Genomic DNA, 57,671 nt, shown 5'->3' on the forward strand with positions numbered 1-57,671 from the left:
AAAAAGGCGCCGGCGCTTTTGTGCCGGGTGATTGGATACCCGGTTTGGGTGGGCCGGTTTCCGGTTTATCGGGCGATTTCATACGGCACCACGCCGCGCGCATTGTGATCGACATGCAGCCTGTGGGACACGGGCGGCACGGCCCGCTGGTGACATTGGTCGCGTTCACAAATGCGGCAGGAAATCCCGATCGGCTCGAAGGCTTTGGGTTTGGTCAGGTCCAGATCATCCGCATAGGTCAGCTGCTCGGCATGCTGCACTTCGCAGCCCAGGGCGATCGCGTATCGCTGGGTGGGCGCGTGGAAGGACCCACCGGGTTTGGACACATCGCGCGCAATCGACAAATACCGGACCCCGTCCGGCGTTTCAGCCAACTGGCGCAGGAACCGTCCCGGCGTTTCGAACGCCTGGTGTACGTTCCAAAGGGGGCAGGCCCCGCCATAGCGGGCGAACTGAAACCGCGACGCCGAATGGCGCTTGGTTATGGTGCCTGATTGATCGACCCGCACGAAAAAGAACGGGATCCCTTTTGCGCCGGGTCGCTGCAAAGTGCACAGGCGATGGGCCACCTGTTCGATCGACGCGCCGAAAATGTCGGCCAATCGTTCCAGGTCGTGGCGGGTGTCTTTCGCGGCCGACAGCATGGCCTGGTACGGCATCATGGCCGCGCCGGCGAAATAGTTGGCCAGGCCGATCTTGGCGATGGCGCGCGCCTCTTCCGATTGGAACCGGGCCAGATCCAGCGTCGCTTCGAACAGTTTGTCCTGCGAGACCAGCGCCAACTGGTGCAACAGTTGAAATCGCTGCGTCGGGCCGGCCACGCGCGTGGACAGATGCAGCACTTTGCCGTCAAAGTGCCGAATTGTGCCGCTGTCGTCGTGGCGGATTTCAATGCCGCGGGCCGCAAAAACGTCGCGGGCGGCGGCGATGACGTCGCGCGGTGTGGCGCCGGGCGCTGCGAAATGTTCGGCTGCGCGGTCGACCGCATCAATATAGTTGTCGCAATAATGAAAGAAGTCGCGCACCTCTTCCCATGCGCTCGGCTGATGGGTTACGCCCTCGCGTCCGAGCGCTTCGTCCAGCGACGCCAGTCTTTCGGAATTCTGCCGATAGGCCCGGTGCAGCGCCAGAAACGCCCGTGCCAGCATCGGCGCGTTCGACGCTGCCAGCCTGAGGTCTGCAAGGGGCGGCGCGTTTTCGGCAAAGATCGGATCCGCCAGGGCTTCGCGCATATCCGTGACCATCCGTTCCGCATCGCCCGTAGACAGTTCGGTGACGTCGAACCCGAATTCCTGTGCCAGTGCAAGAACAACGCCGGTCGATACCGGACGGTTGTTGTTCTCCATCTGGTTCAGATAGGGCAAGGATACGCCCAACCTCTGGGCAAATGCTTTCTGGGTCAGGCCAAGTCGCACGCGGGTTTCACGCAGCTTTGCACCGGCATAGAGTTTCTGTTGCGCCATCGGACACCTTTGCAGATTTGCGGTAAGGCTGTGTAGCCTTTGCAAATTGCGTCAGGCAATCCCCAATCTTTTCTCGCGGTGCATTACCGACAGGATTGCCGCGACACCCAGCAGGCAGACCAGCAACATGAGAAACAGCAACGGGAAAGCGCCCGTTCCCGGGCCCAGCAATGCGCCTGCGATGGCCGCCAGCGCCGCCCCGCCGCCGATCATCAGCGCACTGGCCAACCCCGACGCCGTGCCTGCCAGATGCGGGTGCACCGACAACACGCCCGAGGTGCCATTGGGGATCACCAGGCCGTTGCCGAACCCTACCAGCGCCATGGGGGCAAAGAAGTTGATCGGCGACCCGTATCCGTTTTCAAACAAGAGCAGCGACACCCCAACCCCAAGCGCCGCGATGATTGAGCCGGTCAGGATCATGCGGTTGATCCCGACGCGTTCCGCCAGTTGGCTGGTGGTGAAATTGCCCAGAAGATAGCCGCTGGCGGGGGCGCCGAACCAGAAGCCCAGCTCGGCCGGGGCCATGTCAAAGAGCGTCGAACCGACAAAAGGGGCGCCGCCAAGAAAGGCAAAAAAGGCCCCCGACGAAAACGCGGTTGCTGCTGCGTAGCCCCAGAACCGGGCCGAGCGCAACAATGCGGGATATTCAGCGAATTGCTGCGAAAGGCTCAGTCCACGAGAGACATTCGTTTCGCCCAGGTCCGCCCAGACCAGCGCCAGGGTCAATGTTCCGCCGATGGCCATAAGCCAGAAATTCGATGCCCAGCCGAATGTGTTGGTCAATCCGCCCCCGATCATCGGGCTGAACATGGGAACAAGGGACATGCCCATGGTGACAAAGCCGATCATGGCCGCCGAACGTTCGGGTGGGAACATGTCGCGCACCACGGCGCGTGACAGCACAAGGTTCACGGCGACGGTGGCCTGCAGCATCCGGAAAAACAGAAAGACACCGGCCGACGGTGCGTAAATGCACCCTAGACTGGCAACGATGAATATCGCCATGCCACCCATGATGACGGGCCGCCGGCCGAGGTTGTCTGACAGCGGGCCGATGACCAATTGACAGCTTGCACTGACGGCCAGGTAGAGCGCCACTGACAGCTGCACAACGTCATAACTGGTGCCGAAATACTGGGCCATTTCGGGCAGGGCGGGAAGAAACACGTTCATGACCATCGCCGACATCCCGGTCATGATGACCAGTGTCGCAATATGCGGCGGGGTGTTTCGATCCAGAAACCGGACCTTGGGCTTGTCAGACATATGTTTGACCTAGCCCCCGGTTTGGGGGCTGTCCATCGGCTTGACTGTGCGCCGATGCGCAGACTTTTGGAAACCTCTGCGGGGGTGTGTGCAGGGCTGGGCGGGGCAGGGGTATGTCGGGGGAAATGGGATGATGGGAAAAAGAGCGGGCCGCCGTCGCGATTAGCGAATTTGCAATTTGCCTGACTCGCCCTGCCAAGTGTTTGCAAATTTTCCGAATGTCTCTTCCCTTGACTTGCCTTGGCCGCGTAGATTGCGCCAAACGTTTTCAGGAGGCCGCCCCATGAAAGACATCATCAGCGAATTGCATGACCGCCGCGAACAGGCCCGCTTGGGCGGGGGGCAGCACCGTATCGACAGTCAGCACAAAAAGGGCAAGCTGACAGCCCGCGAACGCATCGATCTGCTGCTGGACGAAGGCAGCTTCGAAGAATTCGACATGTTCGTTGCCCACCGCTGCACCGATTTCGGCATGGAAGAAGAGCGCCCTGCCGGTGACGGCGTGGTCACCGGGTGGGGCACGATCAACGGTCGCATGGTATATGTGTTCAGCCAGGACTTTACCGTGTTCGGGGGATCGCTTTCGGAAACCCACGCGCAAAAGATCTGCAAGATCATGGATATGGCCGTTCAAAACGGAGCGCCGGTGATCGGGCTGAACGATTCGGGCGGCGCACGTATTCAAGAGGGTGTCGCATCGCTCGCCGGGTATGCAGACGTGTTTCAGCGCAACATCATGGCCTCGGGCGTGGTGCCGCAGATCAGTGTGATCATGGGCCCCTGTGCGGGCGGCGCGGTCTATTCGCCGGCGATGACCGACTTCATCTTCATGGTGAAGGACACCAGCTATATGTTCGTCACCGGCCCCGATGTGGTCAAGACCGTCACCAACGAACAGGTCACCGCCGAAGAACTGGGCGGTGCATCGACCCATACGCGCAAGTCCTCGGTCGCCGATGGCGCATTCGAAAACGATGTCGAAGCGATGACCGAAGTGCGCCGCCTGGTCGATCTGCTGCCGCTCAACAACCGCGAAAAGCCGCCCGTTCGCCCGTTCTTTGATGCGCCCGATCGGATTGACGAAAGCCTCGACACCCTGATCCCCGACAACGCCAACACCCCCTACGACATGAAGGAGTTGATCCTGAAGGTCGCGGACGAAGGCGATTTTTACGAGATCCAGGAAGATTTCGCCAAGAACATCATCACCGGGTTCATCCGCCTCGAAGGGCAAACCGTTGGCGTTGTGGCCAACCAGCCGATGGTTCTGGCAGGCTGCCTGGACATCGACAGCAGCCGCAAGGCCGCGCGCTTCGTGCGGTTCTGCGATGCCTTCGAAATCCCGATCCTGACCTTCGTGGATGTGCCGGGCTTTTTGCCTGGGACCAGCCAGGAATACGGCGGGGTTATCAAACACGGCGCCAAGCTGCTGTTCGCATATGGCGAGGCGACGGTGCCCAAGGTCACGGTCATCACCCGCAAGGCCTATGGCGGTGCCTATGACGTGATGGCGTCCAAGCACCTGCGGGGCGATTTCAACTATGCCTGGCCCACCGCCGAAATCGCGGTGATGGGTGCCAAGGGCGCGACCGAAATCCTCTATCGCAGCGAACTGGGCGACCCGGACAAGATCGCCGCCCGCACCAAGGATTACGAGGACCGGTTCGCGAATCCGTTCGTGGCGGCGGAAAAAGGGTTCATCGACGAGGTGATCCAACCCCGCAGTACTCGCAAACGGGTCAGCCGTGCCTTTGCCAGCCTGAGGAACAAAAAGCTGCAGAATCCATGGAAAAAACACGATAACATCCCGCTCTGATCGATGTGGGCGCGCCTGGCCGTCATTGCCGTTCTGGTAGCTGGCCGGGCAGGGGCCGATCTGGCCCCCCGCACGGTCGAGCCGATCATTCTGCCCAGCGGCCATCGGGTGACCTTTCACGAGGTTATCTCGGATGCCAAAGGATACGGGCTGACGATACGGTTCAGGTTCCTTGCCCCGTGGCTGGCCGAAACGATTGAAACGACGGACTACCAGGAGATCGAAGCCGACATGGCGTTCCTTTGTGAAACCTACGCATTGCCGCGCGTGCCGGACATCGGGCCGCAGCCCGCGATGATCGTCGTGTCGTTGGCGCAGGCGAAGGTGCCATTTGGCGAACCGGCACCGGGCGTTGCGCAGATCTTCGAAGCCTACCGCCCTGACGCTGGCGTTTGTCTGTGGGAGGGCCTGTAATGGTCAGGCATTCCCGCGATCTCGATCGGATGGCAACTTGCTATCGTGGCATGGCGACGTGCGACGGTAACCAAGGCGTCAGGGGATGGGATCGGCGAAATGGGCCGGACTTGTCGCCACGGCGTTTGCGCGCCCGGGCTTTGTCATCCCGCCACCGGACCACGGCGGGAAAAATGCGGCGCATGATCGCGGGCGCTTGGACTCAGGGGGCCTGGATGCGGGGGGCTTGTCTGACGGCCGCGGGTCCGGCCCAGCTGTCTGGTGGGAACGATCAACGGGGGCGCATCTGATGGCCCTTCCGCCGATGACCAAACACCGGGGCTTTCCCGGACGCCTGCCGGGAACGGACGCGCAGTTCATAATCCGGCGCGCCAACCCCAAGGGAATCACGCCGCTGACCCGGCGCGAACGCCATGCCGATCGTCGCCCGGCCGACCGCCGGGCCGATGCAGGGTTCATGAAGGCGCTGTGGGACTATTTCGGCGACGAACCGTTCGAACGCGGCAATCTGGACGCGGGACGGTTGAGTTGGTTGTGGGGGCGGGAAGTGATTCCCGCTGAGGATCCGTTCGATACGAAAAGCTATCAGGCGTTGATGCGAATTGACGTCAATGTGGCGCGCGCCAGCTTCCCCGAGGTGTTCGAATGACCGTTTTGCGAGAAGGTCTGAGCGAAGTTCCCCTTCCCTTGCGTCAACCTGAGCGGAAAATAGCCGACAGGGCCGCAATCGCGACGTGTGCTATTGCGCCGACCACGCGCGGCCAGCACACTGAGAATGTGATGGCGTGTTCCAGCAAGCGCGCCGGCACAAATTGTCAAAACCGTTACCCTTCCCCTTCGGAGAGGTCTGGCCATTCCCGGGTCAGACCTCTCCATTCTTTTGCCTGTGCGGATGGGCGGAACGTTGCCGATGGGAACCAATTGGGGCAATTCGCGTTTGCCTTTCATATGCCGGACGTGATTGCGTCCGGACAAAACGAAGCAGAAGGGCAAGAACAATGCGTAAATCAATTTGGATCGTCAGTGTCGTGGCACTCACCGGTTTGGCCGCCTGTGGTGACTCGCCGCTTGAACAAGGCCTCATGGGCGCCGGCGCCGGCGCGGCTGCGGGTGCCGTCACGGGCGGCGACGTCGCTACGGGCGCCGCAATCGGCGCCGCGGGCAACGTGCTTTACTGCCAGCAGTATCCGACGCGCTGCAACTGATCTGCCCCGCGCCTGCGGGCGCAACCGACATCGCAAGGTCATCGGGCTTTCCGGCCCGGTGGCCTTTTTCTGTTTGAGCCGCGGCAAAGCGCCGGGCAACTGGGACTGAAAGGAAGGGACAGGACATGTTCAAGAAGATCCTGATCGCAAACCGGGGCGAAATCGCCTGCCGCGTAATCAAGACAGCGCGCAAGATGGGCATCCAGACGGTGGCCGTCTATTCCGATGCCGACAAGAACGCGCTGCACGTCAAGATGGCGGATGAAGCGGTCCATATCGGCCCGCCTGCGGCGAACCAGTCTTACATCGTGATCGACAAGATCATGGACGCCGTCCGCCAGACCGGCGCCGAGGCGGTCCACCCCGGCTATGGCTTCTTGTCCGAAAACAAGCTGTTTGCCGAAGCGCTCGAAAAGGAAGGGGTCGCCTTTATCGGACCGCCTGCCAGCGCGATCGAGGCGATGGGTGACAAGATCACGTCGAAGAAACTGGCACAAGAAGCTGGGGTCAGCACCGTGCCGGGGTACATGGGCCTGATCGAAGACGCCGACGAAGCGGTCAAGATCAGCAATCAAGTCGGCTACCCGGTGATGATCAAGGCCTCGGCCGGGGGCGGCGGCAAGGGTATGCGCATCGCCTGGAACGATGACGAGGCGCGCGAAGGGTTCCAGAGCTCCAAGAACGAAGCGGCCAGCAGTTTCGGCGACGACCGGATTTTCATCGAAAAATTCGTGACCCAACCGCGCCACATCGAAATCCAGGTGCTGGGCGACAAGCACGGCAACACGATTTACCTGAACGAACGCGAATGTTCGATCCAGCGGCGCAATCAGAAGGTCGTCGAAGAGGCCCCGTCGCCCTTCCTTGACGAAGCCACCCGCAAGGCAATGGGCGAACAGTCCGTGGCCCTGGCCAAAGCGGTGGATTATTGCAGTGCCGGGACGGTCGAATTCATCGTCGATGGCGATCGCAACTTCTATTTCCTCGAAATGAACACCCGCCTGCAGGTTGAGCACCCTGTGACCGAACTGATCACCGGCATCGACCTGGTCGAGCAGATGATCCGCGTCGCCTGGGGCGAGAAACTGGCGTTCGAGCAATCGGACATCGGCATCAACGGTTGGGCAATTGAAAACCGGCTCTATGCGGAAGACCCCTATCGCGGCTTCCTGCCGTCGATTGGTCGGTTGAGCAAATACCGCCCGCCAGAAGAACGCCATACCCCCGAAGGCGCCGTGCGTAATGATACCGGCGTTTTCGAAGGCGGCGAGATCAGCATGTACTACGACCCGATGATCGCCAAACTGTGCACATGGGCGCCGACCCGCGCGCAGGCGATTGAGGAAATGCGTGTCGCGCTGGACAGTTTCGAAGTCGAAGGCATTGGCCACAACCTGCCGTTCCTGTCGGCTGTCATGGATCATCCGAAATTCGTATCAGGTGACATCACAACGGCCTTCATCGAAGAAGAATACCCCGAAGGTTTCGAAGGCGTGACCCTGGGCGGCGACCAGTTGCGCCGCGTGGCTGCGGCCTGCGCGGCGATGTACCGGGTGACTGAAATCCGGCGCACCCGCGTGTCCGGGCGGATGGACAACCACGAACGCACCGTCGGAAACGAATGGGTGGTGTCGCTGCAGGGCGAAAGCTATCCGGTGCGGATCGAAGCCGATCACGACGGCTCGACCATTCACTTCGATGATGGCACCAAATTGCGCGCAGCATCGGATTGGGTGCCAGGCATGTCGCTGGCCGTGGTCGACATTGACGGCGGGCCGCTGGTGATGAAGGTGGGCAAGCTGCCCAACGGGTTCACGATCCGCGTGCGCGGAGCCGAACTCAAGGTTTATGTGCGCTCGCCGCGTCAACACGAACTGTCGCTCTTGATGCCGGAAAAACTGCCACCCGACACGTCCAAGTTGCTGCTGTGCCCAATGCCGGGCCTGGTGGTGAAGATCGACATCGAGGTCGGCGCCGAGGTTCAAGAAGGCCAAGCGCTTTGCACCATCGAGGCGATGAAGATGGAAAACATCCTGCGCGCCGAGAAAAAGGGCACAGTATCCAAGATCAATGCAGGGGCGGGCGACAGCCTTGCGGTTGACGAAGTGATCATGGAATTCGAATGAGCCAGTCGGCCAGAGGGATCGGTGTGGTGCTTGTCACCATCGCGGCCTCTTTGGCCGTCTTCGCTGCGATGCAACTCGCAGCGGTGGCAAAGGCGGGGTGGGTGTTCGAATACCCGCTGGACGACCCCTATATTCACCTGGCGATTGGCGAACAGATCGCGGCCGGGGGCTATGGGATCAATCCCGGTGAATACGCCAGCGCGGCGTCTTCGGCGCTCTATCCCTTGCTGCTGGCGCCCATGGCCGATTGGCAACTGGCCCCTTTGGTCTGGAATATGGTGGGTCTGGTCGCCGCCGCATGGCTTTTTGCGCGTATCATGATCGAAAGCGGGTTCGCTGCGCGTTTCCCGCGCGCGGTGTGGCTGGCGGCCCTGGCGCCGTTGGCGGTGAACCTGCCCGGCCTTGCCTTCACCGGGATGGAGCACACGCTGCATGCCGCCGCCTCGCTGGCGATTTTGCTCGGGGTTTTGCGCGTGGCACAGGGGCGCGGGATCGGGCTGATGCTGGTGGCCGGGGTGTTTCTTGCGCCGGCGCTTCGCTTGGAAGGGTTGGGCTTGGCGCTGTTGGCGGCAGTGGCCGTGGCCTTCTTGCGCGGGGTCATTCCGGCGGTCGGTCTGGCCGCGACGGCCTTGGTGCCTGTGGCCGGGTTCATCGCATTCCTGACGGCGCGCGGGATTGGCCCGCTGCCGTCATCGGTCATGGCGAAAACAGGCGATGGCGGCATGGCGGACGCGTCGCTGGCTGACCGGCTGATGGCGACATTTTCCAATAACATGGAAACGGTGCCGGGCATAATGCTTGGTCTGATGACGCTTTTTGCCCTGCTGGCCGGGCTGCGCGCCGATGACCGGACCAGTAGCACAATCGCCCTGGTTGCCGGGCTGGCGGGGGTGGCGCATCTGTTTCTGGGGCAGGTGGGGTGGCTGAACCGCTACGAAGGCTACGTCGCGCTGACCCTGGCTGGCGCCCTGTTGGCGACTGCGCCGTTCCAAACCGCCTTGCGCCCGCTTATGGTCTGGGGAAGCGGCGCTGTTCTGGCCGTCATGGGCGCGGCATACACGATGGATTTTGCGCGCGTGGGGTTCTGGGCGCCGCGCGGCATATACTTGCAACACGCGCAAATGGCACGGTTCATTCGTGACTATTACCCCCATGACGTGGCCGCGAACGATGTGGGGCGGATCGCGTGGCAGAACCCAAACCACGTGCTTGATATCTGGGGATTGGCATCAGACACCGCGCGCAAAGCTCGGCTGGCTGGCCAAGGGGCGTGGGCCAGTGATCTGGTGCGCGCCGACGGGGCCGGACTGGCGATGATATACGCGGATCATCTGGACGGCGCCTTTGAAGGTTGGACCAAGCTGGGCGATCTGCAACTGAAATACCCGCGCGGATTTCTGGGCGGCGATGCCATGCAGTTCTACGCCACGCGCGCCGAAACCGTGGCCCCGCTCAGATCGGCGTTGGCGCAGTTCGCGCCGACCCTGCCCGAAGGCGTGCGATTTTTCGAAGCGCCCGAGGTGGGCTCATGACCCTAGCGCGCTTCCCTCAGTTCTTGCTTGCGGATCGGCATCTTGTCGATGGCGCGACCAATCTCGCGCACGTCCCATGGGAACGGTTTGCGTTGGGCGATCTGACCGTCCTTGGAAATCAGAACCAGGCTAAAGCCGCGCGGGCGCAGGTCGGTTCGGATATCGCTGCGCGCGTCCGGGTCGGTATCGTAGATCACCACGACGTCGCGTTCGGCCAATTCGTTCGCCCGGGCTTCCAACAGCTCCATCTGGCGCACAAAGGCTGGGTCGAACGGGCTGTCGGCAAAGACGACAATCGGCCGCGCGACCCATTTGAATTGCGCCAGCGTCAGCCCTTCAGCCGCAACCGGTTCCCACACAAGGGGATCGGCCGCAGCGGGCAAGTCGGCATCTATGGCCTGGGCCACGACGGGCAAAGCCGCCGCAGACAAGCACAAGGCAAGAAGTGTCTTTTTCATCGAACCTCCGGGTTGCCCGATCAATATAGGGTCGCCCGTGCCAAAATCGAAGGGGCGGCGCATCCGCCCAAGCAAAGGAGTTGCAGTCAATGAGCGACGTCAAGAGCACATGGAAATCCATCGCCGAAAAGGAACTGCGCGGGCGGCCCGTGGACGATTTGACCTGGCACACGCTGGAAGGCATCGATGTACAGCCGGTTTATACGGCGGATGACATCGACGGGCTGGACACCGACACGATCCCGGGTCAGGCGCCCTTCACGCGCGGGGTCAAGGCCACAATGTACGCTGGCCGTCCCTGGACGATCCGCCAGTACGCGGGTTTTTCCACCGCCGAGGAATCCAACGCATTCTATCGCAAGGCCCTGGCTGCCGGACAGCAAGGTGTGTCGGTCGCTTTCGATCTGGCCACCCACCGCGGCTATGACAGCGATCACGAACGGGTCGTTGGCGATGTGGGCAAGGCGGGCGTGGCCATCGACAGTGTCGAGGACATGAAAATCCTGTTTGACGGTATCCCACTGGGCGATATTTCGGTGTCGATGACAATGAACGGCGCGGTTATCCCGATTCTGGCCAATTTCATCGTCACAGGCGAAGAACAGGGCGTGGATCGCGCGCAATTGTCGGGCACCATTCAGAACGACATTCTGAAAGAATTCATGGTCCGCAACACCTATATCTATCCGCCCGAACCATCGATGCGGATCATTTCGGACATCATCGAATACACGTCAAACGAAATGCCGCGTTTCAACTCGATCTCGATTTCGGGCTACCATATGCAAGAAGCGGGCGCGAACCTTGTGCAAGAGCTGGCGTTTACGTTGGCCGACGGCAAGGAATACGTGAAGGCCGCGATTGATGCAGGCATGGACGTGGACAAGTTCGCCGGGCGGCTGTCGTTTTTCTTTGCCATCGGCATGAACTTTTTCATGGAAGCAGCCAAGCTGCGCGCCGCGCGTAAACTGTGGTGGAAGATCATGGACGATGTCGGCGCCAAGTCGGATCGGTCCAAGATGCTGCGCACACACTGCCAGACGTCGGGCGTCAGCTTGCAAGAGCAAGACCCCTACAACAACGTCATCCGCACCGCATATGAGGCGATGAGCGCTGTTCTGGGCGGCACCCAGTCGCTGCACACCAACGCACTGGACGAAGCCATTGCGCTGCCGACAGAATTTTCCGCCCGTATCGCGCGGAACACCCAGTTGATCTTGCAGGAAGAAACCGGTGTGACCAACGTGGTGGACCCGCTGGCGGGCAGTTACTACGTCGAAAGCCTGACCGAAGAACTGGCCACCAAGGCCCTGGCGCTGATCGAAGAAATCGACGAGATGGGCGGTATGACCAAAGCCGTTGCCAGCGGTATGCCCAAGCTGCGGATCGAAGAAACGGCCGCCAAGCGTCAGGCCATGATCGACCGCGGCGAAGAAGTCATCGTGGGGGTCAACAAGTACCGCAAGGACCAAGAAGACCCGATCGACATTCTGAACGTCGACAACGTGGCCGTGCGTGAAAGCCAGATCGCAAGGCTCGAAAAAATGCGCGCCACGCGGGATCAGGCCGCCTGCGACGCCGCGCTGGCCGAACTGACCCGCCGGGCCAAGGAAGGCGGGAACCTGTTGGAAGCGGCCGTTGAAGCTGCGCGCGCGCGTGCGTCGGTAGGGGAAATCAGCATGGCAATGGAAAAGGAATTCGGGCGTCACCGCGCCGAGGTCAAGACGCTGGCCGGTGTCTACGGCGCCGCCTATGAGGGTGACGAAGGGTTTGCCGCGATCCAGCAGGACGTGGAAGCCTTCGCCGAAGAAGAAGGCCGCCGCCCCCGCATGTTGGTCGTCAAGATGGGCCAGGACGGTCACGACCGCGGTGCCAAGGTGATTGCAACAGCCTTTGCGGATATCGGGTTCGATGTGGACGTCGGCCCGCTGTTCCAGACCCCCGAAGAAGCTGCGCAAGATGCCATTGACAACGACGTGCATATCGTCGGAATTTCAAGTCAGGCGGCAGGGCACAAAACGCTTGCGCCCAAGCTGATCCAAGCGCTCAAGGACCAGGGTGCGGAAGATATCATCGTGATCTGTGGCGGGGTCATCCCGCAGCAGGACTATGACTTCTTGACCAATGCGGGCGTCAAGGCCATCTTCGGTCCCGGAACGAATATTCCCGAAGCGGCCAAGGACATCCTGAAGCTGGTTCGGAAGATCCGCGCATCCTGAGCAGGTGCGTAGAAATACGGTTTGCGGAGAAAGACCCGAACCGTAATCGGGGCGGCGCCTGAGGAGGAGACGCCGCCCCACCTTGTTTCGCCCCCGGCGGTCTGGCGCGTGCCACGTCGCGTCAGGTGTGGGCCTGTCAATTGCGCGTCTGGGCGCTGTTTTGCCAGTCGCTTGGCCGATGACTTTCCGGTGCGATCCGCACTGACCTGTCGGCGCGTGGCATTTTGATCCAAGGCTTCTTTGCCCCCATGAAAACGGCTGTCAAATGATACTGCGCCCCGCCAAAGCTCCCGATGTTCCAGCGCTGATCGCTATCATGACGCCGATCATCGCAAACAGTACCGCGTCGTTTTCCGACGAAAACCGCAGCGCCGCCGACTGGGGGGCGTTGATCGCTGCGCGCCGAACCAATGGCCGCGAAGTTTTCGTAGCCGAAGGGGCGGGCGGTGTGCTGGGCTATGCCACATATGACCAGTTTCGCAACAACTCCGGGTATCGGCACACGATGGAGCATTCGGTCTATGTGGCAGAGGCGGCGCAGGGGCAGGGCGTCGGGCGGGTTTTGATGGCCGCGGTGGAAGATCACGCACGCGCTGCCGGACACCATTCGATGTTCGGAGGGATCGACGCCGACAACGCAGGCTCTATCGCGTTTCATGCCCGTCTGGGCTATCGGCAAGCGGGGCGCCTTCCGCAGGTCGGGTGGAAATTCGGTCGCTGGCTGGATCTGGTTTTGATGCAGAAATTCCTGTGATCGCGCCTGACAATTCTGCGCGGCAGCGTTAGGTTGGGGACATGTCGCTCTGGTCACGTATAGCTGATGCCCTTGCCGCCCTTAGATCGGGCGAGGGGTTGGCGAATGTCTTTGACAAACTGCGCACACCGCCTGAACAGCGGGTCGGTTTCGCCATCGCCGTCATAGCCCTGGGGGCAAAGATGGCCAAGGCCGACGGACAGGTCACCCGCGACGAGGTCATGGCCTTCCGCGAGGTGTTTTCTATTCCCAAGGGCGAAGAGCAAAATGCCGCCCGCGTGTTCAACATGGCCCGCACCGACGTCGCCGGATACGAGGATTACGCCGCCCGGGTCGCGCGCATGTTCGGGCCGGGATCGGCAACGCTGTGCGACGTGATCGAAGGCCTTTTTCACATCGCGATGGCCGACGGTGAGTACCACCCCGGCGAAGACATGTATCTTGCGCGTGTGGCAGAGCTGTTCGGCATCGACGAACGTCGGTTTCGCGCCATGCGCGCCCGTTTCGTGCCCGGTGGTCGGGCCGACCCGTTCGAAGTACTGGGCGTGGATCCGGACACGCCGATGGCCGACATCCGCGCAGCCTATCGCGCGTTGGTGCGCGACACGCACCCCGATGCGCTTGCCGCGCGCGGCGTCCCGCCCGAAGCGGTCAAACTGGCCGAAGATCGGCTGATCTGTATCAACAACGCATGGGACGAGGTGCAAGCCCTGCGGTTGGAAGACAAGCCGGCGTGATGCGGATCGCGACTTACAACACCGAATGGTTCGACGAGTTGTTTTCGCGCGACAACCGTTTGCTTGCCGATGACAATTGGTCCCGGCGCTACAATGTGACCCGCGCCCAGCAGCTCGAAGCGCTTGGCAAGGTGTTCACCGCGCTGGATGCGGATGCAATCATGGTTATCGAAGCCCCGAACGCCCATACCGCCGCCATCGGTCAGCAGCGGCTAGAGCTGTTCGCCGCTTGGGCCGGGCTGCGCGCGCGCAAGGCCCTGATCGGTTTTACCAATGAAACCGAACAAGAAATCGCGCTGCTCTATGATCCCGACGTTTTGTCGGCGAAACACGATCCGATGGGCGCGCCGGGGTCGCAAAGGGCCGGTGAATCCCCCAGGTTTGACGGCACCTATCGCATCGATCTGGATATCGACGCGACGCTTGACGTCGTGCGCTTTTCCAAGCCGCCACTTGAAGCGCTGGTGACGCATCTGGCCAGCGGGTTCGAATTTCGCATGATCGGTGTTCACGCCAAGTCCAAGGCCCCGCACGGCGCTGATACACCCGACGAAATGACGCGAATTTCCATTGCCAATCGGCGCAAGCACCTTGCCCAATGCATATGGCTACGCGAGCGTATCGAGGCGCATTTGAATGCGGGCGAGTCGCTGATTGTTCTGGGCGATTTCAATGACGGTCCGGGGTTGGACGAATATGAAAAGCTGTTCGGACGATCCGGGCTGGAAATCGTGATCGGCGAAGGTGACGGGCCGCGCTTGCTGGACCCGCACGCGCGTTTGATCATGTCGCAAAAGATGGGGGCCCGGCCGACATCGGCGCGGTTCTATATTTCATCGGAAAAATGCTATCTTCAGGCGTTGCTCGATTATGTGATGCTCAGCCCGGATCTGGTGGCGCGGCGGGCAGTCTGGCGCATCTGGCATCCCTTTGACGATCCGGGGATTTACGCGGTGCCTGAGTTGCGCGATGCGCTGCTGACCGCGTCGGATCATTTCCCGGTGTCGGTGGATATCGAATTTTAGCGCCTAGGTCGCCTTGCGCAAGGTTCGGAACTTGACCACGGTCTCGGCGCCCAGTGCCGCGCCCAGTGCGGCAAAGCGCGCGGCGGCCACTTCGCCGAACAAGCACTGGTAATCCTTGTCCAGCCGCATTTCGAGAATGTGCTTTTTGGGAAAATAGCGCAGATTGGCAATGCTGTCTGGCGCTTCGACCGAAAACATGGCGCCGAACCGCATGGCGCGGCCCAGAACCTCGGCTTCGTTGATCTGTTTTTCCGAAAGCAGGTCGAACAGGGGTTCAAACGGCGTGCCCTTGCGCGAGCTCTTGTACCGGTGCAGCAGCGCCAGCCCCAGAAAGACGCGTTCCTGATGGGTCAGGCCGCCCAGATTGGCGCGCGTCGCGTTGTCAAAACAAACCTCGGCGCGATAGTCGGGATGGGCGCGCCATGTCACGTCATGCAAAAGGCAGGCCGCCCGTGCGATCCGCAGTTTTTCGTCGTTCCAGCCGGAAAACAGGGGGCGCAGAAAGCGAAACAGCGCCTTGCCCGATCCGGGCATGCGCGCGTCCTTGTGTTCGGCAAAGCGGCAGGCTTCGATCAGGGGGTCGCGGTCGCGCAATTCGCGCGGCATTTGTTCATACAGCATGCCTTCGCGGATGCCGTAGGCCGAAATTGCAATGCCCTTGGGTTTGAAGCGTCGCACCATCTGGCGCAACACTTCGGCCGCGGTTGGAACCAAGGCCATCCGTGCCTCGGACGTGCCAGTCCGCGCGCGCAGTTCACCCAGATCCGCGGCCCGGATATATTTGACCGTGTCGATCACCGACTTCGGGGTCATGCGGTATTCGTGCAGAACGTGCAGAGGGTAAGCGCGGCGCTCCATGTCGACGCGGGCGATGGCACGCCACGACCCGCCGACAAGAAAGATGCGATTGTAGTGCGTGCCCATCACGTCGGCCAGCTTGTCCAGTTCGGCCGCGATGTGGGTCTTGAGCCCCCTGCTCCCGCCTTTGACCGAAGCCAGTTTCAACGGCCCCAGCGGCGAGGATACGCGCTTGCCCACCCGCCCATGGTGCAATTCGGCCAATTCCATGGATGACCCGCCAATGTCGCAGATCAACCCATAGGCGCCCGGCCAGCCCAGCAGCACGCCTTGTGCAGACAGTCGGGCTTCTTCTTCGCCGTCGATGACCCACAGTTTCAGGCCGGTTTCTTCTTCGATCTGCTTGCGAAACACCGGGCCGTCCTCGGCCTCGCGCATGGCGGCGGTGGCGACGGCGGTCAGGGGGGCCAGGTTCATCGCCCTTGCCAGCAGTTGAAACCGTTTGATCGCGGCCAGGGCGCGCCGTTTGCCATCAGGGTTGAGGCGGCCGGTTTCACCCAGCCCCGCGCCCAGCCCACAGAGGATCTTTTCATTGTAAAAATAGGCCGGACTTCGGGCCGCCCCGTCGAACACAACCAGCCGGACCGAGTTCGATCCGACGTCCACAACCCCGACACGATTCAGGCCGCGTGCGATCATGTCGTCGAAGATCGGTCGCCCGAACGGGCCCCAATCCGCTTCGGTGGTGGCAGCTTGGCTCACGTCGGCCCCCCGTTATCTGCCGGGCGACACTGCCAACCCGCGGCGCAGTCGTCAATACGGGTTCAGTCTTCGGTATGGGTCAATTCCGGCACGTCTGACGCCCCGGCCGACCCGCGCCCGGACAAGGACGGGTTTTCCATAAAGAAGCGGTGGCAATTGAACGGACGGTCATCGGGGGCGATGGGGGGGCGCGTCCAGGTTCCGTGCGCGTCCAGGATCCAGCTCTGGGCGACATCGGCCATGTTCGCCGCCATGATCTGGCTGACGATCTGTGCCTTGACCGTGGGGTTCGTCGTTTCCACCAGTGTTTCCACACGCCGGTTCAGGTTCCGCCCCATCCAGTCGGCCGAGGAAATGAACACCCGCGCTTTCTTGGACGGCAGACCTGACCCGTTGCCGAAACAGACGATGCGCGAATGTTCCAGGAAGCGGCCAACAATGGATTTAACCCGGATATTCTCGCTCAGGCCCTTGATGCCGGGACGCAGCCCGCAAATGCCCCGTATGACCAGATCGATACGGACCCCGGCCTGGCTGGCCGCATAGAGCGCGTCGATCACATCAGGCTCGACCAGCGCGTTCATCTTGGCCCAGATTTCCGCGGGCTTGCCTGCGCGGGCATATTCGGCCTCGGCTTTTATCAGCTCGATCAGCCGTGGTTTCAGCGAAATCGGTGAGATCGCCAGATTTTCCAGAGCCGCAGGTTCTGCATACCCGGACAGGTAATTGAACACTTTGGTCGCATCGCGACCCAGGGCCGGGTCACAGGTAAAGAAGGACAGGTCGGTATATATGCGGGCGGTGATCGGGTGATAGTTTCCCGTGCCATAGTGCGTATAGGTGACCAGCTTGTCGCCCTCGCGCCGGACCACGGTGCTGATCTTGGCGTGGGTTTTGTAGTTGATGAACCCATAAACCACATGCGCGCCCGACCGTTCCAGACGGCGCGATTGACGGATATTGGCGGCTTCGTCAAAGCGGGCCTTCAATTCAACAAGCGCGGTGACCGATTTGCCCTGTTCAGCCGCATCACAAAGCGCCGAGACGATCGGGCTGTCGCGCGATGTGCGGTACAGGGTCTGTTTGATGGCCACCACGTTGGGGTCATTGGCCGCTTGGTTGAGGAAACGGACCACCATGTCGAAGGTTTCATACGGGTGGTGCAAAAGCATGTCTTTTTGACGAATGGCGGCGAACATGTCCCCTTCGTGGTCCTGAACGCGTTCGGGAACACGGGGGGTGAAGGGCGGCCACAGCAGGTCGGGGCGTTCATCAAGCACCAGTTCGGACAGATCGGACAACCCGATGATGCCGTCCATTTCAATGGTTTCATGGTCTTCGACCTGCAGACGGTCCATCAAGAACCGGCGCAGCGCCTTGGGCGCGCCGGCCGAAACGCTCAGGCGCACGACTTCGCCGCGCCGGCGACGTTTCAGGGCGACTTCGAATTCACGGACCAGATCCTCGGCCTCTTCTTCGACTTCCAGATCGCTGTCACGCAGGATGCGGAAGGTGCAGGTGCCATCCAGCGCGTAGCCGGGAAAGATGCTGTCGATGTGCAGCAGCAGCAGGCTTTCCAACCGCAAGAACCGCAGGTCAGTGCCGTTTGCGGGCAGGGAAATAAAGCGGTCGATCTGGTGCGGAATGGGCAAGAGCGCCTGCAGATCGCGCCCGTCGCGCGTGCGTTTGAGTTGCAGGGCAAGGGCGAAGCCCAGGTTCGGGATGAACGGAAACGGATGCGCCGGGTCAATCGCCAGCGGCGACAGGACCGGAAACACGTTTTCCATGAAGACCTTCTTGAGGTGTTTCAGATCCTCTTTGGACAGATCGCCGCGTTCGCAGATCACGATGCCCTGATCGGCCATTTCGGCGCGCAGGGTCTTCCAGGTCGACAGTTGCGCTTCGATGAGCTGGCGCACGTCATCGTTGATCTGTGCCAATTGTTCGACAGGCGACAGACCATCGTCCGAAGGGGTCGTCACCCCGTTGTGGTGCAATTCGCGCAACCCCGCGACCCGGACGGTATAGAATTCGTCAAGGTTGGTCGCCGAAATCGACACGAACCGCACCCGTTCGAGCAGCGGAACGCGGGGGTTTTCCGCCTCTTCCAGGACACGCCAGTTAAACGCCAGCCAGCTCAGTTCTCGATTGAACAGACGCGCGGGGCCGGACAGGTCTACGTTGTCCAGTGTGACGGGGGCGGGAAGGTCTGCGTTCAGGAAATCAGTTTGGGTCATGACGCCGTTCTGCGCGAAGCACGTGAAAAAGGTGTGACAAGGTATTGGCAGGTGGCTGATTTTCTCAGCCTTGGCCCAGCTTGTCCAGCACTGTGCGTGCAAGGTCACGCGTGATACTGCGCCCTTCGGACAAGGCAAGAGCATCCAGTTCGTCCACCACACGCGCGGCGCCCGCCTGACTACGCTCCATCCGCGGCACCAGCCAGCTGATCAGACCGGGGGGCACAGCCAGTTGGCGGTCGGCGAACAGCTTGACCAACATCGCGTTGAGCAAGGCGTCATCGGGCCCGTTGATCCGCACCATCGTCGTGCCGTGCATGCGCGACACAAGGTCGGGCAGCGACAGGCCCCATTGCGCCGGGGGGGCATTTGCCGTGAGCAAAAGTCGCCCCCCCTCGGACAAGGTCAGGTTATGCAAGTGGAACAGGGCGGTTTGCGCGTCAGGGTGGCGGGCGATGGCCTGCACGTCTTCGACGACGACAAACCCTGCCGCCGCGATGCCCGGGACATCAACCGTGGTCAAGGACACGGCATCAATGACCTTCGCGCCGGTTTCGCTGGCCCAGACACAGGCCAGATGAGTCTTGCCCGCGCCCGCAGGCCCGACAAGCAAAAGCTTGTTGCCCGGCCAATCGGTCCAGCTGTCCAGCATCGTCAAGGCCGCCGCGTTCGACGATGAAACGAAGAAGTCGTCGCGTCCCAGGGCGGGGCGCACGGGCAGGTCAAACACCAGTTGCCGGGCCATGTCAGACTTCGGGATCTTGATCGGTCAGCCCGCGATACAGGCGACTGTCGCGGTATTGGTCGATAAAGAACCGCGCGATCACCCCAAGGGCCGCGGCGACCGGTACGGCGACCAGCATTCCGACAAAACCAAAGAGCGTTCCGAACACGGTCAAGGCAAAGATCAGCCAGACCGGGTGCAACCCGACGCTGCTGCCGACCAGATTTGGCGTCAGGATGTTGCCTTCAACGAACTGGCCAAAGATGAAAATCCCCGCCACCGCTGCGATCGCCCACCATTCCCCCCAGAATTGGAACAGCGCCAGCCCGATCGACAGGCCGCCGCCCACGACCGCCCCCACATAGGGAATAAAGGTCAGTGCGCCGGCGACCGCGCCAGCCACCAGCCCGAAATTCAACCCCACAAGCATCAGCGAAACGGCGTAAAAGGTTCCAAGGATCAGGCAAACCATGCCTTGGCCACGGATGAATGACGCCAGCGTGTGGTCGATCTGATGCGCAAGTTTGCGGACCACGGGCGCATGGTCACGTGGCAAGAGCCCGTCGATGTCGGCCACCATCTTGTCCCAGTCCAAGAGCAGGTAGAAGGTGATCACCGGCACCAGCACGACCAGAAGGGCCACGTTGATCAGCGACATGGCCGATGCCAAAACGCCGTTCAGCACCTCGCCGCCCTTGGATTTCAGCGTCGCCTGGATCGATGCGAAGGTTTCTTGCAGTTGGTTGCCTTCGACGAAAAGCTGCGGGAAGCGCGCCTGGAGGAAGGCCTGAAAATCCCGCACCAATTGCGGCAGGGTTTCGATCAGTCCCGCGGTCTGCTTGATCAGGGTCGGCACAACGGTCAGCGCAAGCAGAAGGAACAGCACCGCGGCGACTAACGTGATCAGCACCGTGGCCAGCGCCCGCCCGAGGCCCAACGCTTCCAGTCGATCTGCAATGGGGTCAAGCAGATAGGCCAGAGCCATCCCAAGCACAAACGGCAAAATCACGTCGCCAAGAAGGAAAAGAACGACAAAAAACAACAGGGCGGTGACGCCCCAATATTTTGCCTGCTGCCTTACTGGTAACACCATGACTATGAGGTCCCCTCAATACCTGCGTCTTGTATCGCGTGAGTCCGGGGCCGGTTCAACCCTGCGCTTGCGCAGATAGGGCGGGGTCGGGAAATCGTGGCCGGACTTTTGGGGGAAACTATACCAGATTTCCCCCGTTCATCAGATTCCGTTTCAGTTTAGTTAGGTGTCATGAACCGTTTTACTAAGTTTATTTCTGTGCTTGCGATTGCCTTTGCGATCTTGGGGGCCATTTTGCCCTCGGGTGGGCGTGCCGGGTTTGTCGACACGCCCACCGACGTCCTTGGTCTAGATTAACGCGAAGCCGCGATGGTGATCCGTCCTGTGGGTGGGATGGCAACGGCAAATGGCCCCACGTCAACCGTTGGTCTTGCCAAGTCAAGCGACATGAAGCACAAGCGAACCGCACTGAAATTTGAGGTCCGCCCATGCGTCTGTCGCGTTATTTCCTTCCGGTCCTGAAGGAAACCCCGTCCGAAGCCCAGATCGTCAGCCATCGGCTGATGCTGCGTGCCGGTATGATCCGTCAACAGTCGGCAGGCATCTATTCGTGGCTGCCGCTGGGGCTGAAAGTGCTCAAACGGGTCGAGCAGATCGTGAACGAGGAACAGCAGCGCGCAGGTCACATCCCGTTGCTGATGCCCACGCTGCAGTCGGCCGACCTGTGGCGCGAAAGCGGCCGCTTTGATGCTTACGGCGAAGAACTGCTACGCATGAAGGACCGGCACGACCGCGACATGCTCTACAGCCCCACTGCCGAAGAATTGTTCACCGATGTCTTTCGCAGCTACGTCAAGTCCTACAAGGACCTGCCGCTGACGCTCTACCAGATCCAGTGGAAATTCCGCGATGAAATCCGCCCCCGTTTTGGCGTGATGCGCGGGCGCGAGTTCCTGATGAAGGACGGCTACAATTTCGATCTGACCAAGCAAGACGCGCTGCACGCCTATAACCGGCATCTGGTCAGCTACCTGCGCACCTACGAACGCATGGGTCTGCAAGCGATCCCGATGCGCGCCGACAGCGGCCCGATCGGGGGCGACAATACGCATGAATTCCTGGTGCTGGCCGAAACCGGCGAGAGCGAGGTGTTCTACGACAGCGAGATCACGGACCTGACCTTTGGCGACCGCCAGATCGATTATGACAGCGTCGAGCAATGCCAGGCGGTGCTGGAGGAATTCACCAGCCGGTACGCGCGCACCGACGAAACCCACGACGAGGCCGAATTTGCCAAAGTGCCCGAAGAGCGCCGCCGCACCGCGCGCGGGATCGAAGTGGGACAGATTTTCTATTTTGGCACCAAGTATTCCGACGCCATGGGCGCCACGGTGCAGGATCGCGAAGGCAATCAGGTGGCCGTGCACATGGGCAGCCACGGCATTGGCGTCAGCCGCTTGCTGGGCGCGCTGATCGAAGCCAATCACGACGACAACGGGATCATCTGGCCCGAAGGCGTGACGCCGTTCCATGTGGGAATCGTCAACCTCAAACAGGGCGATGTCCAGGCGGATGCGGCGTGCCAGTCGCTGTACGACAGCTTCACGGCCTTGGGTCTTGAACCGCTTTACGACGATCGCAAGGAACGGGCCGGGGGAAAATTCGCCACGATGGACCTGATCGGCCTGCCTTGGCGGATCACCGTTGGGCCACGGGGGCTGAAAAACGGCGTGGTCGAACTGACCAGCCGCCGCACGGGGGCCAGTGAAGAGCTGCCGCCAGAGCAGGCGGTCGAAAAGGTTGCCAAGATCTATGCCGGGCTCTGACAGGCGCGCGGCTTGACCTTTGGCAAGCGCCCGGCGCACTGTCGCGCCGATCAGACTGCGGAGCCCGTTTTGCTAAAACCTTTCGCCCCTTTTGAATGGATGATCGCGTGGCGCTATTTGCGTGCACGGCGCAGCGAAGGCGGCGTGTCGGTCATGACCTGGATTTCCCTGATCGGCATCACCCTGGCCGTGGCCGCGCTGATCATCACGATGGCTGTGCGTTCGGGATTTCGGGCCGAATTCGTCGATACGATCCTGGGCGCCAATGCCCATGTCACGGTCTATTCCGCCGGACGCGTCGCGGCGAATGGCCAGTTCGACCGCGCGGTGCCTGACTACGACGAAATTGCGAAACGCCTGTCTGCGGTGGATGGGGTGATCCGCGCTGCGCCGCTGGTGCGGGGGCAGGTCATGGCCAACGCAGGCCAGCAGAACGCCTTTGCCGATGTGCGGGGCATCCGGGCCGCAGATCTGGCGGCCATTCCGCGCATTGCTGATCCTGCGACGTCGCAGGGGTCTCTGGACGGGTTTGAACGCGGCATTGCCTTGGGCTCGGAACTGGCGCGCGATCTTGGGGTGAGCCTGGGCGACCGGGTCAAGCTGATATCGCCGAACGGGGCCAAGACCCCCTTTGGCACATCGCCGCGCGTAAACGGCTATGAGGTGGTCTATATCTTTTCCGCAGGCCGCTACGACATCGACAAGGTCCGTCTGTACATGCCCTTTGCCGAGGCACAGAGCTTTTTCAACAGCGAAGGCGTGGCGGACGAGATCGAGGTCATGGTGGACAACCCCGACCAGATCGACAGCTTTCGCGCCCCGTTGATGAAGGCCGCCGGGGCGGGGGCATTGCTGTGGACATGGCGCGACAGTTCAGGGGCATTCCTGGAAGCGCTGGCGATCGAAGACACGGTGATGTTCGTGCTGATGGCGGTGCTGGTGCTGATCGCGTCGCTGAACATCACGAGCGGGCTGGTGATGCTGGTCAAGAACAAGGGGCGCGACATCGGCATCCTGCGAACCATGGGCCTGAGCCAGGGATCGATCCTGCGGGTGTTTTTCCTGTGCGGCGCCATGGTCGGGCTGATCGGAACCGCGCTCGGGGTGGTGCTGGGCTGCCTGTTCGCGCTCTATTTCGATCCGATTCTGGCCTTTGTGAACGGCGCCTCGGGGGGCGATGTCTGGGACGCGTCGATCCGCGGCATCTATCGCCTGCCAGCGGTTTTGCGTTGGCAGGATGTGCTGGGGGCCGTGGGCCTGTCGCTGATCCTGTCCTTTGGAATCACGATCTTTCCCGCGCGCCGCGCGGCCCGCATGAACCCGGTCGAGGCGCTGCGCTATGAATGATGTTCTGACGCTTGCAGGTCTGGAAAAAGTATACAAACGGGGACAACCCGGCGAAATCGTGGTGCTGCGCGATGCCAGCCTGGGCCTTGCGCCGGGCGAAGTGGTGGCGTTGACGGCGCCCTCGGGCTCGGGCAAATCCACGCTGTTGCATATCGCGGGCCTGCTGGACGCGGCCGATGCGGGTGTGGTCAAGATCGGCGGGCAGGATATGTCGGGGGCGTCGGATCGGAAGCGGACGGAAATCCGCCGCGCCGAAGTGGGTTTTATCTATCAGTTCCATCACCTTCTGCCCGAGTTCACCGCGCTGGAAAACATCGTCCTGCCGCAGTTGGCCGCCGGAACGACGCCGCGCGCTGCGCAAGAGCGGGCGCGCGGGTTGCTGGACAAGGTGGGGATGGGGCAACGGGCGGATCACCGCCCGGCCGAGCTTTCCGGCGGCGAGCAGCAGCGCGTGGCCTTTTGCCGGGCGCTGGCCAACCGACCGAGGATCCTGTTGGCCGATGAGCCGACCGGGAACCTGGATCCCGCGACATCCGAGGTGGTGTTTGGCGCCCTGATGGACCTGGTTCGCGATGAAGGTCTGGCTGCGCTTATTGCCACGCACAACCTTGAGTTGGCCGCGCGTATGGATCGGACCCTGCATCTGGAACAAGGCCGGATCACAACGGCCCCCTGATCCCCGATGACGCGGCCAATCTGATCGGGATCAAGGCGCCGCTGGCCTGATCCCAATAGAGTCGGGGCAGGAGGTATCCCATGAAAGTCCTTGTCCTGATTGCCAGCGTGATCGCCAGTAGCGCGATCGCGCAGGATGCGACCACGGGCGCGACGCTTTTCGCGGACCGTTGTGCGGTCTGTCACGGGGCCCAAGCAGCGGGCAATGGCCCCATGGCACCGGTTTTGACCATACAACCCACTGATCTGACGCAGCTGGCGGCCCGAAATGACGGGGTCTTTCCGACAGCCCGCGTGGCCGCACGAATTGACGGGCGCGATCCGTTGGTGGCCCACGGGTCGCCCATGTGGGTGTTTGGCGAATTCTTTGACGCGCAAGGGCCCGATATCGCCCTGCAACTGCCGGCAGGCGAGCGGATCATGGTCAGCGGCCCGATCGCGGACTTGGTTGCCTGGATCGAAACAATACAGGTTCATTCGTCAGAATGATCATTGGATCAAACCAAAAAGCGAGGTGACGCCCGGCCGGAAATGCACAGAAAAACAACCTGCCCCTACGGCAGATTCTTGAGTTCACTTTGTTCACAAATTGCGATAGTATGAATTTGTTTCTAATTTTTGGGAGAAATTTTGAATGACCATTTCACGCACATCCAAGCTTGGCTTTGCCAGCGCTGCGTTGGGACTGGGCCTTTTGGCCGCGACGTCGGCGAATGCGACCATCCTGACCATCTATGACGGAATTGCCGCCGGTAAAGCCGACTTCGACACAACTGTGGCCGCCGCAGGTGGAACGGTTGTGACGGACACCTGGACAGGCCTTTCGTCGTCAGCCAGCATTGACCGTGGCGACTACACCATCACCGCCAACGATGGCGGAACCATGTACTTTACCAGCTACGGATCGCTGTCCGGGCAGGCGATGGACATCGGCCCGGCGCTGAACAGCGGTGCATCCGAACCTTCGGGCTCGCGCGCTGACCCGATGGATTATTTTGATGCCGGGATCACGTTCTCGTTTGATTCGCCGGTGAATTCCTTTGGGTTCGAAGTGGGCGACTGGGCGACGTGCTGTAAGGCCCCCGTCACCGAATTGTTCATCTCATTCGACGGCGGCGCCGCGATTACGGTGGGTTCGGCAGGCGCCGGCGATGACGAACGCTTCCCGTCCCAGGCCAACCCCGCAGCCAGTGTCTACGAAATCTTTGTCGCGGCCTTTGACGACACGGATGAATTCAGCACCGTGTCCTTCTGGGGCAACGGGCTGGGCGAATACCTGCTTGCCGGTGGTGAGGTCAGCTATGCGCTGATCGATGCCGGATCGCTGCCGCCGACCGGCGCTGCGGTTCCCGTTCCGGCCTCGGCCCTGCTGCTGCTCAGCGGGCTGGGTGGTATCGCCGCGATGCGTCGCCGCAAATCCGCCTGAGGCGACGACACCTGTGAAAACCCGAAGGGCGCCAGCGTTTGGCGCCCTTTTTCTGTTGTGCGGGCTTGGCGCCGCCGTTGCGCCGTTATTGGTTCGGCGCCCCAATCAATTGCATGTTGGAAACGTGGCGCTGCACGTCCGGATCGGCCGCGGCGCGTGCGCGCTCTAGCGGTGGGTTGCGCAGCGCGTGATGGCGCAGCCCGGCAACGATCAGGGCCTTGTACCACGCGAACGGGGTCAGATCGCTGAAGCGCGCGTCATCCACAGCAACATATGTTGCGCAATTCACTTCATTTTCGCCGACCAGCACATCAACAACGCGCCGCGCATAGCCCGCGCCTTCGATCCCATCAAGTGTCACCGCACACACGGGCGAAAGGCTGAAGACCGCGCCAGTGGTCACGCTGCCGGGCGCGTCGAACACTGTCGCTTTGCCCGAACCGTCCTTGCCGCGTTTCGAATAGTCTGACGCGAAGTCCGGCAAGCGCGCCGCCCCGACCAGCCGCGCCGATGGGCAGCGGGCGCGCAGACGCGCAGGTAGCAGATTCGAGCCATAGGCGAAGTAGAGAACCTCAGACATCCAGTTCTTCGACAAACCGTGCGTTTTCCTGAATATACTGGAAGCGCAGTTCGGGTTTCTTGCCCATCAGGCGTTCGACCAGATCACCCGTTTCGCCCGGTTCATCTTCGTCGATCGTGACACGGATCAATTTACGGGTGTTGGGGTTCATCGTGGTGTCCTTGAGGTCTTTGGCGTCCATTTCGCCAAGCCCCTTGAACCGGCTCACCTCGATCTTGCCTTTCCCGCCAAGACCTTTTTGCATCCATGTCTCGCGCTCGGCTTCGTCCAGGCAATAGACCGTCTTGGCCCCCTGGGTCAGGCGAAAGAGCGGGGGGCAGGCCAGGTACAAATGCCCCGCGTCGATCATCGGGCGCATCTGAGTGAAGAAAAAAGTCATCAAGAGGCTGGCAATATGCGCGCCATCCACATCGGCGTCGGTCATGATGATGATCTTGTCATAGCGCAGATCGTCGAGGTTGAACCGCGTGCCCAGACCCACGCCAAGTGCTTGGCACAGATCGTTGATTTCCTGGTTCGACCCCAGCTTGGAACTTGCTGCGCCCAGCACGTTCAGGATTTTGCCGCGCAGGGGCAGCAAGGCCTGGGTCTTGCGATCCCGCCCCATTTTGGCCGATCCGCCCGCGCTGTCGCCTTCGACGATGAACAATTCGGTGCCTGCGCGGTTGGTGGCGCTGCAATCGACCAGCTTGCCGGGCAGGCGAAGCTTCTTTGTCGCGGTCTTGCGCTGCGTTTCCTTTTCCTGGCGCCGGCGCAGACGCTCTTCGGCCCGCAAAACCAGGAAATCCAGAATTGCGCCGGCCGATTTCGTGTCGGCCGCCAGCCAGTTGTCAAAGTGATCGCGCACAGACTGTTCCACCAGCTTTTGCGCTTCGACTGTGGCCAGGCGATCCTTGGTCTGGCCGACGAATTCCGGCTCGCGGATGAAGCATGAAACCAGTGCGCAGCCCCCGGTGACAAGGTCTTCGCGGGTGATGTCCTTGGCTTTTCGGTTGTTCACCAATTCGCCGTAAGCGCGGATGCCTTTCAGAATTGCGGCCCAAAAGCCGGCCTCGTGGGTGCCGCCTTCGGGGGTGGGTACGGTGTTACAATATGACTGGATGAACCCGTCGCGCGCCGGGGTCCAGTTGATCGCCCATTCCACCTTGCCGGGCACGGCGAAGCGCGCCTGGAAATCGACCGTGCCTGCAAAGGGCCGGTCGGCGTAGGTCGATGCGCTGCCCAGTGTTTCGGTCAGATAGTCGGCCAGGCCGCCGGGGAAATGGAAGGTGGCTTCGGTCGGGGTTTCGCCATCGTCGATGGCCGATTTCCAGCGGATTTCGACGCCGCTGAACAGGTAGGCTTTCGAACGTATGCTGTTGAACAGCCGCGCAGGTTTGAACCGGTGCGATCCGAAAATTTCTTCGTCGGCGTGAAACGTCACCTGGGTGCCGCGACGGTTGGGCGCGGCGCCGACCTTTTCCACTGGCCCTTGGGGTATTCCGCGCGAGAATGACTGGCGAAACAATTGTTTGTCGCGCGCGACCTCGACCACCATGGAATCGGACAGCGCGTTGACGACCGACGCGCCCACCCCATGCAGACCGCCCGACGTCTGATACGCCTTGCCGCTGAATTTGCCGCCCGCGTGCAGCGTGCAGAGGATCACCTCTAGCGCGCTCTTGTCGGGAAATTTGGGGTGCGGATCGACCGGAATGCCGCGTCCGTTGTCGCGCACGCTCAGCGAATAGTCGGCGTGCAGATCGACCTCGATGCGGTTGGCATGGCCGGCCACCGCTTCATCCATCGAATTGTCCAGAATTTCCGCGACCAAGTGGTGCAGGGCGCGTTCGTCGGTGCCACCGATATACATGCCGGGGCGTTTGCGCACCGGTTCAAGCCCTTCGAGGACTTCGATGGAAGAGGCGTCATAGGCGGGCTGCGCGCCCCCGAGAAGGTCGTCTGCCATGGGTGTTTGCTGCTCTTTATCTTGGTTTGATGGTCATTATGGCAGGCCGCACCGCCCGGGGGAAGGGACAAGCGTGGCTTGTCAGCTCAGGAAAGCGGCCACGGCCCCTGCGACGCGGGATGTCTTCTGGTGAATGACCCAATGATCCGCGTCCGAGATGGTCAGGCACGTCAGGTCCGGCACGTAGGCCTCAAGCCCGTCAAGCGATTCCGGCAGCAGCGCGGTGTCTTTTTGCCCCCAGATCAAAAGGTGGGGCATGGTGATCCTTGCGGCCGCGACCGGGATCGGATCAACGGCGATGGGCCTGCCAGGTTCGGCCACCTGAACGGGCGACGCGCGGTACCAGTTCAACATGCCTGAAAGACGCCCGGGGCGGGCCCATTCAGCCTTGTAGGCGGCCCTCTTTTCTGCCGTCATCCACGAAAAATCCATGTCTTCAGGAAAGAGCGAAAAGAGCTTTGTGAACCCGTTCGCGGACAGGGACTGTTCGGCGTCCGGGCGGCGCAGTTCATTGATGTAGCGCGAGGCCGCCGATTGCGCGCCGCCTTGCGCACAGGCGCGCAAGAACGGGCCCGGATGCACGCCGTTCGCCACGATCAGGCGGCTGATCAGATCGGGGTACTGGATGGCCAGCGCATAGGCCACCGCCGCGCCCCAATCGTGGCTCATGACGGCCATCGGGCCGCCTTCGGACCGGATCAGCATGGCCATGTCCTGTGCCAGCAGATGGGCGCGATAGGCGTCGGGTTCGGCTGGGCACCAGCTCTGACCGTAGCCGCGCTGGTCGGGGGCGATACAGTGAAACTGGCCCGCCAAGCGCTGCGCCAACCCGTCCCATGCGCCCGAATATTCCGGAAACCCGTGCAGTAACAGCAGTTTGGGCAGGGTCGGGTCCCCCCACCTGCGAACAAAAAACGGGTTGCCGCCCAAGTTAAGGAACTGTCCAGTCATGACGGGACAAGACATGGTTGCGACGGGCGGTGCAAGGGGCTATGGCCGTAAGGGCAGCCAATAGCGCACGGATCCGCCATGAAACCTCTCGTCATCACCGCCCTTTGCCTTTTGCCCGTCAGCGACTGCATCGCACAGGAGGTGGACGTCGAGACGTTCTATTGGGCGCGCACCACGGCCGGGGTTTCAGACAATGACATCCTTGCGGCCAATGTGGGGGCAACTTGGCGCGGGGATACGTGGTCAACGCGGCTTGGGGGCGCTTATGGCGTGCGCAACGAAGACTGGACTGGCGAATACCCGTCGCTGGCCGGGGTTGACCTGTTCCGCTTTCGCGACTTGCCGGACGGGCGTACCGGGTGGTCCGTCGCACTTGACTGGGCCGAAGACCGCACAACCGTGCTTGAGGCCGCGTGGGGGCGCGCCTGGGACCGGCCGCAGGCGGTGGGGCGCGTCACGGTTGGCGCCTCTGTCCTTGCCGACAATGACGACGTGCCGGGGCGCGATACGCTGTCGCCCGCCGCAGTGGGGGAATGGACATGGTACCCGCGCGATTGGGCCGCGATCGGTGCAGGCATGCAGGTGGATGACCGCGGCGTTCTGGGCGCTTTGCGGACCGATCTGAAACTGGCTGAAAACGCCTCGTTCCGGCTGGAATGGAGCTATACCGAAAACTACTATGATTTCGATGGCGCCTATTTCAACAATGACATCCGGGGCGGGTTGTTCTTTACCGTCCCTTTCGACAGCTTGCGCGAACGTGACGCCCGCCTGCCACTGCGCCTGACACACCGGTTTGCCCGCGCCCAGTAGGCCTTGATGCCGATCAAGGCGCAAGGGCCGGCAAACCCCTAATATTCCCCTGTCAAACGTACAGGAGAATGCCCATGCCCCGCGATGCCGCGCAATCCGGTTCCGTGTCAAAACCGCAGGCCCCGGCGGCCAAACCCACAAGTTTTCCACGCGTCGGGCATGATCAGATCCGGCACGCATTCGAAACCGGCGAATATCCCTATGCGGAAAAAATGCCGCGCAAGGAATACGAAGACGAAAAGGCGAAACTCCAGGCCGAACTGTTGAAGGTTCAGCACTGGGCGCAAGAGACCGGGGACAAGTTCGTGCTGTTGTTCGAGGGGCGCGATGCCGCCGGCAAGGGCGGCACCATCAAGCGGTTCACCGAACACCTGAACCCCCGCCATGCCCGCGTTGTCGCGCTGAACAAACCCAGCGATGTCGAGCGCGGTCAGTGGTTCTTTCAGCGCTACATCGAACATCTGCCCACGGCAGGTGAAATCGTGCTCTATGACCGCAGCTGGTACAATCGCGCGGGGGTCGAGCGTGTAATGGGGTTTTGCACCCCGAACGATTATCTTGAATTCATGCGCCAGACGCCGGAACTGGAACGGATGCTGACGCGGACCGGGGTAAGGCTTTATAAATATTGGTTTTCTGTCACCCAGGATGAACAGCGCGCGCGGTTTCAGTCGCGCGAAACCGACCCGCTGAAGATGTGGAAACTGTCCCCGATCGACAAGGCCAGTCTGGACAAATGGGACGATTACACCGAGGCGAAAGAAGCGATGTTCTTTTACACCGACACCGCCGATGCGCCGTGGACGATCATCAAATCGAACGACAAGAAGCGCGCGCGCATCAACTGTATGCGCCACTTTCTGTCCACGCTGGATTATCCCGGCAAGGACCTAGAAATCGTCCAAACGCCCGACCCGTTGATTGTGGGACATGCGGGCCATGTGGTGCACAAGTCTGCCCATATCCTGGGCACATCATTGCACCCGGCGCAGCGTCGTGTCTGACGTCGTGGCGGCTTGGTCAGGCGGCTTGGTCAGGCGGCTTGGTCAGGCGGCTTGGTCAGGCGGCTGTCGGGGCGCATATCGGGGGGCCTTGTGCCGCCCATGCGTCGTGGCTTGATCCGGCCCGCCACCCGCGCCGAACGGCCTATTTTCCCCGTTGCAAAGCACTGAACAAAGCACTGAACCTGGCGGCCAAGCCGCGCGGGTTTAACGGGGGCGTCGCGTCATCTGACGCGCGGCCTAGCGCGCCGCTTTTTCCGCAATGCCCGAGGTGCCGGTGCGCCGGTCAAGTTCGGCCAGAACGTCCGCCATCGGGATATCGCGCGCCGCCAGCATGACGGCAAGATGATAGAGCACATCGGCCGCTTCGTAGGTCAGGTTGTCGCGATCGTTCTTGGCGCAGGCGATGATGGCTTCGATCGCCTCTTCGCCGAATTTTTCGGCGCATTTATCGGGGCCTTTGGCCAGCAACTTGGCCGTCCAGCTGCTGTCGGGATCGGCCGATTTGCGTGCATCGATGGTGGCGGAAAGGCGGTCTAGGGGATGGGTCATTTGGGCCGTCTGCTTTCTGTCTGCTATCTGTCTGCGCGGCGTCTGCGCCGCGTCGGCTATCTGTCGGGCACATGTATGGCACGTCGTATGGCAGCGTGTCGGGCGGGTGTTCGCTCAGGTCAGCCGCATCGGGATTCCGGCGGCGGCCATATGGGCCTTGGCCTGGGCAATCGTGAAATCGCCGAAATGAAAGATCGACGCGGCCAGCACCGCGCTGGCATGCCCTTCGGTGACGCCTTCGACCAGATGGTCCAGCGTGCCCACCCCGCCCGAAGCGATGACCGGAATGGCGACCGCATCCGCGATGGCGCGCGTCATCGCCAGGTTGAACCCCGCGCGGGTGCCGTCGCGGTCCATCGACGTCAACAGGATTTCACCGGCGCCCTTGGCTTCGACCGTTTTGGCGAATTCGACCGCGTCAATGCCGGTGGGGTTGCGCCCGCCGTGGGTGAAAATCTGCCACTTGCCGGGCGCGACGGTCTTGGCGTCGATGGCGACCACGATGCACTGGCTGCCGAAACGATCCGCCGATCGCGCCACCACGTCCGGGTCGGCCACCGCGGCCGAGTTGAACGACACCTTGTCCGCGCCCGCCAACAGCAGGTCGCGCACATCTTCGGGCGTGCGCACGCCGCCGCCGATGGTCAGCGGCATAAAGCACTGCTCGGCCGTGCGGGTGGCCAGATCGTACATCGTGCCGCGGTTTTCATGGGTGGCGTGAATGTCCAGGAAACACAGCTCGTCCGCGCCGGCGGCGTCATACGCCCGCGCGCTTTGCACCGGGTCGCCCGCGTCGATCAGATCGACGAAGTTGACCCCTTTGACCACGCGCCCGTCGGCCACGTCGAGACAGGGAATGATGCGGGTTTTCAGCATGGCAATGCCCTTTTGCGGTTCTCGCCCCTGTCTAGGGCCAAACGGGCGGGGATTCCAGTGCCGCGCTCAGCGTGTGCGGCGCCGGTGCAGATGCCGGATCAGGTCACACAGCCCGCGCGTGCCAAGGCACAGCGCAAGAACGCCCGCGATGGGCCGGGTGATCAGTAAAAGCCAACCGGTCAGCGCGAACCCGCCCCATACCGGCCCCCAATCATGGCCGTTGACGATGCAGGCGTAGTGACGATGCAGGCGTAGCCCCCGCCTTGGTCAACCTGGCAATCGTGCTGGTCGGCAAGCCCCGACACCTATGTGATGGCGACAATGGGCTGAGGCATAGGCCCCGAGCGCGCGCGACATAGAGCGCCGCCTTCAGGCCCGCAATACGGTCAGCGCCTGGGCCAGATCAATCGCACCGTCATAAAGCGCGCGGCCCGATATGGCCCCGTTCAACGGCGCGCCGCAGGATTTCAGCGCCCTGAGATCATCCAGCGTCGATACCCCCCCGCTGGCGATCACGGGGATCGACACGGCATTCGCCAACGCAGCGGTTTCTTCGATATTCGGGCCTTGCATCGCGCCGTCGCGATTGATGTCGGTGTAAATGATCGCCGCCACGCCCGCGTCTTCAAACGATCGGGCCAGATCGGTGGCGACCACGTCGGTTTCCTGGGCCCAGCCCTTGGTCGCGACCATGCCCTTGCGCGCGTCGATGCCCACGGCGACCTGCCCGGGAAAGGCGCGCGCGGCCTGGCGCACCAGATCGGGGTTTTCCACCGCGACCGTCCCCAGGATGACGCGGGCCAGGCCCTTGTCCAGCCAGCGTTCAATCGTGGCCATGTCGCGAATGCCGCCCCCCAGCTGGGCCGGGACCTTGGTCTGGCGCAGGATGTCTTCGACCGGGGCAGCGTTGACCGGTTCGCCCGCGAATGCGCCGTTCAGATCGACAAGGTGCAGCCACTCGCACCCTGCGTTCACGAATTCCAGCGCCTGGGCGGCAGGGTTGTCGTTGAAGACGGTGGCTTGTTCCATTTCGCCCTTGTAAAGGCGCACGGCGTTGCCGTCTTTGAGATCGATGGCGGGATAGAGGATCATGGTACTCTCGGGTTGGCATCAGGTCGCGCCCGTGTCGCACGATCCGGCCCGAAATGCCAAGCCCCTACGTCATGCTTGCCCGGCACATTTGGGCACGCCGGTTTGAGGATGCGACACGCGGGGGATCGAATGAGGCGCGGGCGGGGCGGTGATTTGCGGGGCCATCGCGCACACGCGTGATGATTTGGATGATTCCTTACGCGACCGGGCGGGCCGGGCGCGCGTGATGAGCGGGGGCAGGGGCAAGGCTCAGGCGCTCCGGGCGAGTGTTCAGCGCGCGTTCAGGGCGCCCAATCAAGGAAATTGGCAATCATGTGCAGGCCGGCGCGCTGGCTCTTTTCGGGGTGAAACTGCATCCCGATCATGTTGTCGCGCCCGACAATTGCGGTGATGTCGCCGGCGTAATCCACATGGGCAAGGCGGTGGGCCGGGTCGGCGGCCACGAAGTGGTACGAATGGACGAAATACGCGTGTTCGCCGGTTTCGACCCCGTCCAGAACGGGGTGGGGGGCGTCGATGATCAGGTCGTTCCAGCCCATGTGCGGCACCTTGAAGGCCGGGTCGGCGGGGGTGATTTTCACGACATCGCCCCCGATCCAGCCAAAGCCACTGGTGTCGGCATATTCGCGGCCCCGGCTGGCCATCATCTGCATGCCCACGCAGATGCCCATAAAGGGTTTTCCGCCTGAAATCACAGCCTCTTCAATGGCTTCGAAGAGTCCTGTGTATTCGAACAAGTGGCGTTTGCAGGCCGGGAAGGCCCCGTCGCCGGGCAGCACGATGCGGTCGGCCTTGGCCACGACATCAGGTTCGGATGTGACCACGATGGTGCCGTGTCCGGCCTCGGCTGCCATGCGTTCAAAGGCCTTCTGGGCCGAATGCAGATTGCCGCTATCATAATCGACCAGGGCCGTCAGCATCAGAGCGCGCCCTTGGTCGAAGGGATGGCATCGGATTTGCGTGGATCGGTTTCCACCGCTTCGCGCAGCGCGCGGGCGACCGATTTGAACGCGGCTTCGGCGATGTGGTGGCTGTTGATCCCGTGCAGCGCGTCCACGTGCAGCGTGATGCCGCCATGGGTGCTGAGCGCCTGAAAAAACTCGCGCACCAGTTCGGTGTCGAAAGCGCCGATCTTGGCGGTGGGCAGATCGACATTCCACACCAGAAACGGGCGCGCCGACAGATCGATCGCGGTGCGCACCAGCGCATCGTCCATCGCCAGCAAACACGCGCCATAGCGCCGGATTCCGGTCTTGTCGCCCAGGGCCTGAACCAGCGCCTGACCAAGCGCGATGCCGGTGTCTTCGACGGTGTGGTGATCGTCGATGTGCAAATCGCCCTTGGCACGGATGGTCATGTCGATCAGCGAATGGCGTGCCAGCTGGTCCAGCATGTGGTCGAAAAAGCCCACGCCGGTCTGGTTGTCATAGGTGCCCGACCCGTCGAGATTGATGTCGACGGAGATATCGGTTTCCGCGGTTTTTCGCGTGATCTTTGCGGTGCGCATGGCGTTCTCCGAGTGACTTACGCGCCTTATAGGCGGGCGGTTTGCGCAATCCAAGCGCTGTCGGTTGGTTCGGGCGGGGGTGTTGCCGTGCTACATTCCCCAGATGGGGTCGCGTGCCCGAATTCTGTGCCCAAGCCTGTGATCAAATCTGGGCTCAATCCTGTGCCGAAACCTGCGTCTGGGCAGGGGGCGGCGGCAGGGGCCAGCGCGGGGCCAGCGCGGTGCAAGGTGCGCGCGGTCCGGGCGGGCGCGACATGTGAAACGGATGCCCCAAAACAGGCAAAAGGGCCGCGCTTGCGACCCTATGCATGTTCCCATTCTAAAGAGAATTTGGAGCGGGCGATGAGATTCGAACTCACGACCCTTACCTTGGCAAGGTAATGCTCTACCCCTGAGCTACGCCCGCATCCGTTGGGTGAGGCGGGATTTATACGCCGTTGTTCGCAGCTTCAACCCCCAAATCGCAGAATGACCGTTTTTTTTCATTCCGGCCTGCCAGGGCGGCATTCGCCCGCCGCCGGGCGCGGGATTTTTGCCCGCCGCCAGCGGGGCGTCACGACGCTTTGCGCCCAAGATCGAATTGCGCGCCATCGCCCACCGTGAAGCGTTCGACAAGGCGGTTCAGCTCTTGGGTGCCGTCGGCCAGGATCGAATTGGCGGCCGTCGTTTCTTCGAACATTGCGGCATTCATCTGGGTGACCGATTCCAGATCGTTGATGGCCTGGTTCGCCTCGTTCAGGCCGCGCGATTGCTCATGTGTCGACCTGGCGATCGAGCGCATCGACGAGGTGATCTTGTCAATCGCGCTCTGGATGCCTTCCAGCGCGGTGCCGGTGCTGTTGACCAGGTCCACGCCGTCGGTGATCTGGGCCACCGACGAACTGATCAACCCGTTGATCTGCTGGGCCGCATCGGACGAGCGCAGGGCCAGCGCGCGGACTTCCGAGGCCACAACGGAAAAGCCGCGCCCCGCTTCACCCGCGCGGGCCGCTTCCACGCCGGCGTTCAGGGCCAGCAGGTTGGTCTGAAAGGCGATGTCGTCAATGACGCCGGTGATTTTCTGAATCTCTTTCGACGATTCTTCGATCCCGGCCATGGCGGTCACGGTTTTGGCCATGATGGCGGTGCCCGATGCCGCGTCGCTGCTGGTGGTGTCGGCCAGGGATTGGGCGCGTTCGGAATCCTGCGCAACCTGCTGGATGGTCTGCGTCAACTGGTTCAGCGAGGCCGCGATTTCGGCCAGCGTCGCGGCTTGTCGTTCGGTCCGTGCGGAAAGATCGGTGGCGCTGACGGAAATTTCGACCGATTGCTGGCGGATCGTTCCCGATTGGCCGTGGACCGCGAACATGGCGTCCTGCAATTCTTCGGTTGCGGCGTTGAAATTGTCGCGCAGATCGCCAAATTCCGCCGCCAGCGGTTCGGTGATACGCGCACTCAGATCGCCATTTGCAAGGCTGTCCAGCTTGCTGCGCAACACCGCCAGAAGGTGTTCGAGATCCGCGTTGCGTTCGGCGCGTTCGGCAATCGCGCGCTCTTGATCCTGTGCGCGTTCCTGGTCTGCCGCGCGCGCGGTGGCCCGCGCCTGGTCGGCTTCGGCGGCCAGGTCGGCGGCGCGTTTGACGGCGTGCTCGGCGTCTTTGCGCGCTTGCTCGGCGGCGGCTTTTTCGTCCTGCGCCTGGGCGACTGCCTGGCTTGCGCGCGCCATCGCATCCTCAAGCACGGCGTTTTTCTTTTCCCCCGACTGATGCAGTTTGAGCCGGCTGTGAATCGCGAACAACAGCGCTGCGGTTTCCATCACGACGATCACGGCGTGCATGGCTGTGCGGACGATATTGAACGCCAGATCGCTCGAGGGGTAGACCAGCGCGGGCATTGCAAATGTCAGGGCCAGGTGGTGCACCGCGATCGTGCCGGCGGCGAAGATTACCGGGCGCATGCTGCTCATCATGACCAACGTCGCAAGCAGCGCGAAATAGAGCATATGGCTGTCGATCTGCAGCGGGTGGCCCATAAAGGCCGCGTTCAGCATGATCGCCTGACCCGTCAGCGCCTGCGCGGCAAGAATCCGCGGCGCCGGCCCGGTCCTTCGCGTGCAATAGAGCGCCAGCGCCGCAAACAGCAGCGATCCGATGGTGACAAGGATTTCATCCCGCCCGATCACCCAGCCGGCGGCGCTGACTGGCAGCGTCATGATCATGGCCAGACGCGCGACATTTTTCATCCCGCGTTGGCGTTCGTCTTCCAACGAAAGGTCTGCGTCAGACATCGGTGTTCCCTTCAAGACCACAGATTGCCGCCAGGGCGGCACTGTTTACGACGGCCCAGGCCCCGGCCTGCCTGGCGCGTTCAGAAAATTCCGGGTGGTTTGCCTGCGCGAAGGCGCCGAAAAGCGCCTGGTCCGGCCCGACCAGCCAGCCGCCCGCATCGGCCACGACAACGCCCGCATCGCGCCACGGCGGCGTGATGACCAGCGCGGGGCCATCAAAGACGTCGCCCCGGCCGGACAGCGCCATCAACGGGGCGGTCGCCAGGGTCGCAAGAACGATCAGTAAAGGTGCCGTATGGTCACGCATGAAACCTCCTGGAGCAGGAGCTGTTTCTAGGGCCCACAGATTACGAAGTGGATAACGCGGCCGCACCGAAAAGGGCGGATCGGCCCCGAGTCCGGCTATTCCAATTCGATCAACAGGTCTTTGGCGTCGATTTGTGCACCGGGCGCGACATGCACCGCTTTGACGGTGGCGTCGCGGTCGGCATGCAGGCCGGTTTCCATTTTCATCGCTTCGATGGTCAGCAGCATGTCGCCCTTTACGACCTTGGCGCCGGGCAGGACGGCCACGCTGGCCACCACGCCGGGCATCGGGGCGCCGACGTGGTTGGCGTTGCCGACTTCGGCCTTGGGACGGGCCGCGACACTGGCCTTGGACTTGCGATCGGGCACGCGAATGGTCCGGGGCTGGCCGTTGAGTTCGAAGAACACCTTGGCTTCGCCTTCGTCATTGGTTTCGGCCTGCGCCTGACAGCGGATTTCCAGCGTCACGCCGGGGTCGATGGACACCGAAATTTCTTCGCCCGGTACCATGCCATAAAAGAAGTTCTTGGTGGGCAGGGTGCGCACGGGGCCATAGATTTCGTGGCGCGCGACGTAATCGGTAAAGACCGTGGGGTACATCAGGTAGCCATTGAAGTCTTCATCGTCGAAATCCACGTCTTCGAATTTGGCTGCCAGATCCTTGCGCGTGGCGTCCAGATCGACGGGGGCGAGATGCTTGCCGGGGCGCTCGGTCGCGGGTTTTTCGTCTTTCAGCACCTTGGCCACGATGGCGTCGGGAAAGCCGCCCGGGGGCTGGCCCAGGTTGCCGCGCATCATGTCGATGACGCTGTCGGGAAAGGCCACGTCGATGTCGGGGTCTTCGACCTGCGCGCGCGTCAGCCCCTGGCTGACCATCATCAGGGCCATGTCGCCGACCACTTTGGACGACGGCGTCACCTTGACGATATCGCCGAACATCATGTTCACGCTGGCATAGGCCTGGGCCACTTCGTGCCAACGCTCTTCCAGGCCAAGGCTGCGGGCCTGCGCCTTGAGGTTGGTGAACTGGCCGCCGGGCATTTCGTGCAGGTAAACTTCCGACGCGGGGGCTTCCAGCCCGCTTTCAAAGGCGGCGTACTGTTGGCGCACGCCTTCCCAGTAGTTGCTGATTTCGCGGATGGCGGCGATGCTGAGCCCGGTGTTGCGGTCCGAAAAGCGCAAGCTTTCCACGATCGATCCCAGGCACGGCTGCGAGGTGCCGCCCGAAAACGCGTCCATCGCCGCATCGATCGCATCGACACCGGCGTCGGCGGCGGCCAGAACGGTGGCCGCCGACACGCCGCTGGTGTCATGCGTGTGAAAGTGGATCGGCAGGCCGACCTCTTCTTTCAGGGCCTTGATCAGGGCGCGCGCCTGCAGCGGTTTCAAAAGCCCCGCCATGTCCTTGAGCCCCAGGACATGCGCGCCGGCAGCGCGCAGTTCGTTGCCCATGCCGACATAGTATTTCAGATCATACTTGGCGCGGGTGGGGTCCAGCAGGTCGCCGGTGTAACAGATCGTGCCTTCGCAGACCTTGTTCGCATCGATCACCGCGTCCATCGCGACGCGCATGTTTTCCACCCAGTTCAGGCTGTCGAACACGCGAAACACGTCAACGCCGCTTTGCGCCGCGCGCGCCACAAAGGATTGCACCACGTTGTCAGGGTAGTTGGTATAGCCCACCCCGTTCGAGCCGCGCAGCAGCATCTGGGTCATCAGGTTGGGCATGGCGGCGCGCAGATCGCGCAGGCGCTGCCAGGGGCATTCCTGCAAGAACCGATACGCCACGTCAAAGGTTGCGCCGCCCCAGCATTCCACGCTGAAAAGCTGCGGCAGGTTCGCACTATAGGCGGGGGCCACGCGGATCATGTCGATTGAACGCATCCGGGTCGCCAGAAGCGATTGGTGCCCGTCGCGCATGGTGGTGTCGGTGATCAGCAGTTGTTTTTGCGCCGCCATCCAGTCGGCCACCGCTTGCGGTCCCTTTTCCAGCAGCAGGTTGCGCGTGCCGGGGATCGGGTCGCCCTGCGGGATCGGGGCCGTGGGCTGGCGCGCGTCAGCGGGCGGCTTGGGGCGGCCCGCGGTTTCGGGATGCCCGTTCACGGTAATATCGGCAAGGTAGGTCAGGATCTTGGTCGCCCGGTCGCGGCGGGGGCGAAAGTTGAACAGCTCGGGCGTCTCGTCGATGAACTTGGTGTGGTATTCATAGTTCAGAAAGGTCGGGTGTTTGAGCAGGTTGATCACGAAGTCGATGTTGGTGGACACGCCGCGGATACGAAATTCGCGCAAAGCGCGGTCCATGCGGGCAATCGCGGCCTCGGGGGTGCGCGCCCATGCGGTGACCTTGGTCAGCAGACTGTCATAATAGCGCGTGATCACGGCGCCCGAATAGGCGGTGCCACCGTCCAGGCGGATGCCCATGCCCGTGGCGCTGCGATAGGTGGTGATCCGGCCATAGTCGGGGATGAAATTGTTGGTCGGGTCTTCGGTCGTCACGCGACATTGCAGCGCATGGCCGTCCAGGTGCACATCATACTGGCTGGCCACGCCGGTGGCTTCGGTCAGCGATTTGCCCTCGGCGATCAGGATCTGGGCGCGCACGATGTCGACGCCGGTGACCTCTTCGGTGACGGTGTGTTCGACCTGCACGCGGGGGTTCACTTCGATGAAATAGAACTTGCCCGTGGTCATATCCATCAGGAATTCCACGGTGCCGGCGCATTCGTAATTCACGTGTTCGCAGATTTTCTTGCCAAGGTTGCACAGTTCTTCGCGCTGGGCGGCGGAAAGATAGGGGGCGGGGGCGCGTTCGACGACCTTTTGATTGCGCCGCTGGACCGAACAGTCGCGTTCATAGAGGTGATAGATGTTGCCGTGCGTGTCGCCGAGGATCTGCACTTCGACGTGGCGCGCCTTGAGGATCATCTTTTCCAGATAACCTTCGCCGTTGCCAAAGGCGGCCTCGGCCTCGCGCCGGCCTTCGCGCACCTTGTCGGCCAGTTCGTCGGCATTCATGATCGGGCGCATGCCGCGCCCGCCCCCGCCCCAGGACGCCTTGAGCATCAGCGGATAGCCGATTTGCTCGGCCTCTTTGGCGATTGCGGTCATGTCATCGCCCAGAACTTCGGTGGCGGGGATCACCGGTACGCCGGCCTGGATGGCCACCTTGCGGGCGCTGGCCTTGTCGCCAAGCGCGCGCATGGTTTCGGCCCTGGGGCCGATGAAGGTGATGCCGTTGTCCACACAGGCGTCGACAAAGGCGGGGTTTTCGGACAACAGGCCATAGCCGGGATGGATTGCGTCGGCGCCGCTGGCCTTGGCCACGCGGATGATTTCGTCAATCGACAGATAGGCTGCGACCGGGCCCATGCCCTCGCCGATCCGATATGCCTCGTCTGCCTTGAACCGGTGCAGCGACAGCTTGTCTTCTTCGGCGTAGATCGCGACGGTCTTTTTGCCCATTTCGTTGGCGGCGCGCATGATGCGAATGGCGATTTCGCCGCGGTTCGCGATAAGGATCTTCTGGAATTCCGGCATGGCGGTGGGGTCCGTGTGTTCAGGGCGTTTTTGCTGCGAGTGCACGGTGGCCAAGGTAGCGAGTTTCCGCCTGCGGTAAACAGGCGAATGGACAAAGTGTCGCTGCCAGCGCCCGGCAAAGCCGCTTTTGCCCGCCTGTTCAGGAAATGAGAGCGCTAACGGCGGCGGGGTTCAGTGTTTTTTGGGCCAGTAGTGGTCTGGGCGGCCAGCCGTAGAGGCAATAATGAAGACAATCATCTGGGAAATCACACAGGGGAACGGGCGACGCAGTGGGCCACGCCCTGCCCATTTGGACCGCGCAGGCGCGCATGTCCGGGCGCAGCAACGCTTCGGCCCCGGTTTCGCCCCCGCAATTTCGGCATCGGCGGCGCTGGCCAAGTGCTCTGGCGATAAGTGGGCGTTTTGCGGGCGATTTCAGCGCTTTGGGCAGCGCCTCCCAGATCGCTGCCAGATCACCGCGCCCCGCGAACAGAGTGTGAACACGCCCTTTTGTTTTGGCGCGGGGGGCGCTATGTTGGCGCAATGAGCAGTTTCGATGAAAGCGACGCCTTCGAGGCGGCAAGCGTCCCGCTGTCGCAGCGCGCCATGATGGGTCGCGCCGCGCCCTATCTGGACGAATTGAACCCCGCGCAGCGCGCGGCGGTCGAAGCGCTGGATGGCCCGGTGCTGATGCTGGCGGGCGCGGGCACCGGCAAGACCAAGGCGCTGACGGCGCGCATCGCGCATCTGCTGAACACCGGGCGGGCGCGCCCGAATGAAATCCTGGCCGTGACCTTTACCAACAAGGCCGCGCGCGAGATGAAAGACCGCGTGGGCCGCCTGATGGGCCAGACGGTCGAAGGCATGCCGTGGCTGGGCACGTTCCACGCGGTCTGCGTCAGGCTGCTGCGCCGCCACGCCGAATTGGTAGGGCTGAAGTCGAACTTTACCATTCTGGACACGGACGATCAGATAAGGCTGCTGAAACAATTACTTGTGGCCGCGAATATCGACGACAAGCGGTGGCCTGCCCGCCAGTTGGCCGGGATCATCGACCAGTGGAAAAACCGCGCCTGGACCCCGGACAAGGTGCCTTCGGGCGAAGGATCGGCGTTCAATTCCATGGGGGTTGAGCTCTATGCGCAGTATCAGGCGCGGCTGAAGGTGCTGAACGCGGTGGATTTCGGCGACCTGTTGCTGCATGTGGTCACGATTTTCCAAACCCATCAGGACGTGCTGGAACAGTACCAGCGCTGGTTCAAATACATCCTGGTCGACGAATACCAGGATACGAACGTGGCGCAATACCTGTGGCTGCGGCTGCTGGCGGGCGGGCACAAGAACATCTGTTGCGTGGGCGATGACGATCAGTCGATCTATGGCTGGCGCGGCGCCGAAGTGGGCAACATCCTGCGGTTCGAAAAGGATTTTCCGGGCGCTGTGGTGGTGCGGCTGGAACAGAATTACCGCTCGACCCCGCATATCCTGAAGGCTGCGTCGGGGGTGATCGCGGGCAACACGGGCCGTCTGGGCAAGGATCTGTGGACCGAGGTCGAGGCCGGCGAAAAGGTCCGCCTGATCGGCCATTGGGACGGCGAGGAAGAGGCGCGCTGGATCGGCGAAGAGATCGAGGCGATGCAGACCGGCACGCGCGGCATGCGGGCGTTTTCGCTGGATGACATGGCGATTCTGGTGCGCGCCAGCCACCAGATGCGCGCCTTCGAAGACCGCTTTCTGACCATCGGTCTGCCCTATCGCGTGATCGGCGGGCCGCGGTTTTACGAACGGCTCGAGATCCGCGACGCGATGGCCTATTTCCGCGTTTCGGTCAGCCCCGATGACGATCTGGCGTTCGAACGGATCATCAACACCCCCAAACGCGGTGTGGGCGACAAGGCCTTGCAGACGATCCAGCGCATGGCGCGCGACAATGGCGTGTCGCTGGTGAATGGCGCGGCGCTGGCGGTCGAACAGGGCGCGTTGTCGGGCAAGGCCAAGACCGAAGTGGCCCGTCTGATCGGGCAGCTGTCGATCTGGGGCCGGGCGGCGGGCGACGACGCGCAGAGCCACATTGAACTGGCCGAGCAGATTCTAGAGGAATCTGGCTATACGGCGATGTGGCAAAACGACAAGACGCCCGAAGCGCCGGGGCGGCTGGAAAACCTGAAGGAACTGGTCAAGGCACTGGAATCCTTTGAAAACCTGCAAGGGTTTCTTGAACACGTTGCGCTGATCATGGACAACGAACAGGACGACGGCGGTGCCAAGGTCAGCATCATGACATTGCACGGCGCGAAGGGCCTGGAATTTCCGGCGGTGTTTCTGCCGGGGTGGGAAGACGGGCTGTTCCCGTCGCAACGCAGCATGGATGAAAGCGGGCTCAAGGGGCTCGAAGAAGAGCGCCGGCTGGCCTATGTGGGCATCACCCGCGCCGAAGAACTGTGCACCATCAGCTTTGCCGCCAACCGGCGCGTTTATGGCCAGTGGCAGTCGGCGCTGCCCAGCCGGTTTATCGACGAATTGCCCGAAGAGCATGTGGATGTGCTGACGCCGCCGGGGCTCTATGGCGGGGGCTATGGGGCGGCGGCGCCGTCGGGATTCGGCTCAAATATCGAAGACAAGGTCGCCAGCGCGAATGTCTACAATTCGCCCGGCTGGAAACGGCTGCAAAAACGCAGTGGCCAACGGGGCACCAGCCAGCCGTCCGAAGCGCGCAACATCACCATCGACATGGCGGCCAGTTCATCCTTTACCGCTGGCGATCGCGTGTTTCACACCAAGTTCGGCTACGGCACGATTTTGGGGATCGAAGGCGACAAGCTGGACATCGAATTTGAGCGCGCAGGCGCCAAGAAAGTCGTGTCCAAGTTCGTTGTGCCGGCCGACCGGGCCGGAGACGATATACCATTTTGACAGGCCCGCCGGCGGTGTGATCCCCGGGCGATGCTGCGCCGGCGCGGCAAGAACGCGCGGTGTTCGCAAATCTGGTCGCGCTCAGAGCGATGGTTTTTGGCCAATGGACTCGCTTCGCGCTGTGCCATTTCCGCCGGTCGTAACTTGCCGAGTTGCCAAGGCAATCGCGATGTGCCCCGGCAACCGGTCGCCCGCACAGGCGCGATCACGGCCCGCCGACCCGCAATGCTGCTGCGCCGGCAAAGGTCAGGCGCGCGCGTTTGCCCGATCAACCATTCCACGCGATTTCAGCACACCCGGTCAGGCGCGAATGGTCGGCGCGCGGGCGCAAAGCCCACTTTGCAGGCGAATGAACCGACGCGGACAGGGGGAAGGGGGGCTGGGATGACAGTATGCCGAAAAAACAAAATGCCGGAAAAACAAAAAGCGGCAGCGTCAGGGAGGAGGAAGACGCCGCCGCTTGAGTTCACGACGCTCTCAGGGAGGAGGAGAGAGAGCACCGAACTGTTTGGGGCCGTAGCCCGAATTTCTGCGGAGACGTCAGGGAGGAGGAAGACGCCGCCGCAAATATACGATCCAAAGGGAGGAGGAGGACCGTATTTCTGATGGAAAGACCAAGCCTTTCCGAAGAAGCGCGACGACATCAGGGAGGAGGAGAGATGCCGCCGCTATACCCGACCCAAAGGGAGGAGGAGGGTCGAATGAGAAACCTTATTTGCCGTAAGCCGCTTCGTGAGCGATCTTATGGATGATTGCGCGGTTCAGACCCAGATCGGCCAGGTCACGATCGCTCAGCTCAGCCAGTTCACGAAGCGTACGGTGGTACACTTTGTATTGTGCAAACCGTTCGCCGATCGCTTTGAAAAAGCCGCCGCCAGCGTGGTGGTTCGCGCGGATGTTCGATACATATGCCATTGTGTTTGCCTTTATCGTGCGTCTCGTCAGTGAGGCACGGTGTTTTCTGAGTAACCGTATCTTGCCTCGTTGGAGTAAAGATGGGGTAAATGCTGCGGTTGCACAATACTGGATTTCAACAATGCTGCTATGCAGAAAATGCATATACCTTGCTGACCCAATTTTAGGCGGTTTGAGGGAGTTCACGGCGCTTATGCAACTATATGTTGTGCTCGGGGATGTGACGTAGGGTCACACGGACAGGGCAAAGGCCGGGGCCGTTTGTGGCCAAGCCTTGCGAATTGGTCTAGATGGAACGCGAAAAGAAAAGGGGTTGAGTATGGTTGACGTAAAAGCGGTTCGTGCGGCGCTGGATCGGATCGAAACCGGCCAGGGCACCTTGGGCGCACGCGACATGATCCGGGCGCTGGACGTTCAGGACGGCGCGGTGCGCTTTGTCATCGAGGCAAGCAGCGCAGACGAAGCGCGCGCGCTTGAGCCGGTGCGCGCCGCGGCGCAGGCGGCTGTCGAGGCGCTCGATGGGGTGGACACGGTCAGTGCCATGCTGACCGCGCATTCCGAAAAGGCACCGCCAAGCCTGAAGGTCGGGCGCCACCCGACACCCCAAGCCGGCCCCGAGGGCGTGCCTGGCGTGGCGCGCATTCTGGCCGTTGCCAGCGGCAAGGGCGGCGTGGGCAAATCGACCGTATCATCCAACCTGGCGGTGGCGCTGGCGCGGCAGGGCAAAAAGGTCGGGCTGCTGGATGCCGACATCTATGGCCCCAGCCAGCCGCGCATGATGGGTGTCTCCAAGCGCCCGGCGTCGCCGGACGGCAAGAACATCGAACCCCTGACGGCACATGGTGTCACGATGATGTCGATCGGCTTGATGGTGAAAGAGGATGAAGCGATCGTCTGGCGCGGCCCGATGCTGATGGGCGCCTTGCAGCAGATGCTGGGGCAGGTGACCTGGGGCGAGTTGGACGTCTTGATCGTCGATCTGCCGCCGGGCACGGGCGATGTTCAGCTGACCTTGTGCCAGCGCACGCGGTTGTCCGGCGCGATCGTCGTCAGCACGCCGCAGGACGTTGCCCTGCTGGATGCGCGGCGCGCGATTTCGATGTTCGACAAGCTGAAAACGCCGGTTCTGGGCCTGATCGAAAACATGAGCACCTATATCTGCCCCAATTGCGGCCACGAGGCGCATCTGTTCGGCCATGGCGGTGTCGCGGCCGAAGCGGAAAAGATCGGCGTGCCGTTTTTGGGCGCTTTGCCATTGTCGCTGGATGTGCGCCTGGCCGGGGATGCAGGCACCCCCATTGCGGCAGGGGACGGCCCCGAGGCCGAGGCCTATGCGCAAATCGCGCAGGGGCTGATCGCCGGCGGGATCGTCTGAGGGCGGGCAAACCGGGCCCCTCGGGGCGAACACGGGAATTCATGGACCAATCAGGGGTCGGCGCCGAATGAAATCGCGCCGGCCCCTTTTTTTATTGCGCCGGGCGATGTGCCTATAGGGGCGTGCAGGGCTGTGGATAAGTCTGTGTTCAAAATAATTTTGCATATTCATGGGATTTTATGGTCCTGTACCGCACTGGATACATGTAGTGTAATGAAGCCGAAAGAAATCAACATATTGTGATTTTTGCAGGCGCTGCTACCGCTAGACCTTGTTTTTCGACCCTGTGCAAAGCTACATCTTGTAGGTCTTGCGCAAAATTTCTATTGATTTCCATGAAGTACCATGTCATTCCTTTCCGTACGATGAGACGGGAACGAGGGGCGCGTTAAGACCCCGAACAAAAACCCCACAAAGTCAGGTTTCATACAGGCACCCGCTTTCATCGAAACAAGAGATCCGGCGCGCGAGCGAGCAGACATCCCCCCAGGTGGCGCGTGCAGTCGGACTTCCCCCCAAAGGGGGCTGGGCGGCGGATCAGGCAGTGGCAGCAGCTTGATCCGTCGTTTTGCATGAAAAGGCCCGTCACGTGCGGGCGAGGGACAGAGGAGCGGTTCGGCTTGGCCGGAATGTTCATAGGCGAATACACCTTCAAGGTGGATGCGAAGGGACGGATGTCGATTCCGGCCCTTTTTCGCCGTGAACTCGAAGAAGGCGATCCGAGCGCGCAGGCCACAGGGCGACCCAAGATGGTGATCGTCTATGGCCACGAAAAGCAGAAAAACCTGCAAGTTTACACCTATGAGGCGTTTCAGGCGCTGACGCGCGATGTGCTGAAGATGAAGCGCGGCACGGATGCGCGGCGCAAGCTGGAGCGTTGGGTGTTGGGCAAGGCCCACCCGACCGAGGTAGACCCGGACGGGCGGCTGGTGCTGCCGCAAAAGCTGCGCGCCAAGATCGGCCTGGAAAAAGAAGCCTACTTCATCGGGGCGGGCGAGACCTTTGAAATCTGGAAGCCCGAAACATTCGAAGCGGACAACGCCGCGTTGGAAGAGTCGCTGGACGATCTGCCCGACGATTTCGATACCCTGTCCTTGCTCGACACGGGGGAATAAGCGATGTCCGCGGCCGCAACGACCCCTTCGGATGCGCCCCACATTCCCGTTTTGCTGCGCCCGCTGATCGCAGCCGTGGCGCCGGTATCGGGGCGCTGGCTGGATGGCACGTTTGGCGCCGGCGGATATACGCGCGCGCTGCTTGATGCGGGGGCACAAAAGGTCTTTGGCCTGGATCGCGATCCGGTCGTGTTTCGCATGGCGGCTGACTGGGCCGACGCCTATGGCGACCGGCTGGAATTGGTGCAGACCACCTTTTCGCGATTGGACGAGGTTGCCGGCGATCTGGACGGAATCGTGCTGGATCTGGGCGTCAGTTCGATGCAGCTGGATCAGGCCGAACGCGGGTTTTCGTTCATGAAGGACGGGCCGCTGGATATGCGCATGAGCCAGGATGGCCCCAGTGCGGCGACGCTGGTGAACACGGGCCGCGCAAGCGAACTGGCTGATATCATTTATCAATATGGGGAAGAGCGGCAGTCGCGCCGGATTGCGCGGGCGATCGTGGCGGCGCGCGATGTCGCGCCGATCACCACCACGGCGCAACTGGCCGACATCATCGCCAAGTGCCTGCCGCGCTCAAAACCCGGCCAGAGCCATCCGGCCACGCGCAGTTTTCAGGCGCTGCGCATCGCGGTGAATGATGAATTCGGCGAACTGGTCGCGGGGCTGGAAGCGGCCGAGCGCGCGCTCAGACCCGGCGGCAAACTGGCCGTGGTCAGCTTTCATTCGCTGGAAGACCGGGTGGTGAAACGGTTCCTGGCCGATCGCGCCAGCACCGGGGGCGGCGCCAGCCGCTATGTGCCGCAAGCTGCGCCGCGCACGCCCGCATTTACCGATTTGTCCAAGGGCATCGGGCCGGATGACCAAGAGCTTGGCGAAAACCCGCGCTCGCGTTCAGCGCGCCTGCGCGTGGCCACCCGGACCACAGCCCCCGCCAGCGCGGTTGATCGCACGGCGTTGGGTCTGCCCAAACTGGTTTCCAAGGAGTAATTCGACATGCGGTCCTTGTTCTATGTCGTCTCGGCGCTGGTGGTCATGGCGCTTGCCTTTTGGGCCTACCGCGAAAACTACGCCACGCAGGCCTCGCTCAAATCGATGCAGGGGCTGCAACGTGATATCACCCAAAAACGCGAGACGCTGGCCGTGTTGCGGGCCGAATGGGCCTATCTGAACCGCCCCGAGCGCCTGCGCCAGCTGGCCGACCGCAATTTTGACCGCCTTGGCCTGTTGCCGATGACACCCGAACAGTTTGGGCGCGTCGATCAGGTGGCCTATCCGCAGGAAACGCTGGACCTGGTGCTGAACCCGGTGGATGTGGTCGGGATGCTGGAGGATGTCGAATGACGATGCGTACGCCGCTGCGCCCGCTGGCCCGTGTTCTTGAGGCGCGCTCAAAGGGCGAAAACCCCGATGCAATCGAGCGCGAGAACATCCGCCTGCGCCACGAAGACATGCGCGACCGCGCCCGCCAGCGCGCCGAAGGGCGTTTGCTGGTGCTGGCGATGTTCTTTATCTGCGCCTTTCTGGTCGTCGGGGTGCGCATGGGCACGCTGGCCGCGTCCGAGCCGTCTGAACCGCGCGCCATCACCACCGGCGCCAAGATCGTCGCCACGCGCCGCGACATCACCGATCGCAACGGCCGCATTCTGGCAACGAACCTTGTCACCCATTCGCTTTACGCGCAGCCGCCCCAGATGCTTGAGCCGCAGCGCGCCGCGCAGGAACTGGCCGCGATCTTTCCCGATCTGGATCAGGATCGGCTGACCCGCCAGTTCACCGGCGAGCGCAAATTCGTCTGGGTCAAGAAAAAGATCAGCCCCGAGCAGGTGCAGCAGGTGCATGATATCGGCGAGCCGGGCCTGATGTTCGGCCCGCGCGAAATGCGGCTTTATCCCAACGGCCAGCTGGCGGCCCATGTTCTGGGCGGCGCCAGTTTTGGTCGCGAAGGGGTGAATTCGGCCGAGGTGATCGGCGTTGCAGGGGTTGAAAAGGCCTTTGACGAAGAATTGCGCGACCCCTCGCAAGGTGGGCCGCTTGAACTGGCGCTGGACCTGTCGGTGCAGTCGACCGCGCGCGAAGTTCTGTATGGCGGGATGCGTCTGATGAACGCCAAGGGGGCCACGTCGGTCCTGATGGATGTGCACACGGGCGAGGTCATATCGTTGATTTCGCTGCCCGATTTCGATCCGAACGCGCGCCCGCGCCCGTTGAATCAAGGCACCGCCGAAGACAGCCCGCTGTTCAATCGCGCGGTGCAGGGGGTGTATGAACTGGGGTCGACCTACAAGATATTCGCGATCGCACAGGCGATGGAATTGGGTCTGGTGGGGCCGGACACGATGATCGACATCCGCGGGCCGCTGCGGTGGGGCACGCACCGCATTCGCGATTTCCACTATTACGGCAAGGAACTGAGCGCGACCGACGTGATCGTCAAAAGCTCGAACATCGGGACGGCGCGGATCGCGCAGATGATCGGCGCGGATCGCCAGCGTGACTTCCTTGGCAAGCTGGGGCTGCTGGACGCGACGCCGATCGAACTGGTCGAAGCGCCGGGCGCCAAGCCGCTCTTGCCGGCGAACTGGTCCGAACTTTCGGCCATGACAATCAGCTACGGGCACGGGATTTCGGCCTCGCCTTTGCATCTGGCGGCCGCCTATGCGTCGCTTTTGAATGGCGGAACGCGCGTCGCGCCGACCCTGATCAAGCAAGACTACGTGCCCAAGGGCGATCGCGTGGTGTCTGAAGAAACCTCGCGCCGGGCGCGCGACATGCTGCGCCAGGTCGTAGCGCGCGGCACGGCCAGTTTCGGCGATGTCAGCGGCTATGCCGTGGGCGGCAAGACCGGCACCGCCGACAAGCCGATTCCGACCGGTGGGGGTTATTATGATGACAAGGTCATCGCCACCTTCGCCAGCGTCTTTCCCGCCCACGATCCGCGCTATGTGCTGGTCGTGACCCTGGACGAGCCGGTGGAAACCAGCGGCGACAAGCCGCGCCGCACCGCGGGCTGGACCGCCGTGCCGGTGGCCGCCGAAGTGATCCGCCGGATTGCACCGCTGTTGGGCGTGCGACCAGAGATTGAACCTCTGCCTCTTGATAAGGTAGTGATGACCTCGAGCAGATAAGGCGTGATCATGGGCGAACCCGGGGTATCCACCAAGACACTGGCCGATTTGGGGCTGCATCCGATTTCGGGTGGCAACGTTGCGATCACCGGCCTGTCCGTCGACAGCCGCGACGTCAAGGACGGGCACCTGTTTGCCGCGCTGCCGGGCACGCGCGTGCATGGGGGCACCTTCATTCAATACGCCTTGCGGATGGGCGCGGCGGCGATTCTGACCGACCGGGCGGGGGCCGCCATTGCGCGCGCCGAAATCGACGCATCGGATGCGGCGCTGGTCGTGGTGCAGGATGCGCGCCAGACGCTGGCCTTTGCCGCGGCGCTGTGGTTCGGGCAGCAGCCGGGCGTTGTCACGGCCGTCACGGGCACCAACGGCAAGACGTCTGTCGCGAATTTCACCCGGCAGATCTGGGCCTTGCGCGGCTATGGCGCGATCAACATCGGCACCACCGGCGTCGAAGGCGCGTGGGAAGCTGCGTCGGCCCACACCACCCCCGAGCCGATCACGCTGCATCGCATGTTGTCACAGGCCGCGCGGGCGGGGGTGACCCATGCGGCGATGGAGGCATCTTCGCACGGGTTGGCGCAGCGGCGTCTGGACGGGGTGCACCTGCGGGTGGCGGCCTTTACCAATTTCTCGCAAGATCATTTGGACTATCACGCCACGTTCGAAGAATATTTCGACGCCAAGGCAGGGCTTTTTCGCCGCGTGCTGGATGACGACGGCGTCGCGGTGGTCAATATCGACGATCCGCGCGGCCCCGAAATCGCCGCCATCGCGGATGAACGCGCCATCGACGTGTTTCGGTGCGGGCGCGGCGAGGGCGCGGATTTTCGCATTCTGGGCCAGCGCTTTGATGCCACAGGGCAGGACCTGCGGTTCGAGGTTTTCAGCCGCACCTACCAATTGCGCTTGAACCTGATCGGTGGGTTTCAGGCCGACAACGTGATCGCAGCGGCGGCCACGGTGATCGCCTGCGGCGACGAGCCGACGGATGTTTTTGCCGCCCTGCCGGAATTGCGCGGCGTGCCGGGTCGGATGCAACTGGCCGCAACGCGCACCAATTCGGCGGCCGTGTTCGTGGATTATGCGCATACCCCCGATGCGGTGGCCACCGCGCTTGGGGCGCTGCGCCCGCATGTGATGGGGCGGATCATCGCGGTGATCGGCGCGGGCGGGGATCGCGACCGGACCAAGCGGCCGTTGATGGGCGCGGCGGCGGCCGCGGCGGCCGACGTGGTGATCGTGACTGACGACAACCCGCGCAGCGAAGACCCCGCCGCCATCCGGGCCGAAGTTCTGGCCGGCGCCCCCGACGCGACCGAGGTCGCGGACCGGGCCGAAGCGATCCTGCGCGGCGTGGACATGCTGGGGCCGGGGGATGCGTTGCTGATCTGCGGCAAGGGCCATGAAACAGGCCAGGTCGTGGGCGATGACGTGTTTCCCTTTGACGATGTCGAACAAGCCAGCGTCGCGGTCGCCGCGCTGGACGGGGGTCTGTGATGGCATTGTGGACAGCCAAGGACGCCGCCAAAGCCACCGGAGGAAAGGCCACCGGTGGAAAGGCCGCTGGTGGAAAAACCCATGACAAATGGGAGGCGACAGGCGTGTCGATCGATACCCGCACCTTGGAACCTGGCGATCTTTTCGTCGCCCTGACTGCAGCGCGCGACGGGCACGACTTTGTCGCCCAGGCGCTTGAATCGGGGGCGGCGGCGGCCATGGTCAGCCGTATTCCCGACGGGCTGGACACGTCTGCGCCGCTGTTGGTGGTGGACGACGTGCAAGAGGGGCTTGAGGCACTGGGCCGCGCCGGGCGTGCGCGCACGGCGGCCCGTGTGATCGCGGTGACAGGCTCGGTCGGCAAGACCTCGACCAAGGAAATGCTGCGTGCCATGCTGGATCCGCAGGGCGCGACCCATGCCTCCCAGGCCAGCTACAACAACCACTGGGGCGTGCCGCTGACCCTGGCGCGGATGCCGCGGGCCAGCGAATACGCGGTCATCGAAATCGGGATGAACCACCCCGGCGAGATCGAGCCGCTGGCCCGTCTGGCCCGCCCCCATGTCGCCCTGATCACCACCGTCGCCCCCGCGCATCTGGAGGCCTTTGACGACATCGCCGGGATCGCCCGCGAAAAGGCAAGCATTTTCAACGGGCTTGAACCGGGCGGCGTGGCCGTGATCAACAACGACCAGGACGTGACTGCGATCCTGAAGGAAGCTGCAGAACTGGCCGGCGCGCAGATCGTCACCTTTGGATCATCTGCGCATATCACGCTGGAACAGGCGCGCGTCAGCGGCGATGTCACCGTGGTCGAAGCCAACAGCGCCGACGGGCCGATCCTGTTCAAGCTGCACACGCCGGGCACCCATTTCGCGATGAATGCGTTGGGCGCTCTGGCGGCGGTGCAGGCGGCGGGGGGGGATCTGGGGCTGGCGGCGCTGGACATTGCGCGCTGGATGCCGGTCGAAGGGCGCGGGGTGCGTGAAACCTATGTCATGGATGTGGTCGACGACCATTTGCGGTTCGATCTGATCGATGACGCGTTCAACGCCAACCCGGTGTCGATGGAGGCCGCGCTGAACATTCTTGCCGACGTGCCCCCCGATGACGATATCGGCCGCATTGCCAAGGGGCGCCGGATTGCGGTGCTGGGCGACATGCTGGAACTTGGCCCGCAGGAACACGAGTTGCACGCGGCAATCGCGCAGGTCCCGGCCATGGCGTCGGTCGATCGCGTATATTGTGTTGGCCCACTGATGAAGACGCTTCATGACGCCCTTCCGCCGGACAAGCGCGCCGGGTGGTTCGAAGACGCCCCAAGCCTAGCCGCCAAGGCCCACAGTATCGTGGACGCAGGGGACGTTGTGCTGGTCAAGGGGTCGAAGGGCTCAAAGGTCAGTCTGGTGGTTGACGCGCTGCGCAAACTGGGCCATCCGCTGCCCGCCAATCAAATTAGAGCCGAATAAAGGACCCGCCCATGTTGTACTGGCTGACCAACCTGTCCGACGGGGGCGACGTGTTCAACTTGTTCCGCTATATCACGTTCCGCGCAGGCGGGGCGTTTTTCACGGCGCTGATCTTCGGGTTCCTGTTTGGCCGCCCGCTGATCAACCTGTTGCGCCGCAAGCAGGGCAAGGGCCAGCCAATCCGCCAGGACGGCCCCGAAGGGCATTTCGTCAAGGCCGGCACGCCGACCATGGGCGGGCTGCTGATCCTGTCGGCGCTGATCTCAAGTTCGCTTTTGTGGGCCCGCCTGGACAACGGCTATGTCTGGTTGGTCCTGTTCGTGACGCTGAGCTACGGGTTGATCGGGTTTGCCGACGATTATGCCAAGGTGTCCAAGGGCAACGTAGCCGGGGTGCCGGGGCGGGTGCGGATGGCGCTTGGGTTGGTCATTGCGGCGATTGCGGGGTCCTGGGCGATGTATCTGCACGGGCTGAGCGACGTCGAATTGGTTGCACGCACAGCCGACTATGACCCGCTGGCCGGGCGGCTGGCCTTTCCCGTCTTCAAGGACGTTCTGATCAACCTGAGCTGGGTCTTTGTCCCCTTTTCCATGATCGTGATCGTCGGCGCGGCCAATGCGGTGAACCTGACCGACGGGCTGGACGGGCTGGCGATCATGCCGGTGATGATCGCGGCGGGCACCCTGGGGGTCATCGCCTATGCGGTGGGGCGGGTCGACTTTACCGAATATCTGGATGTGCACTATGTGCCGGGCACGGGGGAAATCCTTGTCTTTACGGCCGGGCTGATCGGCGGCGGGCTGGGGTTCTTGTGGTACAACGCACCCCCCGCGGCGGTCTTCATGGGCGACACCGGGTCGCTGGCCCTTGGCGGGGCCTTGGGCGCCATCGCCGTCAGCACCAAACACGAGATCGTGCTGGCCATCGTTGGCGGGCTCTTCGTGATCGAAGCGCTCAGCGTGATCATCCAGGTGTTCTACTTCAAACGGACCGGCAAGCGCGTGTTCCTGATGGCGCCAATTCACCATCATTTCGAAAAAAAGGGCTGGGCCGAGCCGCAGATCGTGATCCGGTTCTGGATCATTTCGCTGATCCTGGCGCTGATCGGTCTGGCAACACTGAAGCTGCGCTAACGCGAAGGCGGGCAACAGCGCGGCCATTCACGCAACCGGTCGCGCGGCCATTGCGCTGCGCCCTGCGGCGCGGGATAGTTGGCGCGCGCGACGCAAGGGGGCAGGCATGATTCCGGTTCAGGGGTACAAGGACAAACAGGTCGCCGTTCTGGGGCTGGGCCGGTCGGGTCTGGCCACGGCGGCGGCGCTGACGGCCGGCGGGGCCACGGCGCTGTGCTGGGACGACAGCCCCGAGGCGCGCGCCCAGGCCCAGGCGCAAGGGCTGGTCATTCACGACCTGACGCGGGGCAACGCGTTTGACGATGTGGCCGCATTGATCGTATCGCCGGGCATTGCGCATCTCTATCCCGCACCCAATCCGATCATCGCGCGCGCCTGGGGCGCGGGCGTGCCGGTCGACAATGACATCGGGCTGTTCTTTCAATCGCTGGCGACCGGCGCGTGGTCTGAATTTGACCGTGCTCCGCAGGTGATCTGCGTGACCGGGTCAAACGGGAAATCGACCACCTCGGCGCTGATCCATCACGTGCTCAGCGAGGCGGGCGTTGCATCGCAGCTGGCGGGCAATATCGGAACCGGCGTGCTGGCGATCGACCCGCCCGGCGAAGGCGGCGTGGTGGTGCTGGAACTGTCCAGTTATCAGACCGACCTGGCGCGCGCCCTGACCCCGGATGTGGCGGTGTTCACGAACCTGTCGCCCGATCATCTGGACCGGCACGGCGGGATGGGCGGGTATTTCGCGGCCAAGCGGCGGCTGTTTTCCGAAGGCGGGCCGGATCATGCGGTCATCGGGGTCGATGAAAACGAAGGCGCCTATCTGGCCAACCAGATGGTCGCATCGCCCAATGACATGCGGCTGATCCGGGTCAGCGTCGCCGGCAAGCTGACCGGGCCGGGCTGGAACGTCTTTGCCCGCAAAGGGTTCCTGAGCGAATATCGCAAGAACAAGCAGGTGGGGTCGATCGATCTGCGCGCGATTGCCGGGCTGCCCGGCACGCACAATCATCAGAACGCCTGCGCTGCCTATGCGGCGTGCCGGGCGGTCGGGTTGGCGCCGCGCGCGATCGAAGAGGGGCTGGCCAGCTTTGCCGGGTTGCCGCACCGCTCGCAATTGGTGGCCACCCGGAACGGCGTGGCTTTTGTGAACGATTCAAAGGCGACGAATGTCGATGCGGCGGCCAAGGCGCTTGCCGCATTCCAGCGCATTCGCTGGATCGCGGGGGGCTTGGGCAAAGACGGCGGCATCGCGGCGCTCGGCGGCGCGCTGGCCCATGTGGAAAAAGCCTATCTGATCGGCCATTCAGCGCGCGATTTCGCGCTGCAGTTGGGCGACACACCGCATGAAATCTGCGAGACGATGGAAAGGGCCGTTGCGCGCGCGGCGGCCGACGCGTTGGACGGGGAAACGGTATTGCTGGCGCCAGCCGCGGCCAGTTTCGATCAGTATCCCGACTTTGAAAAACGGGGCGAGGATTTTATCGCCCAAGTCGCGCGTCTCTAGCTTTCGAGCAAGTCGATCAGACGGGTTTCGGCGGCGCTGAGCCCGGTGATGCGCTTGGCCGGGCGCATGTCTGATCCAGTGCCTGATCCAGTGCCTGACCGCGTGCTTGACCAAATGCCCAACCCAGCGTCGGCCCCCGTTTCGAGCGTTGTGCCGGAACTGGCTTGGGATTATGAAAAACCGGCACCATACGAGAGCAATTATTGCATGATTTTTATTAGCCATACCCACTCTGACAAGCCGGTAGTCGAGCCGGTCGCTTTGCGTCTTCGTGAAATTTTCGGAGAGGGAAAAGTATTCTATGACTCTTGGTCGATCCAGCCAGGGGATGGGATTATCGAGAAGATGAATGATGGTCTGACCGACCCGCGGTTTGTCTTCTTTTTCGTTTCCGAAGCGAGCTTGAAAAGCAAGATGGTAGAGCTTGAATGGCAAAATGCCCTTATGAAGGCCACTAAAGGTCAATGCACGATAATCCCGGTTCGCGTTGATGGGTCGTCGATGCCAGCTCTTCTCACCCAAACGCTTTACATCGATATGTTTTCAAACGGAATTGAAGTAGCGACGCAGCAAATCATTGGCGTAATACAGGGCACTAAGGGGTTCGAACCTGCCCATGAAAAGTTCTCCAATCTGACCTGGTCGGTGGAGGGCGACCCAACGAATGAGGTAACGGTTACGATACGCGCATCTCACCTCATGGAGCCCAACCCTTATTTCGCGGTCCTCTTGGACAATGATGACAAGCAGGTGAACGTTAAGCTCACCAATGGCGGTCCAAGTGTTGGCGGCTACAATCCTGGGATCGTGGTCTCGGGTCACAAAGTTAACGCTTGGGCGATTGCTCCGGTGGGTGGAGCGATCACACCAAAACACCCCCTTCAAATAACAATCACTTCTAAGGGCGGATCTTCGATACGCCTCCGTGGGGTCATGCACAAATCAAGTGGAGACGAATACACGAGCTTTCCTCCAAGCAAGCCCTTTTGAAAGAAGTGGGGCGTCTCGATTGCTCTCATATGATACGTCAGAGTTTTCGGCCAAGGGCTTCGCGAAAACACTGCAAGCGCATGAATGCGGTTCAAGATGCGCACGACAGGCCGTCGTTGACTGACGTAGGACAACTACGGTGACGCGTTACGAGGTTCGAATGACATCGGCGGGTTTCATCCCCGCCAACCGAGCCTCCAGCCACCTTACGTAACCGTTCAGGTTCTTCGTTGCCGGGCCACAAAATGGCTTGATGAACTGGTGGTAGCGGGAGTGAAGCAAGTTCACGTTCTGGATGTGATAGCAGCCTGCTTTGATGCGCGACCCTGGTTTGCTACTAACCAGGACGTGTTCAATGCTACGGCTTGCAGCGAC

47 protein-coding genes and 1 tRNA gene are annotated in these 57,671 nt (G+C 62.3%); 28 read left to right on the plus strand and 20 right to left on the minus strand.

The features are described from left to right. Positions 1-65: 65 nt before the first annotated feature. A complete protein-coding gene (locus ACP2AV_RS13925) occupies positions 66-1,463 on the minus strand; it encodes a helix-turn-helix domain-containing protein (protein ID WP_426373385.1) in 1,398 nt (465 codons plus the stop codon). Between the two features lie 51 nt (positions 1,464-1,514). Beyond that, the gene (locus ACP2AV_RS13930) at positions 1,515-2,732 is read right to left on the minus strand and encodes a multidrug effflux MFS transporter (protein WP_426373386.1); all 1,218 of its coding nucleotides are present in this window, start codon (positions 2,730-2,732) and stop codon (positions 1,515-1,517) included. 283 nt (positions 2,733-3,015) lie between these two features. Here ACP2AV_RS13930 and ACP2AV_RS13935 point away from each other — a divergent pair, with 283 nt between their 5' ends. The 6 genes from ACP2AV_RS13935 to ACP2AV_RS13960 all read left to right on the plus strand — a co-directional run bounded on the left by ACP2AV_RS13935 (position 3,016) and on the right by ACP2AV_RS13960 (position 9,825). After that, positions 3,016-4,548: an acyl-CoA carboxylase subunit beta gene (locus ACP2AV_RS13935; RefSeq protein WP_426373387.1), complete on the plus strand. Its 1,533-nt coding sequence runs from the start codon at positions 3,016-3,018 to the stop codon at positions 4,546-4,548. Positions 4,549-4,551: 3 nt separating this feature from the next. Next, complete coding sequence (locus tag ACP2AV_RS13940) at positions 4,552-4,962, plus strand: DUF6497 family protein (RefSeq protein WP_426373388.1); 411 nt, start codon at positions 4,552-4,554, stop codon at positions 4,960-4,962. Positions 4,963-5,266: 304 nt separating this feature from the next. Beyond that, a complete protein-coding gene (locus ACP2AV_RS13945) occupies positions 5,267-5,611 on the plus strand; it encodes a hypothetical protein (protein WP_426373441.1) in 345 nt (114 codons plus the stop codon). 349 nt (positions 5,612-5,960) lie between these two features. Then, positions 5,961-6,167 carry a hypothetical protein gene (locus ACP2AV_RS13950; RefSeq protein WP_426373390.1) on the plus strand — a complete coding sequence of 69 codons (207 nt, stop codon included), beginning with the start codon at positions 5,961-5,963 and terminating at the stop codon, positions 6,165-6,167. A gap of 125 nt (positions 6,168-6,292) precedes the next feature. Continuing rightward, positions 6,293-8,293 (plus strand): acetyl-CoA carboxylase biotin carboxylase subunit, encoded by a 2,001-nt coding sequence (locus ACP2AV_RS13955; protein ID WP_426373391.1) that lies wholly within the window; start codon positions 6,293-6,295, stop codon positions 8,291-8,293. Next, complete coding sequence (locus ACP2AV_RS13960; RefSeq protein ID WP_426373392.1) at positions 8,290-9,825, plus strand: hypothetical protein; 1,536 nt, start codon at positions 8,290-8,292, stop codon at positions 9,823-9,825. The genes ACP2AV_RS13955 and ACP2AV_RS13960 overlap by 4 nt, the downstream gene beginning before the upstream one ends. Before the next feature lie 2 nt (positions 9,826-9,827). On the opposite strand, the gene ACP2AV_RS13965 is transcribed toward ACP2AV_RS13960, so the two are convergent. After that, positions 9,828-10,283 (minus strand): DUF4174 domain-containing protein, encoded by a 456-nt coding sequence (locus ACP2AV_RS13965; RefSeq protein WP_426373394.1) that lies wholly within the window; start codon positions 10,281-10,283, stop codon positions 9,828-9,830. Positions 10,284-10,372: 89 nt separating this feature from the next. Here ACP2AV_RS13965 and scpA point away from each other — a divergent pair, with 89 nt between their 5' ends. From scpA to ACP2AV_RS13985, 4 genes are all read left to right on the plus strand, one after another. After that, positions 10,373-12,502 carry a methylmalonyl-CoA mutase gene (gene scpA, locus ACP2AV_RS13970; RefSeq protein ID WP_426373395.1) on the plus strand — a complete coding sequence of 710 codons (2,130 nt, stop codon included), beginning with the start codon at positions 10,373-10,375 and terminating at the stop codon, positions 12,500-12,502. A gap of 268 nt (positions 12,503-12,770) precedes the next feature. Beyond that, entirely contained in the window at positions 12,771-13,256 is a 486-nt protein-coding gene (locus ACP2AV_RS13975) for an N-acetyltransferase family protein (protein WP_426373442.1), read from the plus strand. 41 nt (positions 13,257-13,297) lie between these two features. Continuing rightward, a complete protein-coding gene (locus ACP2AV_RS13980; RefSeq protein ID WP_426373397.1) occupies positions 13,298-13,993 on the plus strand; it encodes a TerB family tellurite resistance protein in 696 nt (231 codons plus the stop codon). Next, positions 13,993-15,018, plus strand: coding sequence for an endonuclease/exonuclease/phosphatase family protein (locus tag ACP2AV_RS13985; protein WP_426373398.1), 1,026 nt, complete (start codon positions 13,993-13,995; stop codon positions 15,016-15,018). The genes ACP2AV_RS13980 and ACP2AV_RS13985 overlap by 1 nt, the downstream gene beginning before the upstream one ends. 3 nt (positions 15,019-15,021) lie before the next feature. On the opposite strand, the gene ACP2AV_RS13990 is transcribed toward ACP2AV_RS13985, so the two are convergent. The 4 genes from ACP2AV_RS13990 to ACP2AV_RS14005 form a co-directional block, all read right to left on the minus strand. After that, positions 15,022-16,515 (minus strand): Ppx/GppA family phosphatase, encoded by a 1,494-nt coding sequence (locus ACP2AV_RS13990; protein WP_426373443.1) that lies wholly within the window; start codon positions 16,513-16,515, stop codon positions 15,022-15,024. Between the two features lie 125 nt (positions 16,516-16,640). Continuing rightward, the gene (locus tag ACP2AV_RS13995) at positions 16,641-18,815 is read right to left on the minus strand and encodes an RNA degradosome polyphosphate kinase (RefSeq protein WP_426373399.1); all 2,175 of its coding nucleotides are present in this window, start codon (positions 18,813-18,815) and stop codon (positions 16,641-16,643) included. Positions 18,816-18,879: 64 nt separating this feature from the next. Then, positions 18,880-19,560 (minus strand): chromosomal replication initiator DnaA, encoded by a 681-nt coding sequence (locus ACP2AV_RS14000; RefSeq protein ID WP_426373400.1) that lies wholly within the window; start codon positions 19,558-19,560, stop codon positions 18,880-18,882. Between the two features lies 1 nt (position 19,561). Further along, complete coding sequence (locus tag ACP2AV_RS14005) at positions 19,562-20,632, minus strand: AI-2E family transporter (RefSeq protein WP_426373401.1); 1,071 nt, start codon at positions 20,630-20,632, stop codon at positions 19,562-19,564. Positions 20,633-21,060: 428 nt separating this feature from the next. On the opposite strand from ACP2AV_RS14005, the gene proS reads away from it, so the two are divergent. The 5 genes from proS (at position 21,061) to ACP2AV_RS14030 (ending at position 25,846) form a co-directional block, all read left to right on the plus strand. Continuing rightward, positions 21,061-22,398 (plus strand): proline--tRNA ligase, encoded by a 1,338-nt coding sequence (gene proS / locus ACP2AV_RS14010; protein ID WP_426373402.1) that lies wholly within the window; start codon positions 21,061-21,063, stop codon positions 22,396-22,398. A gap of 99 nt (positions 22,399-22,497) precedes the next feature. Next, positions 22,498-23,745, plus strand: a complete 1,248-nt coding sequence (locus ACP2AV_RS14015; RefSeq protein ID WP_426373403.1) for a lipoprotein-releasing ABC transporter permease subunit — start codon at positions 22,498-22,500, stop codon at positions 23,743-23,745. Beyond that, positions 23,738-24,421, plus strand: coding sequence for an ABC transporter ATP-binding protein (locus tag ACP2AV_RS14020; RefSeq protein WP_426373404.1), 684 nt, complete (start codon positions 23,738-23,740; stop codon positions 24,419-24,421). Before ACP2AV_RS14015 ends, ACP2AV_RS14020 begins: the two co-directional genes overlap by 8 nt. 80 nt (positions 24,422-24,501) lie before the next feature. Continuing rightward, complete coding sequence (locus tag ACP2AV_RS14025) at positions 24,502-24,909, plus strand: c-type cytochrome (RefSeq protein WP_426373406.1); 408 nt, start codon at positions 24,502-24,504, stop codon at positions 24,907-24,909. A gap of 145 nt (positions 24,910-25,054) precedes the next feature. Continuing rightward, positions 25,055-25,846 carry a VPLPA-CTERM sorting domain-containing protein gene (locus ACP2AV_RS14030; protein ID WP_426373407.1) on the plus strand — a complete coding sequence of 264 codons (792 nt, stop codon included), beginning with the start codon at positions 25,055-25,057 and terminating at the stop codon, positions 25,844-25,846. A gap of 85 nt (positions 25,847-25,931) precedes the next feature. Here ACP2AV_RS14030 and ACP2AV_RS14035 read toward each other — a convergent pair whose 3' ends face one another. The 3 genes from ACP2AV_RS14035 to ACP2AV_RS14045 form a co-directional block, all read right to left on the minus strand. Beyond that, positions 25,932-26,426 (minus strand): gamma-glutamylcyclotransferase family protein, encoded by a 495-nt coding sequence (locus ACP2AV_RS14035; RefSeq protein WP_426373408.1) that lies wholly within the window; start codon positions 26,424-26,426, stop codon positions 25,932-25,934. Continuing rightward, positions 26,419-28,374: a DNA topoisomerase IV subunit B gene (gene parE, locus ACP2AV_RS14040; protein WP_426373409.1), complete on the minus strand. Its 1,956-nt coding sequence runs from the start codon at positions 28,372-28,374 to the stop codon at positions 26,419-26,421. The genes ACP2AV_RS14035 and parE overlap by 8 nt, the downstream gene beginning before the upstream one ends. Before the next feature lie 81 nt (positions 28,375-28,455). After that, positions 28,456-29,325, minus strand: coding sequence for an alpha/beta fold hydrolase (locus ACP2AV_RS14045; RefSeq protein WP_426373410.1), 870 nt, complete (start codon positions 29,323-29,325; stop codon positions 28,456-28,458). 78 nt (positions 29,326-29,403) lie between these two features. Between ACP2AV_RS14045 and ACP2AV_RS14050 the strand changes: the two genes are divergently transcribed. Further along, the gene (locus tag ACP2AV_RS14050; protein WP_426373411.1) at positions 29,404-30,138 is read left to right on the plus strand and encodes a hypothetical protein; all 735 of its coding nucleotides are present in this window, start codon (positions 29,404-29,406) and stop codon (positions 30,136-30,138) included. Between the two features lie 74 nt (positions 30,139-30,212). Beyond that, positions 30,213-31,142 carry a polyphosphate kinase 2 gene (ppk2, locus tag ACP2AV_RS14055; RefSeq protein ID WP_426373412.1) on the plus strand — a complete coding sequence of 310 codons (930 nt, stop codon included), beginning with the start codon at positions 30,213-30,215 and terminating at the stop codon, positions 31,140-31,142. A gap of 237 nt (positions 31,143-31,379) precedes the next feature. Here ppk2 and ACP2AV_RS14060 read toward each other — a convergent pair whose 3' ends face one another. The 9 genes from ACP2AV_RS14060 to ACP2AV_RS14100 all read right to left on the minus strand — a co-directional run bounded on the left by ACP2AV_RS14060 (position 31,380) and on the right by ACP2AV_RS14100 (position 41,275). Beyond that, entirely contained in the window at positions 31,380-31,691 is a 312-nt protein-coding gene (locus ACP2AV_RS14060; RefSeq protein ID WP_426373413.1) for a phosphoribosyl-ATP diphosphatase, read from the minus strand. 114 nt (positions 31,692-31,805) lie between these two features. Beyond that, positions 31,806-32,567 carry an imidazole glycerol phosphate synthase subunit HisF gene (gene hisF / locus ACP2AV_RS14065; RefSeq protein ID WP_426373414.1) on the minus strand — a complete coding sequence of 254 codons (762 nt, stop codon included), beginning with the start codon at positions 32,565-32,567 and terminating at the stop codon, positions 31,806-31,808. Positions 32,568-32,936: 369 nt separating this feature from the next. Beyond that, complete coding sequence (gene hisA, locus ACP2AV_RS14070) at positions 32,937-33,659, minus strand: 1-(5-phosphoribosyl)-5-[(5-phosphoribosylamino)methylideneamino]imidazole-4-carboxamide isomerase (RefSeq protein WP_426373415.1); 723 nt, start codon at positions 33,657-33,659, stop codon at positions 32,937-32,939. Between the two features lie 281 nt (positions 33,660-33,940). After that, on the minus strand, positions 33,941-34,579 hold the full coding sequence (gene hisH / locus ACP2AV_RS14075) for an imidazole glycerol phosphate synthase subunit HisH (protein ID WP_426373417.1): 639 nt from the start codon (positions 34,577-34,579) through the stop codon (positions 33,941-33,943). Beyond that, a complete protein-coding gene (gene hisB, locus ACP2AV_RS14080) occupies positions 34,579-35,166 on the minus strand; it encodes an imidazoleglycerol-phosphate dehydratase HisB (protein ID WP_426373418.1) in 588 nt (195 codons plus the stop codon). The genes hisH and hisB overlap by 1 nt, the downstream gene beginning before the upstream one ends. A 331-nt stretch (positions 35,167-35,497) precedes the next feature. Beyond that, positions 35,498-35,572 (minus strand) — tRNA-Gly (locus ACP2AV_RS14085). 147 nt (positions 35,573-35,719) lie between these two features. Continuing rightward, the gene (locus ACP2AV_RS14090) at positions 35,720-37,432 is read right to left on the minus strand and encodes a methyl-accepting chemotaxis protein (RefSeq protein ID WP_426373419.1); all 1,713 of its coding nucleotides are present in this window, start codon (positions 37,430-37,432) and stop codon (positions 35,720-35,722) included. Then, the gene (locus ACP2AV_RS14095) at positions 37,425-37,739 is read right to left on the minus strand and encodes a hypothetical protein (RefSeq protein WP_426373420.1); all 315 of its coding nucleotides are present in this window, start codon (positions 37,737-37,739) and stop codon (positions 37,425-37,427) included. The genes ACP2AV_RS14090 and ACP2AV_RS14095 overlap by 8 nt, the downstream gene beginning before the upstream one ends. Before the next feature lie 95 nt (positions 37,740-37,834). Next, entirely contained in the window at positions 37,835-41,275 is a 3,441-nt protein-coding gene (locus ACP2AV_RS14100; RefSeq protein ID WP_426373421.1) for a pyruvate carboxylase, read from the minus strand. Positions 41,276-41,797: 522 nt separating this feature from the next. Between ACP2AV_RS14100 and ACP2AV_RS14105 the strand changes: the two genes are divergently transcribed. After that, positions 41,798-44,167 carry an ATP-dependent helicase gene (locus tag ACP2AV_RS14105; protein WP_426373422.1) on the plus strand — a complete coding sequence of 790 codons (2,370 nt, stop codon included), beginning with the start codon at positions 41,798-41,800 and terminating at the stop codon, positions 44,165-44,167. A 711-nt stretch (positions 44,168-44,878) separates the two neighbouring features. Here ACP2AV_RS14105 and ACP2AV_RS14110 read toward each other — a convergent pair. Then, positions 44,879-45,082 (minus strand): DUF1127 domain-containing protein, encoded by a 204-nt coding sequence (locus ACP2AV_RS14110; protein ID WP_426373423.1) that lies wholly within the window; start codon positions 45,080-45,082, stop codon positions 44,879-44,881. 319 nt (positions 45,083-45,401) lie between these two features. Here ACP2AV_RS14110 and ACP2AV_RS14115 point away from each other — a divergent pair, with 319 nt between their 5' ends. The 10 genes from ACP2AV_RS14115 (at position 45,402) to ACP2AV_RS14160 (ending at position 57,296) form a co-directional block, all read left to right on the plus strand. Next, positions 45,402-46,457 (plus strand): P-loop NTPase, encoded by a 1,056-nt coding sequence (locus ACP2AV_RS14115; RefSeq protein ID WP_426373424.1) that lies wholly within the window; start codon positions 45,402-45,404, stop codon positions 46,455-46,457. Positions 46,458-47,086: 629 nt separating this feature from the next. After that, the gene (mraZ, locus tag ACP2AV_RS14120; RefSeq protein WP_426373444.1) at positions 47,087-47,572 is read left to right on the plus strand and encodes a division/cell wall cluster transcriptional repressor MraZ; all 486 of its coding nucleotides are present in this window, start codon (positions 47,087-47,089) and stop codon (positions 47,570-47,572) included. A 3-nt stretch (positions 47,573-47,575) separates the two neighbouring features. Continuing rightward, a complete protein-coding gene (rsmH, locus tag ACP2AV_RS14125) occupies positions 47,576-48,565 on the plus strand; it encodes a 16S rRNA (cytosine(1402)-N(4))-methyltransferase RsmH (protein ID WP_426373425.1) in 990 nt (329 codons plus the stop codon). A 6-nt stretch (positions 48,566-48,571) separates the two neighbouring features. Beyond that, positions 48,572-48,919 carry a cell division protein FtsL gene (ftsL, locus tag ACP2AV_RS14130; protein ID WP_426373426.1) on the plus strand — a complete coding sequence of 116 codons (348 nt, stop codon included), beginning with the start codon at positions 48,572-48,574 and terminating at the stop codon, positions 48,917-48,919. Further along, positions 48,916-50,703 carry a peptidoglycan D,D-transpeptidase FtsI family protein gene (locus ACP2AV_RS14135; RefSeq protein WP_426373427.1) on the plus strand — a complete coding sequence of 596 codons (1,788 nt, stop codon included), beginning with the start codon at positions 48,916-48,918 and terminating at the stop codon, positions 50,701-50,703. Before ftsL ends, ACP2AV_RS14135 begins: the two co-directional genes overlap by 4 nt. A 9-nt stretch (positions 50,704-50,712) precedes the next feature. Next, positions 50,713-52,203 carry a UDP-N-acetylmuramoyl-L-alanyl-D-glutamate--2,6-diaminopimelate ligase gene (locus ACP2AV_RS14140; protein ID WP_426373428.1) on the plus strand — a complete coding sequence of 497 codons (1,491 nt, stop codon included), beginning with the start codon at positions 50,713-50,715 and terminating at the stop codon, positions 52,201-52,203. Then, the gene (locus tag ACP2AV_RS14145) at positions 52,203-53,672 is read left to right on the plus strand and encodes a UDP-N-acetylmuramoyl-tripeptide--D-alanyl-D-alanine ligase (protein ID WP_426373429.1); all 1,470 of its coding nucleotides are present in this window, start codon (positions 52,203-52,205) and stop codon (positions 53,670-53,672) included. Before ACP2AV_RS14140 ends, ACP2AV_RS14145 begins: the two co-directional genes overlap by 1 nt. Positions 53,673-53,683: 11 nt before the next feature. After that, positions 53,684-54,805: a phospho-N-acetylmuramoyl-pentapeptide-transferase gene (mraY, locus tag ACP2AV_RS14150; RefSeq protein WP_426373430.1), complete on the plus strand. Its 1,122-nt coding sequence runs from the start codon at positions 53,684-53,686 to the stop codon at positions 54,803-54,805. A gap of 106 nt (positions 54,806-54,911) precedes the next feature. Then, positions 54,912-56,306 carry a UDP-N-acetylmuramoyl-L-alanine--D-glutamate ligase gene (gene murD / locus ACP2AV_RS14155; RefSeq protein WP_426373431.1) on the plus strand — a complete coding sequence of 465 codons (1,395 nt, stop codon included), beginning with the start codon at positions 54,912-54,914 and terminating at the stop codon, positions 56,304-56,306. A 66-nt stretch (positions 56,307-56,372) separates the two neighbouring features. Beyond that, a complete protein-coding gene (locus tag ACP2AV_RS14160) occupies positions 56,373-57,296 on the plus strand; it encodes a toll/interleukin-1 receptor domain-containing protein (RefSeq protein WP_426373432.1) in 924 nt (307 codons plus the stop codon). The last annotated feature ends 375 nt before the right edge of the window (positions 57,297-57,671 follow it).

This window comes from Aliiroseovarius sp. PTFE2010 (genome assembly GCF_049943335.1).
In the GTDB taxonomy this organism is placed as follows: Bacteria; Pseudomonadota; Alphaproteobacteria; order Rhodobacterales; family Rhodobacteraceae; genus JBNFVY01.

Bases quoted from the DNA above. Each gene is read 5' to 3' on its own strand.
- ACP2AV_RS13925 (WP_426373385.1), bottom strand. From the start codon at position 1,463: ATGGCGCAACAGAAACTCTATGCCGGTGCAAAGCTGCGTGAAACCCGC.
- ACP2AV_RS13930 (WP_426373386.1), bottom strand. From the start codon at position 2,732: ATGTCTGACAAGCCCAAGGTCCGGTTTCTGGATCGAAACACCCCGCCG.
- ACP2AV_RS13935 (WP_426373387.1), top strand. From the start codon at position 3,016: ATGAAAGACATCATCAGCGAATTGCATGACCGCCGCGAACAGGCCCGC.
- ACP2AV_RS13940 (WP_426373388.1), top strand. From the start codon at position 4,552: ATGTGGGCGCGCCTGGCCGTCATTGCCGTTCTGGTAGCTGGCCGGGCA.
- ACP2AV_RS13945 (WP_426373441.1), top strand. From the start codon at position 5,267: ATGACCAAACACCGGGGCTTTCCCGGACGCCTGCCGGGAACGGACGCG.
- ACP2AV_RS13950 (WP_426373390.1), top strand. From the start codon at position 5,961: ATGCGTAAATCAATTTGGATCGTCAGTGTCGTGGCACTCACCGGTTTG.
- ACP2AV_RS13955 (WP_426373391.1), top strand. From the start codon at position 6,293: ATGTTCAAGAAGATCCTGATCGCAAACCGGGGCGAAATCGCCTGCCGC.
- ACP2AV_RS13960 (WP_426373392.1), top strand. From the start codon at position 8,290: ATGAGCCAGTCGGCCAGAGGGATCGGTGTGGTGCTTGTCACCATCGCG.
- ACP2AV_RS13965 (WP_426373394.1), bottom strand. From the start codon at position 10,283: ATGAAAAAGACACTTCTTGCCTTGTGCTTGTCTGCGGCGGCTTTGCCC.
- scpA (WP_426373395.1), top strand. From the start codon at position 10,373: ATGAGCGACGTCAAGAGCACATGGAAATCCATCGCCGAAAAGGAACTG.
- ACP2AV_RS13980 (WP_426373397.1), top strand. From the start codon at position 13,298: ATGTCGCTCTGGTCACGTATAGCTGATGCCCTTGCCGCCCTTAGATCG.
- ACP2AV_RS13985 (WP_426373398.1), top strand. From the start codon at position 13,993: ATGCGGATCGCGACTTACAACACCGAATGGTTCGACGAGTTGTTTTCG.
- ACP2AV_RS13990 (WP_426373443.1), bottom strand. From the start codon at position 16,515: ATGATCGCACGCGGCCTGAATCGTGTCGGGGTTGTGGACGTCGGATCG.
- ACP2AV_RS13995 (WP_426373399.1), bottom strand. From the start codon at position 18,815: ATGACCCAAACTGATTTCCTGAACGCAGACCTTCCCGCCCCCGTCACA.
- ACP2AV_RS14000 (WP_426373400.1), bottom strand. From the start codon at position 19,560: ATGGCCCGGCAACTGGTGTTTGACCTGCCCGTGCGCCCCGCCCTGGGA.
- ACP2AV_RS14005 (WP_426373401.1), bottom strand. From the start codon at position 20,632: ATGGTGTTACCAGTAAGGCAGCAGGCAAAATATTGGGGCGTCACCGCC.
- proS (WP_426373402.1), top strand. From the start codon at position 21,061: ATGCGTCTGTCGCGTTATTTCCTTCCGGTCCTGAAGGAAACCCCGTCC.
- ACP2AV_RS14015 (WP_426373403.1), top strand. From the start codon at position 22,498: ATGATCGCGTGGCGCTATTTGCGTGCACGGCGCAGCGAAGGCGGCGTG.
- ACP2AV_RS14020 (WP_426373404.1), top strand. From the start codon at position 23,738: ATGAATGATGTTCTGACGCTTGCAGGTCTGGAAAAAGTATACAAACGG.
- ACP2AV_RS14025 (WP_426373406.1), top strand. From the start codon at position 24,502: ATGAAAGTCCTTGTCCTGATTGCCAGCGTGATCGCCAGTAGCGCGATC.
- ACP2AV_RS14030 (WP_426373407.1), top strand. From the start codon at position 25,055: ATGACCATTTCACGCACATCCAAGCTTGGCTTTGCCAGCGCTGCGTTG.
- ACP2AV_RS14035 (WP_426373408.1), bottom strand. From the start codon at position 26,426: ATGTCTGAGGTTCTCTACTTCGCCTATGGCTCGAATCTGCTACCTGCG.
- parE (WP_426373409.1), bottom strand. From the start codon at position 28,374: ATGGCAGACGACCTTCTCGGGGGCGCGCAGCCCGCCTATGACGCCTCT.
- ACP2AV_RS14045 (WP_426373410.1), bottom strand. From the start codon at position 29,325: ATGACTGGACAGTTCCTTAACTTGGGCGGCAACCCGTTTTTTGTTCGC.
- ACP2AV_RS14050 (WP_426373411.1), top strand. From the start codon at position 29,404: ATGAAACCTCTCGTCATCACCGCCCTTTGCCTTTTGCCCGTCAGCGAC.
- ppk2 (WP_426373412.1), top strand. From the start codon at position 30,213: ATGCCCCGCGATGCCGCGCAATCCGGTTCCGTGTCAAAACCGCAGGCC.
- ACP2AV_RS14060 (WP_426373413.1), bottom strand. From the start codon at position 31,691: ATGACCCATCCCCTAGACCGCCTTTCCGCCACCATCGATGCACGCAAA.
- hisF (WP_426373414.1), bottom strand. From the start codon at position 32,567: ATGCTGAAAACCCGCATCATTCCCTGTCTCGACGTGGCCGACGGGCGC.
- hisA (WP_426373415.1), bottom strand. From the start codon at position 33,659: ATGATCCTCTATCCCGCCATCGATCTCAAAGACGGCAACGCCGTGCGC.
- hisH (WP_426373417.1), bottom strand. From the start codon at position 34,579: ATGCTGACGGCCCTGGTCGATTATGATAGCGGCAATCTGCATTCGGCC.
- hisB (WP_426373418.1), bottom strand. From the start codon at position 35,166: ATGCGCACCGCAAAGATCACGCGAAAAACCGCGGAAACCGATATCTCC.
- ACP2AV_RS14090 (WP_426373419.1), bottom strand. From the start codon at position 37,432: ATGTCTGACGCAGACCTTTCGTTGGAAGACGAACGCCAACGCGGGATG.
- ACP2AV_RS14095 (WP_426373420.1), bottom strand. From the start codon at position 37,739: ATGCGTGACCATACGGCACCTTTACTGATCGTTCTTGCGACCCTGGCG.
- ACP2AV_RS14100 (WP_426373421.1), bottom strand. From the start codon at position 41,275: ATGCCGGAATTCCAGAAGATCCTTATCGCGAACCGCGGCGAAATCGCC.
- ACP2AV_RS14105 (WP_426373422.1), top strand. From the start codon at position 41,798: ATGAGCAGTTTCGATGAAAGCGACGCCTTCGAGGCGGCAAGCGTCCCG.
- ACP2AV_RS14110 (WP_426373423.1), bottom strand. From the start codon at position 45,082: ATGGCATATGTATCGAACATCCGCGCGAACCACCACGCTGGCGGCGGC.
- ACP2AV_RS14115 (WP_426373424.1), top strand. From the start codon at position 45,402: ATGGTTGACGTAAAAGCGGTTCGTGCGGCGCTGGATCGGATCGAAACC.
- mraZ (WP_426373444.1), top strand. From the start codon at position 47,087: ATGTTCATAGGCGAATACACCTTCAAGGTGGATGCGAAGGGACGGATG.
- rsmH (WP_426373425.1), top strand. From the start codon at position 47,576: ATGTCCGCGGCCGCAACGACCCCTTCGGATGCGCCCCACATTCCCGTT.
- ftsL (WP_426373426.1), top strand. From the start codon at position 48,572: ATGCGGTCCTTGTTCTATGTCGTCTCGGCGCTGGTGGTCATGGCGCTT.
- ACP2AV_RS14135 (WP_426373427.1), top strand. From the start codon at position 48,916: ATGACGATGCGTACGCCGCTGCGCCCGCTGGCCCGTGTTCTTGAGGCG.
- ACP2AV_RS14140 (WP_426373428.1), top strand. From the start codon at position 50,713: ATGGGCGAACCCGGGGTATCCACCAAGACACTGGCCGATTTGGGGCTG.
- ACP2AV_RS14145 (WP_426373429.1), top strand. From the start codon at position 52,203: ATGGCATTGTGGACAGCCAAGGACGCCGCCAAAGCCACCGGAGGAAAG.
- mraY (WP_426373430.1), top strand. From the start codon at position 53,684: ATGTTGTACTGGCTGACCAACCTGTCCGACGGGGGCGACGTGTTCAAC.
- murD (WP_426373431.1), top strand. From the start codon at position 54,912: ATGATTCCGGTTCAGGGGTACAAGGACAAACAGGTCGCCGTTCTGGGG.
- ACP2AV_RS14160 (WP_426373432.1), top strand. From the start codon at position 56,373: ATGTCTGATCCAGTGCCTGATCCAGTGCCTGACCGCGTGCTTGACCAA.